We start from the raw sequence: 57,671 nt of genomic DNA, 5'->3' as shown, positions 1-57,671 counted from the left end.
TTCTCAGCGCTTAAATACGCTCTAATAAAACAAGTCCGTATTGTGAGTCGATTATTGCTTTTCCGTTCTGAACTTCTGTTTCTTTATTAGAAAAAGCATCTTTTAATTTTGTGCCGTTTTCGAAAATATAATCTACAGGAAGTTCTTTTATTCCAATACCAAGATCTAAACCAATTATAACTTGATCAGAAAAATTATTTTTATTGAATATTCGCGAAAAAATATACGGTTTTTCAGTAATCATAGTATGTATTCCTGCGCCAACAGCTGGATGGTTTCTTCGAAATTGACCCAATTTTTGCCAATGCCAAAGTATTCTCTTTGTTTCTTGGTCTGACTCAATATCATCCCAATTCATGAAAGAACGTAAAGTGGCATCGCCTTCAGTTCCTTCTATTACCAAAGATCGACCTGATTCATCTCCATAATAAACCTGAGAAATTCCGGGGGAAAGCAATAATTTGGTTCCGGATTCAAAAGTTCTGTTACGATTGCCATCAAAAGGATCGGGATCATCGTGTGAGGATATATAATTAAGAACGCTGTAACCGTTTAATTCATTTTGAAGTTTATGTGAATACTTCGAAAATATAGCTTCATAATCATTTTGAGCATCTAGTTTAAACTCAAAATTGATCATGCTATTAAAGCCATTATCGAAATAATTTACTTTTCTATCTCCAAAATCATAATCTTGTCCACCGCTAATTCCATAACCATAAACTTCAGCAATGGTATAAAAAGGATTTTGATCTAGTATTTCTGATGGATGATTTTTCTTCCAGGTTTCGAAAGCGTATTCACATTCTTTTTTAAAATCAGCCCAAACGTTTTCTTCAGTATGTTTTACGGTATCGGCTCTGTAACCGTCAATCCCAAACTCCAGAATATAATCTGTCAGCCATTTTATAATATAATATTTAGGTGATCTGGGATATTTTGTTCTTTTGAAAAACTCGTCTAATGAAGTGGTTTCTTTATCATAACGACCTTCATTTTTCCATTTTTCGATTAAAAAAGGAGGCAATGCTACATCTTGATTACTTTCGGTTCGTATGTCAGGAAGATTATCTACCAGGGTACACATCGTGGTATTTTCAAATGATTTGTAATCGCATACAATTCCGGTTCTAACCCAATCTTTAGGCCAGACAGGATCTTCAGGAGTTACTGGTCCGGTATGATTGATAACGCCGTCAAGCATAATTCTGATGCCTTTTTCATGCGCTTTTTTCACCAGATTGGCTAAATCTTCTTTGGATCCAAAGTTTGGATCTAAAGCCGTCCAGTCTCTTGCCCAATAACCATGATAGCCATAGCTAAGTCCGGTTCCTTCATCGACACCATCGTGAATTTGTTCCACAATAGGTGTAAGCCAAATCACATTTATACCTAATTGATCAAAGTAACCTTCGTCGATTTTTTTAATGATTCCGATGATATCACCGCCTTCAAAACCACGCAGTTTTCCCGAAGTTTGGGTTCGGTTGAAGTTGATATCGTTCGAAGGATTTCCATTATAAAAACGATCGGTAAGTAAAAAATATATGTTTGCACCTTCCCAAACGAAAGGCGTTTTTGAAGTATTGTCTTTATTCATTGAAATTTATTTATTGTAGAGGCGCACCGCAGTGCGTCTTTACATGCAAAGAATCTTAAAGATAAAGAAAGGAAAGCATATAAATGAAAAAACCGCCACGAATTCACGAATTATTGTTTTTATATAGTTTGTGAATTTGTGGCAGAAAATGTATTGTCTAAAATTTAAACCCATAGAAACATAGATTTTATTTCCTTTGAAAAGATGAAAATAAATGATACATCATTTACACATACCTATCAAAAAAAACCGCCACGAATTCACGAATTATGTTTTTATAAAAATTCGTGAATTCGTGGCGGAAAATATTATGTTTTAAATTTATTCTAATTCTAAAACAATTGCTGATTTTGGTTCTAAAGTAATTTCAGTAGCTAAATCAAATGTTTTTCCTGTCAAAACATCTTTTCCTGATTTAAAGTTTTTGATGTTTTCTTTAAAACGATTTGTTTTGATAGTCTGCGCTGTAGCATTATTATTAAAAACGACCATTACGGTTTTAGTATCCGTATATCTGAAATAAACATAAGTATTATTTTCCGGAATATAATGTGTCATTTTTCCGAAGTGAACTGCCTCGTTTGATTTTCTCCAGTTGAATAACTTCGAAGTGAAATCAAAGTAATTGGCTTGTTCAGCCGTTCTTCCTGCTGCGGTGAAAGCGTTGTTTTTGTCGCCAATCCATCCGCCAGGAAAATCTTGTCTAATATCTGCATCTCCTTTGCTTTTGTCTCCGCCCATTCCAATTTCTGAACCGTAGTACAATTGCGGAATTCCACGAATTGTAGCTAATAAAGTCATTGCCAGTTTGTATTTTGGTAAGTCATATTTAAACTTATCATTCATACGATCTGTGTCATGATTTTCAGTAAAAACCAAAATATTATTGGTGTTTGGATACAAATAATCCATTGCAAAATTGTTGTAGAATTTAATCAATCCGTTGTCCCAGCTTGGTTCATTTTCGTTAAAAGCAGAAGTAACCTGACTTTGAAGCGTAAAATCCATTACACTTGGAAGGTTTGAATTGTAATTTTCAATAGCACCAATTTTACTGTCTTTTTGCCAAAAAGCTAAATTCGCCTGATTGTGCATCCAGATTTCACCCACGATATTAAAGTTTGGATATTCATTCGTGATTGATTTTGCCCAATTTGCCATGGCTGTTTTATCCGAATAATTATAAGTATCCACTCTAAATCCGTCAAGATTGGCGAATTCAATCCACCAAATTGCATTTTGAGTCAAATATTTTGCGACAAGAGGATTTCTTAGATTTAAATCCGGCATAGAAGGAACAAACCAACCATCAACACAAACTTCCTGATCTGTTTTTGAAGCGTGAATATCTGTAATTACCTCACGACGATGGTGCGTTTGTGTGTAATTTTCGAATTGATTTATCCATGATTTTGTTGGTAAATCCTTGATCATCCAATGCGTAATTCCCCAGTGATTGGTTACATAATCCATAACCAGTTTCATATTCTTTTTGTGCATTTCTGCCGATAAGCGAGCGTAATCGTCGTTTGTTCCGTAACGCGGATCTATTTTGTAAACATCAGATTGCCCGTAAGTATGATACGAATGTTGTTTGTCGTTGTCTTCGCATAAAGGCGTGCTCCAGATTGTAGTTGCGCCAAGAGACGAAATATAATCAAGATTTTTGATAATTCCTTCAATATCTCCTCCGTGACGACCGCTTGGATCTTGTCGATTTCCTTTTTCTGTTAAAACGGCATCGCTGTCATTTTTAGGATTTCCGTTAGCAAAACGATCCGGCATAATTAAGTAAATCATATCCGATGCATCGTAACTTTTTCTGTCTGCTGAATTTGCTCTTCTTTCCTTTAGCGAATATTTCTGCGTAAAAGAGACTTTGTTTTTGGTTTTGAAAGAGAAAACCAATTCAGAAGCTTTTAAGTTTTGCGTATCAATTGTTACAAAAAGGTAATTAGGATTTTCGGTTTTTTCTACATTTTTAATCACCACATTGTTTGAAACCGAAGCTTCGTATTGTGCAATGTTTTTTCCGTAAAACATAATCTGTAGTTCCGGATTTTTCATTCCGGCGTACCAAAATGGTGGTTCTACTTTTTGGATTTGCGCTTTCGCGGAAGCAGAAAACAACAGAACGATTAAAGCTAATTTGTATATATAGTGGTTTAGGTTGTTCATAGTAAAGATGAATTTAAACCATATAAGAAATGTAAGAACATTTAAGACAAAAACTGGGGAGATTTCTATTTAAATGGACTTACATTTCTTATATCGTTAATTAAATTATTTAGTTTCGATAATGCTTATCGCATAACCTCCGCCAGGAGCAGATAACTGCGATAATTTTGATTTATTTGTTACAGCAATTTTCTTGATAGTATAAGCTTGCGGATTTGTTTTGTAATGCGCATCTTTTGCATCAGCATAAATTGTAGCGGTATATTTTTTACCTTTTTCAAGGAAACTGAAATCGATGTTTGATGTACGAGGAGTTTCTCCGTTTACGTTTCCTACGAACCAGTTGTTTGTTCCTTTTGCTTTACGGGCAACAGTGATATAATCTCCTGGTTCAGCCTCGATATATTTACTTTCTGACCAATCTACAGCCACATCTTTAATGAATTGGAATGCATCTGGAAAACGGTTATAGTTCTCCGGCGTATCAGCTGCCATTTGCAATGGGCTGTACATTGTAACGTATAATGCTAATTGATTTGCAATTGTACTGTTTACATGAGATTTGTTATCTGGATTCATTTTGCTGATATCCATTTCGAAGATTCCTGGAGTGTAATCCATTGGTCCACCAATTAAACGTGTAAATGGTAAAACGGTAACATGATTTGGTTTAGAACCTCCAAAAGCTTGGTATTCTGTTCCTCTTGCAGCTTCGTTTCCTATTAAGTTAGGATATGTTCTTGCAATTCCGGTTGGGCGAACTGCTTCGTGAGCATTCACCATAATTTTATAATCAGCTGCTTTTTCGATAGCATATTGATAATGGTTTACAATCCATTGATCGTAATGGTTTTCACCGCGAGGTAAAATATCACCAACGTAACCGCTTTTTACAGCATCATATCCGTTGTCTTTCATGAATTGGTATGCTTTGTCCATATGACGTTCGTAGTTACGAACAGAACCTGAAGTTTCGTGGTGCATGATGATTTTGATTCCTTTAGATTTTGCGTATTCGTGCAAACCTTTTACATCAAAATCCGGATAAGGTGTTACGAAATCAAAAACATAATCTTTTGAGTGACCAAACCAGTCTTCCCAACCTTCGTTCCAACCTTCAACTAAAACAGCGTCGAAACCATTTGCAGCAGCAAAATCAATATATTTTTTCACATTAGCATTGTTTGCTCCGTGTGTTCCGCTTGGTTTTGCTTTAGAGAAATCAGAAACGCCCAATTGTACCGTTGGGAAATCGTTTGTGTAGGACCAAGAGCTTTTTCCTGTAATCATTTCCCACCAAACACCAATATATTTTACCGGTTTAATCCAGGAAGTGTTTTCAATTTTTGATGGATCATTTAAGTTATAAGTCATTTTTGAAGACAAGATTTCTGTCGCATTATCGCTTACCATAATCGTTCTCCAAGGCGAGTGACTCGGCGCTTGCATATATCCTTTATCACCTTTTGCATCCGGCGTTAACCAAGATTCGAAAATCATGTTTTTGTCATCAAGATTCAAGTGCATGCATGAATAGTTGATCAAAGCTGCTTCGTGTAAGTTGATGTAGATTCCGTCAGCAGTTTTTAACATCAAAGAAGTCTGAACTCCAGTTGGTGAAAAGTTTTTTTGCGAAACGTTTGCTGTGTATGCTTTTTCAGACAAGCCTCTAATTTCAGATAATTTTGATTTTGTATAATCGTATTCCTGAGTGTCGTAATCTCCCGGAATCCAGAAAGCGGTGTGATCTCCGGTCATGGCAAATTGAGATCTTTCTTCTTTGATTACAAAGTAAGTAAGATTCTTTTGTGCCGGAAATTCATATCTAAATCCTAAACCGTCATCAAATAAACGGAAACGAATTATGATTTGTCTGTCAGTTCCTTTTTGATTTAAAGTTACGGCCAATTCATTATAATGATTTCTAATATTGTCTACTTCTCCCCAAACTGGTTTCCAGGTTTCATCAAAAGTCGATGTTTTTGTATCTGCAACTATAAAATCATTCAATAAAGACTTTTTATCATCTTTAAGTTCAAGACCTAATTTACTGGTTTTTACAACTTCTTTGTTTTTATATTTCAGATTATAAGTTGGAGTTCCGTCGTTTTGAAGCGAAAATTCCATTACGAACTTGCCTTCGGGTGATTTTAATTGTTGCGCTTTTGCAATCGAGCTAAAAGCAAACAAGATTAAACTTGCGAAAAATAAGTTTTTCATGTTTTTTAGTTTTTAAGGGTATTGTATTTAATTTATTTGTACAAATTTACTTGCAATTACAGGATTTCCGTTAACGACAATTGTTAAATCTTGGTCACCATCTACAGTAAAATTGGTTTCATTGTGATTGACATCAACTTTTAAAATTTGATTTCTAAAGTTGATTTTAAACGAATAACCGTCCCATTCTTTTGGTATTTTTGGAGAGAAATGCAATTGATCATTTTTAACTCTCATTCCTCCAAAACCTTCTACAATACTCATCCATGTTCCGGCCATTGAGGTAATATGACAGCCTTCTTCGACTTCTTTATTATAATCATCAAGATCAAGACGAGAAGTTCTTAAATAGAAAGTATATGCCATATCCATTTTATCTAAATGAGCGGCCTGAATCGAGTGTACGCAAGGTGAAAGTGAACTTTCATGAACCGTAAAAGATTCGTAGAATTCGAAATTGCGTTTTAATTCTTCTTTAGAAAAATGATCTTCAAAGAAATAAAAACACTGCAAAACATCGGCTTGTTTAATGTAAGGCGAACGTAAAACACGATCCCAAGACCATTTCTGGTTGATTGGTCTTTGCGAACGATCAAGATCTTTTACAGGAACTAAATCTTTGTCTAAGAAACCGTCTTGCTGCAAATAAATTCCTAATTCCTTAGAAGTAGGGAAGTACATATCATCAGCTACTTTTTTCCATTCCTGAATTTCAGCAGCAGCAAGATTTACTTTTTCTAAAATACGTTTGTGGTCTGCAGGATATTCTGCAGCGACTTTAGTGATTTGTTCTGATGCATAATCAATACACCATTTGGCAATATAATTGGTGTAGAAATTATTGTTGATGTTGTTTTCGTATTCGTTTGGACCTGTAACTCCAAGAATTACATATTGATTTTTCTCTTTAGAGAAAGAAGCTCTTTGATGCCAGAAACGCGCAATCCCGATTAAAACTTCCAATCCTTTTTCTGGAATATAAGAGTAATCTCCGGTAAAACGGTAATAGTTATAAATTGCAAATGCGATCGCACCATTTCTGTGAATTTCTTCGTGCGTGATTTCCCATTCGTTATGACATTCTTCTCCATTCATGGTCACCATTGGATATAAAGCAGCGCCATTTTTGAAACCTAAATTATCCTTCGCATTTTCAATCGCTTTATCCAATTGATTGAAACGATACGTCAATAAATTACGCGCAACCTGCTGATCTTTTGTCGCCATATAAAACGGAATACAATAAGCCTCAGTATCCCAATACGTTGATCCTCCGTATTTTTCTCCGGTAAAACCTTTTGGACCAATATTCAAACGAGAATCTTTTCCTAAATAGGTTTGATTTAATTGAAAGATATTAAAACGAATTCCTTGTTGTGCTTTTACGTCGCCATCGATTGTAATATCTGACATTTCCCAGATTTTTGCCCAGGCATCAATTTGATTTTGAAGTAAAGCATCGTATCCTAAATTAAGGGCAGATTTTATTGTTTTTTCGGCTGCAGCCAAAGTATTATCATGGTTTAAAGAAACCGTATATCCTCCAATTTTCTGGATAGATGAGGTTTGCCCTTTTGCGATAATAGTTCCGTAAGTATATTGAACTTTATCAGCACTTGAATCGATTGTCGAAGGCGAAACATGAATATCTTCATCGTTTGCCAAAATCGTATTGTGCATGAAAGTCGTTACTTTAAAATGCGTTTTAAAAGTCTGTGCGGTTACAAAAGCTTCATTTGTTCCTTTTTTAACTTCAAGCGGTTCCCAGAATTTTTCTTCCCAGTTTGCATCTTCATTGGTTACACCGGCATCAACATAAGGTTTGTAGACAATTTTGGCATCTTTGTTTAAGGGCGTAATATCAAATTTGATAATTCCCGTTTCATCCAGATCCAAAGAAAGAAAGCGACGTACGTTTACGGCTATTTCAGTTCCGTTTTTCAACGTTGCTTCAAAAGAACGATTGTACCATCCTTCTTTCATATTCAGTTCTCTGCGGAAATTTCTAACTTCGGTACACGTATTTAAATCAAGATTTTCTTCGTTGATTTCAACGTCAATTCCAATCCAGTTTGGAGCGTTTAATACTTTTGCAAAATATTTTGGATACCCGTTTTTCCACCATCCCACTTTAGTTTTATCCGGATAATAAATTCCGGCAATGTAACTTCCCTGAAAAGTTTCACCAGAATAAGTTTCTTCAAAATTGGCACGTTGTCCCATCGCACCGTTTCCGATACTAAAAAGACTTTCAGACGATTTTACTCTTTCTACATCAAATCCTTCTTCTATTATGGACCAATTGTCTGGTTTTATATAATCTTGATTCATTTTTTTAAATTAGATAATTGGGCAATTAGATAATGTGTCAATTAGAAAATGTGCCAATTTGATAATTATTCGTTTTGGGTTATTTCTAATTTGGTTCTATCCTTAATTACTCGTTGTTTTACTATTTTACTTTTTAATTGATGATTTTATTTTTAAAATTGGTTTCTTTAATTAGATAATTCAAGATTTCGTGAATTATCTAATTATCAAATTGACACATTGCGACATTCTTCACTAACCGATTAGTTTCTCGATAAAACTTGAGTCGATTTCGGTAAAATCTTTAAAAATATAATCAGCTTCATGTAAAATTGTTTCCTCACCAATTCCTACACTTACCATTTCTGCTATGTTTGCCGCTTGAATTCCGGCAACAGAATCTTCAAATACTATTGCATTTTTTGGATCAATATGTAATAATTGAGCCGCTTTCAGGAAAACTTCCGGATCTGGTTTTGCGTTGGTAACGTCATTTCCGTCAACAATAACATCGAAATACGAAAGAATTCCTGTTTTTTCAAGGATTGGTCTTGCATTTTTACTGGCAGAACCCAATGCAATTCCCTGATTTTTTTCTTTTAATAGTTGAAGCGTTTTAAAAACTCCCGGAAGAATCTCACTTTCATCCATGTCAACTAAATAAGATAAGTAATCTTCATTTTTTTGAATTAACCATTTGTCTTTGTCTTCCTGAGAAGCCTGAACATTTCCTAATTCAAGAATTATATCTAACGAACGTACACGACTTACCCCTTTAAGCAACTCGTTATTTTCGTGTGTAAAATTTATATTTAATGATTGAGCGATTTTCTGCCAGGCTAAAAAGTGGTATCTAGCGGTATCGACAATTACGCCATCAAGGTCGAATATGAATGCTTTTTTGTTCATTATATGAGAAATTCTTCTTTATTATTTTTGAATAGTATCGTCTACATCTTTTACTTTGTAGACTAAAAGAGCAGCGATTAAAAAGCTTACTCCACTGGTAATTAAGGCGTAAATAGCATCACCATTATAAAGGTATTTTACAATTGGACCTCCAATAAGTGCATTTACAATTTGAGGAATTACAACGAAAAAGTTGAAAATACCCATGTAAACCCCCATCTTTTTAGGAGCAATTGATCCTGCAAGAATGGCATAAGGCATTGCTAAAATACTTGCCCAGGCAACTCCAATTAAAATCATTGGTAATACAACCCAGTCTTCATTTGGCATGAAATAAATCGAGATTAACCCAATTCCTCCAATGATTAATGAAAGTGCGTGAGTTGATTTTCGGCCAATTTTTTTAGCGATATAGGGTAAGAAAAACAGTGCGATAATAGCAGAAACTAAATTGTAAACTCCAAACAGAATTCCCACCCAATCTCCGGCATCTTGATATTGCTGGCTTGAAGTGTCGCTTAAAGGCAAACCGTAAATATGATGCGCAATGGCTGGAGTTGTAAAAACCCACATTCCAAATAATCCAAACCAAGAGAAAAATTGTACCCAACTCAATTGACGCATTGTTGTTGGCATTTTTGCAAAGTCTGTAAAAATGTCTGTAAGTTTAGATTTTTCTTCAGAAGGAACATCTACTTCACTTTGAGGATCTTCAAAATTGGCTAATTCTTCAGGTGAATATTCTTTTGTTGTAAAAAGGGTTACTAAGATTGAACCAATTAAAACTGCAGCTCCAATGATAAAAGAAAGTGTCAAATTCAAAGGCACACTTCCGGGAACCGTACTATTTGAAACATGAAAATACTTGGTTAGAACATAAGGCAAAGCGGAACCAATCACGGCGCCAAAACCAATTAATGAAGTTTGAATACTGAAACCTGCTGTACGCTGATCTGTTCTTAAATTATCACCAACCAAAGCACGAAATGGCTCCATGGCAATGTTGAAAGAAGCATCCATAATCATTAACATTCCGGCCCCAACCCATAATGCAGGTAATACTGAAATGAAAATATTAGCTTGTGGCATTAAAATTAATCCAACTGAAGCTAAAATAGCGCCAACAAGAAAAAATGGTTTTCGTCTGCCAAATCTTCCCCAGGTTTTATCACTGTAATGACCAATAACAGGTTGTACTATTAATCCCATAAGGGGAGCAATAATCCAGAACCATGAAAGTTCATGTACGTCGGCACCAAAAATTTGAAGAATTCTGCTGGCATTTGCATTCTGAAGTGCAAACCCCATTTGTATTCCCAAGAAACCGAAACTCATGTTCCAAATTTCCCAGAAACTTAATTTACGCTTTTCCATTATCGTAATTAAAGAATTAATTAGACGATAAGCGCTTTGCTTATCAAAACTTACTGTTTTTTTCGAAGTAAAAGTAAAAGCTTTGACGGCGGTAAAAGTATAAATTATTTTTAGATATATGCTAACAAAAAAGCCACAAATATTATTTATGGCTTTAGAATGTATTTGATTTTAAGAAAATTAGTCAGTAGATTCTCTTTTTATAAGGTGTGTTTCGATAACTTCCGTAGTATAATTTTCGTTTTCTTCTTCGTCGTCATTATGTTCTGCTTCGAGTCTTTCGATCAGCATTTTAGCGGCTTTATTTCCCATTTTTTCACCACTCTGGCTTACAGTTGTAATACTTGGCGTTGAGTATTTAGAGATGATTCCGTCAGTAAAAGCAATTACGGCAAGATCTTCCGGAACTTTAAGTCCCATTTTGCTTGCTGTTTTGATAATGGTTACTGCAAAAAGCTCATTTACAGCAAAAACAGCATCAAAAGCCCTGTCGTGTAAAAGCTGGCTTATGGTGATTTCACAAGTATCTACGTCTTCAATTTTTATGATTAAATCTTCATTAAATGGTAATCCGTTGTCAAGAAGCGCTTTTTCGTAACCGTCTGTTCTTAATTTTCCAACACTTACATAATCAACGGTGGTTACAAGGGCAATCTTTTTTCGGCCATTATCAATCAAACTCTGAACAGCTTCATAAGCGGCAGCTTTATCATCAATAATAACTTTGTCGCAAAGGATATCATTAGTAACTCGGTCGAACATCACAACTGGCATTCCTTGATTGATAACTTCGGTAATATGGTGGAAATCACCTTTGTACTGAGTTTCTTTAGAAAGTGACATGATGAAACCATCGATACTTCCATTGGCTAACATCTCCATATTCAGGACTTCTTTATCGAATGAATCATCAGACAAGCATATGACAACACTGTAGCCATTTTCGTTTGCAACCTGTTCAATTCCGTTGATTACCGTAGAGAAAAAATAATGTACAATTTCCGGAATAATAATACCAATACTTTTGGTTTTTCGATTTTTTAAACTAAGAGCAATATTGTTAGGTTTATAGTTGTAAAACTTTGCAAAAGCTTGGACTTTTAGGCGGGTTTCTTCTCCTATTTCAAGACTGTTTCTAAGTGATTTTGAGACAGTTGAAATAGACACGTCAAGTTCCTTCGCAATCTGTTTTAAGGTTATTTTGCGTTTCATAGTTATTATTGAAAAAAATCTAATTATTAATAAAGGTATCTTTTATTTTTTGATTTGTCATTTTTTGACTGAAAAGATTACAAAATATAGAAAGTTTTCAACACTATCACGTTTTCGTAATCCAATATAAATTGTAACTGGTTGGCCGTGTTAATAAATTCCTAATTTTGAAATTCGAAGTAAAATTAAAAACTTAACTAACAATCAAAAACTCAAACTAATTTAAACAAAAAGTATGAAAACAATTTATAAAAAGTTGTTATTTTTATTCTTACTGTTGCCGTTTACTGTACTAGCTCAAAGTACTTTAAAAGGAACAGTTGCCGACCAGGCAACGGGACAACCAATCCCGGGAGTAAACGTAAGTGTACAAGGTGCTCCGGGCGGAACATCAACAGATTTTGACGGTAAATTTCAGTTATCTAATTTAAAAAATGGAGACAAAATTTTGGTTTCATTTATTGGATACAAAACGTCAACTGTAACTTTTAATGGTCAACAAACATTAAGCGTTTCTTTAGAAGAAGATACAAATCAACTTAAAGAAGTTGTGGTACAAGTAGGTTACGGTACTGTTAAGAAAAAAGATGCTACAGGTTCTGTGTCTCAAATTGCTGCGAAAGATTTTAATAAAGGGATCAACGTAACTCCTGAGACTTTAATCAGTGGTCGTATTTCTGGTGTAAATGTAACTGGAGGAGGAGCTCCCGGAGCTAAAGCAGATATCAGGATTCGTGGAGGATCTTCTTTAAATGCTTCAAATGAACCATTAATTGTATTAGACGGACTTCCGTTGAGTAATGCTGTGCCAAGTGGTTCTACAAGTATTTTATCTACAATTGATCCTAATGATATTGAGTCATTTACGGTTCTTAAAGATGCATCTGCAGCAGCGATCTACGGGTCAAGAGCGGCAAATGGTGTAATCGTTATTACGACTAAAAAAGGAAGTAAAGGTGGTGTAAAAGTTAACTTCAGCTCTCAGGTTGGTATCAATACAGTAGCGAATACAGTAGATGTAATGAGCGCAGATCAATACAGAGAATTGGTAAAGACTAAAGGTTCACCAGCTCAACAAGCTTTGTTGGGTAATGCAAATACAAACTGGCAAGATGAAATTTTTCATACAGCCTTGACAACTAACAATAATATATCTGTAAGCGGTTCTTTGTTCAACAAATTGCCTGTACGTTTATCTGTTGGAAATGTTGATAATCCAGGAATCTTAAGAAACACTTCTTTTGAAAGAACTACGACATCGATATCGTTAAATCCGGTTCTTTTTGATAATCACTTAAAAATTGATATTAGTGGAAATTTATCTTTTGGTAAAAATCAATTTCAGGATGAAGGTGGAGTTATTGGAAGTGCTATTGGATTTGATCCTACACAACCAGTTTATCAGGCAGGTTCTCGTTATGGAGGATACTTTGAATGGTTAGAGCCAACTGGAAACTTACCTTTATTACCGGCAAGAAATCCTGTAGCAAGATTAAATCAGGATAACAGAAGAGCAACTTCAACCAGAAAATGGGGGAATGTTAGAGTAGATTATAAACTTCATTTCTTTGAAGATTTAAGAGTTGTTGCAGAAGCTGGTATCGATAGATTTGACAGCAGCGGATATACAGAAGTAAGTACACAAAGTGCGTTAGGATATCAGCCAAAAGCGTTTAGTGATCCGGCTTATGTAAATTTAGGAAATTACAGCAACTATACTGATGCGCTTCAAAATAAAAACTTAAATGCTTATTTTAATTATACTAAAGATATTGGAAAAATTAAAATTGATGCAACTGCGGGTTATAACTACCAATTGTTTCAAAAAGAGAAATATTCATCTGGAGAAACAAGACAGCCAAATCCTAATGAGGATGTTGCTACAGATCCGGATGTTAACTTACAATCTTTCTTCGGACGTTTGAATTTAGGGTATGACAGTAGATATCTATTGACTTTAAATTATAGAAGAGACGGAACTTCTCGTTTTTCTGAAGATAACAGATGGGGGAATTTTGCAGGAGGCGCTTTTGCTTGGAATTTGTCTGAAGAGGCTTTCTTAAAAGGTAATTCGACTATTTCAAATTTAAAATTAAGAGTTGGTTACGGAACTACAGGTCAACAGGATATCTCGGCTCAATATGATTATTTACGCAGGGTAACTCTTGGAACAATTAATTCGCAATATATTTTTGGTAACACTATTTATTCAACTGCAAGACCAGAAGGATATAACGAAAATATTAAATGGGAAGAATTGACAGAGTCTAACGTGGGTATCGATTACGGATTCTTCAACGACAGAATTACAGGATCTATTAACTATTTTGATAAAAAATCTACAGATTTATTAGCTGATATTGCAGTTCCTGATGGTGCGAATCTTAGAAATCAAGGTTTCTTTAATATTGGTAGTGTAAGAACAAAAGGGGTTGAATTTAGTATTGCTTCTGATATTGTTAAAAACGACAATTTGACTTGGAATGTAGCTTTTAATACGACTTATATCGACCAGAATATTTCTGAGTTAGGAATTACGGTTCCTGGTTTTCAGGGTTATTTAACCGGAGATAATATCGCTGGTGGAAACGGAAATAAAATCCTTATCAACTCAGTAGGATATTCACCAAATTCATTTTTTGTGTATGAGCAATTATACGATGCAAACAAAAAACCAATTGCTGGTGCTTATGTAGACAGAAACGGAGATGGAAAAATTGATACAGCAGATCGTTACAGAGCTGGAAAAGCGGCTCCTGATTATACTTTTGGTTTGTTTTCTACATTAAACTACAAAAAGTTTGATTTTACAATGAACTGGAGAGCAAGTGTAGGTAATAAAATTTTTGATAACGTAAGTTCTAATTTAGGTTATTCTGATGCTGGATTAAGAAGACAAACTGATTTGTCTAACGTAAGTTCAGATTACTATAATACTGGTTTTACTTTTGAAGATAATGGTACATCACGTTACTTGTCTGATTATTTTGTAAAAGATGCTTCTTTTATCAAATTAGATAACATTACACTTGGATATACTTTAGATAAAACAATCATAAAAGCTGCTACTTTAAGATTTACAGCTGGTGTTCAGAATGTTTTCATTCTAACAAAATACAATGGTTTAGATCCTGAGAAATTCAACGGAATTGATAATAATGTATATCCAAGAGCAAGAACATTCTTGTTTGGAGTAAATGCGAATTTCTAATAGTAGACTGAAAATCAAAAATTTAAAAACAAACAAAATGAAAATATCATTTAAATATATATCTTATTTTTTCCTATTCGTTTTAGGATTAAGTATGACGCTTACTTCGTGTACGGACGACTTAAACGTGACGCCAAAGGATGATGATGAATTTTTATCAGAAACCTTTTTTCAAGATCCTAAATCGTATAAAGAAGTTTTGGCTAAATTATACGCAGGTTTGTATGTGGGTGGTAATGATGGTGATGGTGATGCTGCTGTACCTGGAAAAAGTCCTGATATTGCAGGACTTGGTGGTGATTTTAGCAGTTACTTGAGATTACTTTTTGTAACACAGGAATTTACTACAGATGAAGCAATTATTGCATGGGCAGATGGTACTTTACCAACATTAAATGCTCAGACATGGTCTCCTGCAAATGAATTTCTTGAAGGAACTTTCTCAAGAGCATTTTACCATATTAGTGTTGCTAATGAATTTTTAAGACAAACTACAGAGGAGAAATTAACTGCAAGAGGTGTTGATGCAAACTTAAAAGCTGATATCGCTAACTTTAGAGCCGAAGCTCGTTTTTTAAGAGCTTTCTCTTATTACAACTTAATGGATTTATTTGGAAATGTGCCAATTACAACAGAAAAAGATCCTGTTGGATTCTTTTATCCGGAACAAAAAACAAGAGCAGAAGTTTTTGCTTTTGTTGAATCTGAATTGAAAGACTTAGATAATAGTTTAGTGGCGTCAAAAGCAAATGAATATGGAAGAGTTGATAAAACTGCTGCTAAATTTTTATTGGCACAAGTTTATTTAAATGCTAAAGTATATATAGGTGTAGATAAAAACAATGAAGCTGCAACTTTATGTAATGAAATTATTACGGGTTCAGGATATACTTTCGCAAATGTTCCTTACCGTTATTTATTCTCTGCAGATAATAATAGAAATGGTGCTCAATCTGAAGTTATTTTCCCAATTGTTGGTGATGGTAATGCAATTAGAGCAACTGGTGGAGGTATGAGTTTTATCATGCACGCTTCTATTGGAGGTAGCATGGATGCTGCATCAAGAGGTATGGATGGTGGATGGCAAGGGATTAGAACTCGTAGAGAGTTTGTAAATCTTTTTCCTGATGAAACTGCAACCGGAGATAAAAGAGGTACGTTTTATACAAACGGACAATCTAAAGACATTAATAATGTTTCGACTTTTACAGATGGTTATGCTGTAACAAAATATATCAATAAAAATGCTGATGGTTCTGCAGCGCAAAGAAATGATATCCCGGATATCGATTTCCCAATGTTCAGATTAACGGATGCTTATTTAATGTATGCTGAAGCAACTCTTAGAGGAGCTGCAAGCGGAAACCTTACAACTGCTTTAGGGTATGTAAATCAAATTAGAGCAAGAGCAAATGCACAGGCAATTACACTTCCTCAATTAACTCTTGATTTTATCCTGGATGAAAGAGGAAGAGAGTTATTCTGGGAATGTCACAGAAGAACTGATTTGATTCGTTTTGGAAAATTTAGTGGTTCGTCTAAAATCTGGCAATGGAAAGGTGGTTCTGTAAATGGTAACGCTACAGAGTCATTCAGAGATTTAATGCCTATTCCTGCAAGAAATATTCAGGCAAATCCAACTTTGAAACAAAACCCTGGATACTAACTTTATAAAACATTAAAATGAAAAATATATATAAAATTTTAATCGCATTTATTGGTGTTTTGGCGGTTTCATGTAATGCTGATGATGTTGAGAACAGACCTGTTATTGATGCAGCGACTGCTCCGGTATTATTAACACCAAAATCTGATTTTAGTATTGTACTATCAAAAGAAACAGAGAAAAACGTTGCTACAACTGTTACTTGGAATAAGGCAACTTATACCGTACCTCAGGCAATAATAAATTACACAATTCAGGTTGCAAAAGCAGGAACTAATTTTGCAAGCCCGGTAACTGTAATGAGCACAACTGCTATTTCGCAAGAAGTAACAGTAGGAGAATTAAACTCTGCATTGGTAAACGGTGGTTTTGTTGAGAAAGAAGTAAACAATGTTGATATCCGTGTTAGATCTGTTGTAGGAGCTTCAGGGATTCCTCAATACTCTAATAGTTTTACGATCAAAGCGACACCTTATCACATACCATTAGCTAGTTCTCACTGGTTAGTTGGTGCAGCTACACCTGGAGGATGGTCTTGGGATGGCGATGCAGAAACTGAGTTTCCTTTAGTTGCTGGTCAAAGTAACATCTATCAGGTTACTCTTGTTCTTAAAAGCGGAGAAGGATTTAGAGAATTTATCAAAAATGACTTCACAAGCGGTGGTAACTGGGGTGGAGACAACAGTCATAACTTTACTTACTATTCAGGATTGGGTTACACGATTGATTCAGAATTAGTAAATGCTGGTGACGGAGATTCTAATTTTAAATATATCGGACCTACAGGATCAAGAGTATTTAAAATTGACAACGTTGCAAAAACAATAACATTAGATTAATTTCTAGCTGTAAATAAATAAGGGCTACTGTCAGGTAGCCCTTTTGTCGTAGACAAAATAAAAATTGGTTATGTTAGTAATGTAAAGGGGCTGTCTGTAAAAAGGCAGCCCTTTTATTTTACATTTTTTCTTTGTTATATTCTCCAATTACGGCAAAATACCCAAAGGTTCCCAGTCCTAAAACAATAAGCGGAGTAAGGATAAAAAGAATGATGATTCCAAAGACTAAATCGTCTTGTTTGTCTGATAGAAGTTTGGGTAAACCAAATTCAAATACGCAAAAATAAGCCGCTGCAACCGCAAGAACAATCCATAAAACACCTAAAATTTGTTTGATCGCATTCATAATTATGTATATTAAAGGTGATTAGTTTTGTTTTTATTATCGATATAAATCATTCCAATTACAAAGCAAACAGAAGCTATAATAATAGGATACCAAAGTCCGTCAAGATAAAAGTCAGGTTTTCCGGCTTCTTTTGAATGAGTTACAAAATACGTTGATATAGCCGGAAGTAACCCTCCAAAAATACCGTTCCCAACATGATATGGCAGCGACATCGAAGTATATCTGATTTTTGCCGGAAACATTTCGACCAGAAAAGCTGCGATAGGCCCATAAACCATTGTAACAAATAACACCTGAATAAAGACTAAAAATATTAATGTCCATTCGTCTGCTGAATTTATAGTGATCGAAACACTACTTTGAGATTCTTTTTTATTAGCAAAATCAGTCTTCTTTTCGATATACGTAGTTCCGTCAGTATAGGTTTTTGAAATTAAGGTTATTATGTCATTATTTTTGGTTTTTTCGACACTTTCACTTCTTCTTTCTACAATTTCGGTTTTATAAGTAACGGCCGTGGTGTTGTACATCATTTTGTAGATTGGTCTGTAAAATATAATAGCCAGCAGCATTCCGCTCATCATAATATATTTTCTGCCCACTTTGTCACTTAGCCATCCAAAAACAATAAAAAAAGGAGTGCCTATTAATAGTGCAATTCCCAACAACCCATCGACCTGAGATGAATCAATATTCATTACGGTTTTCATAAAGCTCATGGCATAAAATTGTCCAGTATACCAAACCACACCTTGTCCCATTGTAGCGCCAAATAAAGCCAGTAAAACAAATTTTAAGTTATACCTGTTTCCAAAGCTTTCTTTTAGCGGGTTTGTGCTTGTTTTTCCTTCTTTTTTAGCTTTTGCAAATACAGGAGATTCATCCATGTTTTTACGAATCAAATATGAAACCCCTACCATTACGATAGAAACCCAAAACGGAACACGCCATCCCCAGGAATCAAAATCTTGAGCAGAAAGGACATTTTTGGTCGCCAGAATAACCATTAACGAAATAAATAATCCAACTGTAGCTGTGGTTTGGATCCAGGAAGTCCAATATCCTTTTTGTCCCACCGGAGCATGTTCAGCAACATAAGTGGCTGCTCCGCCATATTCTCCGCCTAAAGCCAGACCTTGTAATAAACGCAGAATTAAAACTAATAACGGTGCCATAAAACCAATGGTTTCATAACTGGGAATACAGCCTATTAAAAAAGTTGATCCGCCCATTAATAATAAAGTAGCCATAAAAGTATATTTACGGCCAATGATATCACCAAGTCTTCCAAAGAATAATGCTCCAAAAGGCCGAACTACAAAACCTGCTGCAAAAGTGGCCAAAGTCGATAAAAATGCCGCGGTAGGATTATCACTCGGAAAGAATTTTGTTGAAATTACAACGGCTAAACTTCCAAAAATATAAAAGTCATACCACTCAATCATTGTGCCCATTGATGAGGCCGAAATTACTTTCCAAATGCCTTTTGTAGAAGTTTTGCTCATAAAACGCTATGTGTTTTTAGTAATAAATAAAATCATTAAGTATCATTTTACGAATATATAAGATATTTTTTTATTTAGTTGATACTTTTTTAACAAAAATAGCTTAATTGTTGGCATCTGAGTTTTTAGTAATACTAATTGCATTAAAAGACACAAGATAATAACAATTTTACCGCAAAGAGCACTAAGATTTTACGCTATATGTTGAAAATCTGCTCAATCTGCAAAATCTGCGTGTAACAAAAAAGAAAAGTTCACAAAGTTGTAATTGATGCATTTTTGTCATTTCGAGGAACGAGAAATCACATCCAGAGAGCAACGAACCGTGAATATGTGATGTGATTTCTCGTTCCTCGAAATGACAAACTAGCAGTAAAACTTATCGGAATTAGATTGGAATTTTTGAAAAAGGATTTAAAAACAAAAAACCCGAATCCCGAAGCTTCGGGACTATTCGGGTTTTAACGGTGGTGCCTCCAGTCCCGAGGCTTCGGGAGAACAAGGGACAAATTATAATTTTCTTTTAGAAAGGATATCTTTTAAAATAGAGGGATCATTAATTATTTTGGTATTGAAAGGTTTGCTTTTCATACGTTTAATAAAATTTTCCAAATAGATTGCCTCTTGCTTATCGTTACATTCAAATGCTAGAACAATTTTCCAATCTTCAGCAATTTTTGTAAATGAGTTTGAATAGAAATGGTTTTGATGTTTTAAAATTCTTTCTTCAATATTATTAGATTCTCCAATGTAGAATTTTTGAGATGAATCAGAATAAAGGATATATAGATAATGCATTTGTAGAAAGTATTAAAAAACAAAAAACCCGAATATTACTATTCGGGTTTTAACGGTGGTGCCTCCAGGGATCGAACCAGGGACACATGGATTTTCAGTCCATTGCTCTACCATCTGAGCTAAGGCACCGTGCTGATTGCGGGTGCAAAGATAGAATCATTTTTCGTTTATCCAAAACATTTTTTAAAAAAAATGAATTCGTATCTTCGCGTTTATAAAAATGTAAACATGATTTTAACTGTCGATGTTGGTAATACTCGAATTAAAGCTACTGTCTTTGAGGGAAATACTGTTCTGGAGAATTTTGTTTTTGAGAAAGATGAACTTGAAAAAAAAATCAAAAATATTTTAGAAAAATTTCAAAATTGCTCAGATTTGGTTGTGGCATCCGTTGGAAATGTAGAAAAGCAATCTTTTTTGGCTTTCGAAAATGATTTACAGATCCATTTTTTGACCCACGAGGATGTTTTTCCTTTTGTAAATAAATATGCGACCCCAAAAACTTTAGGAATCGACAGAATGGTTTTGGCAGCTGGCGCAACTTTGCAGTTTCCTAAACAAAACAGACTGGTGATTGATGCAGGAACTTGCATTACCTACGATTTCATCGACGAAAACGATAATTATCTGGGCGGGGCGATTTCTCCCGGCTTGCGATTGCGTTATGAAGCCCTGCACAATTACACGGCCAGACTGCCTTTGCTCACTTTCGAATTGCCGGAACAATATATAGGTAACTCTACAGCGCAAGCGATTCATTCCGGAGTTGTCAATGGCTTCGTCTATGAGATTGACGGTTTTATCGATGAATATCGGGCAAACTTTTCAAATTTTATAATAATTTTAACGGGAGGAGATGCAGATTTTTTGGCTAAACGATTAAAAAATACCATATTTGCCAATTCAAATTTTCTATTAGAGAGTTTGAACCAAACATTTCAATATAAAAATCGACAATGATTAAAAAAATTATAGTAAGCGCTTGTTTGCTTATCTCGTTCGTTTCATTTGCTCAACAGGGTACTGCTTCTCCTTATTCTTTCTTTGGGATTGGTGATGTCAGATTTAAAGGGACTCTGGAAAACAGGTCTATGGCCGGGGTTTCGGTAGAGCAGGATAGTATCCATTTGAATATTGAAAATCCGTCCAGTTACGCCAGTTTGGGACAAACTACTTTTACTGTTGGAGGTACTTTTGCAAGTTCCGTATTAAAAACTACAGATAAATCTGAAAAAGCACAAAGATCAACTTTTGATTATTTAGCGGTTGGAATCCCAATGGGAAAGTTTGGAGCAGCATTTGGTTTGATTCCCGTAAGTTCAGTTGGGTATAAAATTCAAAACGACAATACAGGAACAGAAGGAGCAACAAGTACACAACTTCAGGGAAAAGGTGGAATTAACAGAGTGTTTTTTGGTTTAGGATATAAAATTAAAAAAAACTGGACTATTGGTGCTGATGCACAATATAATTTTGGTAAAATTACAACTACAAGCGTTGAGCTTGTTACTGGAGTTCAAAATGCTACTGCAGAAACAAATGCGTCTGAAGTATCTGGTGTTGGTTTTAATATCGGGACCATGTATCAAACAAAAATTGATAAAAAATTGACTTTGTTTACCAGTTTGAATTATAGTTTTGCAAGTAATTTAACGGCAAATAATACAAGGGTTATTTCTGTAGATGGTGATGCAGATCCTTATGAAGGAGCTCCGCATGAAGATAAATTGAAGATACCAAACAAAGTAACATTTGGTGCCGGTATTGGGCAACCCAGAAAATGGTTAGTAGGTACAACATTAGCGTTTCAAGGTAACGGACAACTTGCCAATTATTACAATGCTGCGGATAATATAAGCTATGAAAAATATCAAAAATATGCAGTAGGTGGATATTATATTCCTAATTACGCATCGTTTACAAGTTATCTTAGCAGAATTACATACAGAGCCGGTCTTAAATATGAAAAACTTGGTTTGATTGTTAACAACGAATCAATTAATGATGTTGGTATGAGTTTAGGAGCTGGAATTCCGCTTGGTAATGGTTCTTTTTCTAATGTTAACGTTGGGTTAGAATTTGGAAAAAGAGGTACTACTTCTGCAGATTTAGTTCAGGAAAATTATGTCAACTTTAGTTTGAGCTTCTCTTTTAACGACAGATGGTTCGTGAAAAGCAAATTCAACTAATTGTTCGCTTTTATGTTTTTCTAAGCTCATTACAATTTACTACATTTGGCAAATGAATTTACCAAAAAGATATATTATAACCGTTGTCACAGTTTTTGCTGTGACACTGTTTTTTGGATGTGAAAGTAATTTTAAAGAAGTTCAAAAAATTAACTTCTCAGAGTTTGTTCCCGGAAGTGATGCAGATACAGTAAATATAAAATATACAGATTCAGGTCTTATAACTGCGGTTCTAAAAAGCCGTAAAATGTTAGATTACTCTAATCTGGATTTTCCTTTTACTGAATTTCCAAAAGGAATTGATGTTACTTTATATGATAAAAAACAAAAGCGTACTTTTATTGTGTCAAATTATGCCGTTTCTTATAAGCCAACCCAGATAATAGATTTACAGGGAAAAGTAAAAATTACGTCAGAAACCGGGCAAATGCTTGAAACGGAACAATTGTACTTTGATCAGAAAAATGAATGGTTTTATACCGAAAGAAAATTTAAACTTACAGATGCAAAAGGAGTTTCTTACGGTCAGGGCATCGATTTTAGTAAAGATTTTAAAGTAATTAATTCACAGCGTGTAAGCGGTGAAATAGAATCAGACGAAAAAATATAATTATGGGCATTTTAAAATACACACAATATCTTTATTTATTAATTGCAGCTGCTTTCATTTATGATGGTATTACGAAGCTAAATTCACCTGGTGAAAACCCTTGGTTGAGCTTTATAGTTGCAGGAGTAAGCGTTTTTATGTTTTTCTTCAGGAGAAAATACGCCAAGAAATTTGACGACCATTATAAAAAACAGTAAAAAATGGAAATTAGTATTATAATACTATGTTTAATACTATCAGCCTTTTTCTCAGGAATGGAAATAGCCTTTATTTCCTCGAATAAAATTTATCTTGAAATAGAGAAAAAACAAGATAATTTTTTATCCCAAATCCTGACTAAACTTACAGAGAATCCTTCAAAATTTATTGCTGCAATGCTTATTGGTAACAATGTAGCATTGGTAGTTTATGGTTTTTACATGGGAGATTTAGTCCTGAAATGCATTGGAAGTTTTGGATTTCATTTTTCTGATGCCACTAGTTTATTGGTTCAAACCATAATTTCGACTTTTATCGTTTTGATAACTGCGGAGTTTTTTCCAAAAGTTTTTTTTCAGATTTATGCCAATTCACTGATTAAGTTTTTTGCAATTCCGGCCTATCTGTTTTACAGATTGTTTTATTACATCTCGACATTTTTTATCTGGATTTCGGATTTTGTTTTGCGAAAATTTTTCAAAACAGAAGGCGATCAGGTACAATTGTATTTTAGTAAAATTGAACTGGGTAATTATATCACAGAGCAAATGAACTCTGTAGAAGATGATGAAGAATTAGATTCAGAAATTCAGATTTTTCAGAATGCCTTAGAGTTTTCAGGCGTAAAAGCGCGTGATATCATGACGCCGCGTACAGAGATTGTAGATATAGATTTATTCGATAGTATTACAGATCTTAAGGAATTGTTTGTCGAAACCGGTTATTCTAAGATAGTGGTGAGCCAAAACTCGCTTGATGATATTGTGGGTTACGTGCATTCGTTTGATTTGTTTAAAAAGCCTAAAACAATAAAATCAGTTTTGATGACCGTTGAGTTTGTTCCGGAAACCATCCTGATAAAAGATGCTCTGAATTTATTGATTAAAAAACGAAAGAATGTTGCGGTTGTTTTAGATGAATATGGAGGAACTTCAGGAATTATAACCATTGAGGATATAGTAGAAGAACTTTTTGGAGAGATTGAAGATGAGCACGATTCTGAAGAAGAGGAATTGATTGAAGAGGAATTAGGTGAAGGTAAGTATTTGTTCTCGACCAGATTAGATGTTGAGTATTTAAATGAAACTTATAAGTTGAATATTCCTGAAGAAGATTCTTACGGAACCCTGGGAGGATTTATTGTAAATTCTACAAAAGAAATCCCTCAAAAGGGCGAAGAAATAGTGATTGACAGCTATTATTTTGTAATTGAAGAAGCCACAAATAAGAAAATTGAATTGGTTAAATTGACAATAAAAGAGTGATTTTTTTAATTAATGAAAAAAATTGTGTAAAATAAAACGCTAGTTGTATTGTTATTAACTAGATAATTGTATTTTCGCAAACTGAATATAAAATTAACGATAATAAAAATGGCAGTTTTAGCAAAAATTAGACAGCGTTCCGCTTTATTGATAGGAGTTATTGCACTTGCATTATTTGCATTTATAATACAAGATCTTTTCACCAGAGGAAGTTTCGGTCAAAGTTCAAAAGATGTAGGAAGCATCGATGGAAAAGATATTTCATTTGAAGACTTTAGAGTTAAAGTTAGTAATGTTGAAAAAAGTGGACAAGGAATTACTTCCACTGAAGCTGCAAACAGAGTTTGGGATCAAGAGGTTTCGATCGCATTATTATCAGCTGAATTTGATAAATTAGGATTAAGAGTTGGTGAAAAACACTTACTTGAAGTTTTAAAATCAGATCCAAATATTGGTAAAAACCCAATGTTTTTGAACGCAGCTGGTGCTTTTGATGTTGTAAAGTTTAAAGAATACTTTAAAGCTAATCCTGAAGCAGCGCAATATATTTCTGAAAAAGAAAAAGATGCTGAGTTAAACGCAAAATTTCAAATCTACAATACATTAGTAAAAGCAGGTCTTTATACTACAGCTAGTGAAGGGAAATTAAAATATGAAATGGAAGCTAACAAAGTAAACTTTGCTTATGCTGCAGCTTTATATTCTTCTATAAAAGATAGCGAAGTAAAAATTTCTGATTCGGAAATTGTAGATTACATGAAGAAAAACGAGAAAAAATTCAAAGCAGATGCTACTCGTGAAATTCAATATGTTTTAGTAGAAGATAAAGCTTCAAAAGAAGACGAAGCTGAAATCAAAGCTAAAATCACTGCATTATTAAACGGAAGAGTAGAGTACAATGCTAAAACAGGTAAAAACGATACTTTGCCAGGTTTTAGAAACGCAACTAACATTGCTGAATTTGTAAACTCAAATTCTGATGTTCCTTACGATTCTACTTATGTACCTAAAAATGCTTTACCAGCTGTAGATGCTGATAAATTATTCAGCTTGCCTGCGGGAGCAATTTACGGACCATATGTTTACGGAAAATATTATGCTATCTCTAAATCTTTAGGATTTAAAGCTGGTGTTAATGCAAAAGCAAGTCATATTTTAATTGGTTATGAAGGATCTCAAACTCCAAACCAAAAAGAAAAAAGAACTAAAGAAGAGGCTAAAGCTAAGGCAGAAGAAATTCTTGCTCAGGTTCAGGCAAATCCGGACAGTTTCATGATGTTGGCTTTTACGAGCTCTGATGATTCATCTGCACAACAAGGTGGTGATTTAGGATATTTTGGACCAAACCAAATGGTAAAACCATTCAATGATTTTGTATTCAACAACGGAATTGGAAAAGTTGGTTTAGTTGAAACTCCTTTTGGATTTCACATCATCAAAATTACAGATAAACAAGACGGAATTCGTTTAGCTACAATTGCTCAAAAAATTGAGCCTTCTGAAGCTACTTCTGATAAAGTATTTACATTGGCAACTAAATTCGAAATGGATGCTGCTGATAAAGATTTTAATGCTACAGCAAAAGAGTTAGGCTTAAAAGTTGCTCCTCCTGTAACTGCAAAAGCTATGGATGAAGCGTTTGGTCCTTTAGGAAACCAACGTAACATTATTAGATGGGCTTATGATAAAGAAACTAATACAGGTGATGTAAAACGTTTTGAAATCGCTAATATTGGTCACGTAATTGCACAATACAAAAGCGAAAACAAATCTGGTTTAGTATCTGTAACATTGGCGAGACCTTATGTTGAGTCAATCTTGAAAAACAAGAAAAAAGCTGAAATGCTTAAAGCTAAAATGACAGGTTCTACTATCGAAGCTGTAGCTAAAAGTGCTGGTGTTGCAGTTCAACAAGCAGCAAATGTAACTATGGATAATCCGGTTTTACCTGGAGGAGTTGGACAAGAGCCTAAAGTTGTTGGTAATGCATTTGCATTAGCTGCAAATAAAGTATCTGCTCCAATTGAAGGAAATACAGGAGTTTATGTGGTAAAAAACATTAGTACTGTAAAAGCGCCTGCAATTGCTAATCATGCTGAATATGTTGCTAAAGTAAAAGCTCAAAGCGCATCTGACGCAAGCAGAATTTTACCAGCTTTGAAAAACAATGCTAAAATTGAAGATAACAGACTACAATTTAATTACTAGTTTTTTAGTAATTAAGGTTTAAATATAAAACCCGAAACATTCCTTTGAATGTTTCGGGTTTTTTGTTAAATATAATTTGTAACTGTTTTGTAGTAAATGTTTTATCTATTTATTTAACTACATGGGAATAATGGAAATATAATTTAAAATATTTGTGATATTCAAATTATTACAGTTAATTTGTCCGAATTTTAATTCTAATAACGTAAAATTTTTTACGTAAGTGTTAGGTAAGGAATAAAAATATTAATGAAAAGAAACGACTTTAATAATCAGATGCTGAATGTTTTATAAGTTTAATTTGTTCAAAAGAAAACCTCGGGTATATTCCAAAATAGAAAATCATATTTACGGAATAATTACGGAGCTTTTAAAAGTTGGCAGTACTGACATCAATGTTGATGAATTGGGCGGCAAATACTATTTAAGTAACGAGGAGCAGCATTTTAAGGTTACTATATTAAGTAACGATTATGTGATCAGACTTACAAATACCCGTGATTCTGTTGCTGAAAAATACGATAAGATTTTTGTAGAAGATGTTTTGCGAGCCGTTAAAGAAGAGAAACACCGCAGAATGGAAGTGGTCTATGATTCTATTACAAATAGTATAGAAAAAATGGCAGAACGTTTACATAACACATTAATTGAGTCTAATGAGTTAGAAACTCAGAAAGTTCGCCATCTTGAAAAAACATCATAAGTATAAAAAAAGTAAACTATTTAGTTTACTTTTTTTGTTTTAGGTCTTATCGCAAAAACGAATAATTATTTCTGTAAAATCATCTCATCATAGGAAAGAATTGTTTCATATCCTTTTGATTTAAAATAGGTTTGCGGATTTTCTTTTGAAATTGCCATAACAAAATCACCGCCCCAGGCACCCAGACTTTTGACTACACCATTAAAATCAGGGAAAGCGATTTCTTTAATCGTGCGAATTTCTAAAATATTGCTTAAATGAATTTCATGCTTTTCGACATTATGGGCAAATTCTTTAAGGGTTTTTGCTTGTAAGATCGCTTCGGTAATTTTATCGTTGTCAATAATATTATGGGCGAGATTCTGGTTTTTGTTATTATAATATGCGCTAATAGCTGCTTTGCTATTTTGTTTTTTATTAAGGTAAACAAAGTAAATGTGCTGCGTAAAGTCCGGATTAAAAGTAACCGGTTCTACTACTGACGAATTTTCGTCAAGACTGTAAATAATGGGAGTGTTATTTTGTGCGCAGGCAATATCATAACCACTTCCTCCAAAGCTGTTTTTAAGCAGTGTAAAAGCGTCAATTTGGGTCCATTGTGCAATGTTGTTTAACAAAGTCGATGATGTGCCTAATCCCCAATTTTTAGGGAATGTTAGTTGTGTGATGATTTTGTATCCTTGAGAATTAGTAATAAAATCGGGATTTAAAAGGTAAGCTTCGTGAAGAATATTGATTAAAGTTGTTTTTACAGTTTCAATCTCAGTAGCTGCATTAGTAATGATTTCTGAAAATGAAATGGTGTCTTCGTACCATAGTTGTTCATCAAAATTGTAGCTTTTCCATTGAATTTCTTGATTTGAGCCATTTTCTACAATTAAATTCTGTCCAAATTTTGTAGGTAATGCAAACGCTTTTGCGCCATCTAATACTAAATATTCGCCTGTAATTAAGAGTTTTCCGTTACTGTAAAAAGTTGTTTTCATTCTTGGTTTTTTAGCCCCGATAGTAGTGGAAATCCTTTTGTACAGTCCCGAAGCTTCGGGGGGCATAAAAGATTGCAACGAATAGCGGGAATAGCTTCTGATTCTGACTAAATTATCTTCTTAAATTTTCAATAAATTCTACAACGGCACTATGTGATACCGCATTTTTCTTGAAATGGGTTTTTATTAAACGGCGTTCTTCTTCGCTGGCCTCAAATTGGTTGATGATATTATTTAGGTGCATTTTCATATGGCCTTCCTGGATTCCGGTTGTAGTTAAGGAACGTAAAGCGGCGAAATTTTGTGCCAAACCTGCAACAGCAACAATTTGCATTAATTCTTGCGCAGAAGGTTTTTCAAGAATATCAAAACATAATTTTACTAAAGGATGTAAAGAGGTTAATCCGCCAACAGTTCCTAAAGCCAACGGAATTTCAAGCCAGAAAGTAAAAATCCCGTTTTCTATTTTAGCATGGGATAAACTTGCATATTGGCCATTTCTGGAAGCATAAGCGTGAACGCCGGCTTCAACAGCTCTAAAATCATTTCCGGTGGCAAGAATTACGGCGTCAACACCATTCATGATTCCTTTATTATGGGTTACGGCTCTAAAAGGTTCAACTTCGGCAATTTGAACTGCTTGTAAAAAACGCTCAGCAAATTCTTGCGGATTATCGATATGTTTTTCTTTCAGATCTTCGATAGGGCACGAAACTTCGGCTCTTACAACACAATGCGGAACATAATTAGATAAAATACTCATAACAACCTTTAGGGATTCATCTTCAGAAAATAAATCTGAATTCTGAAATTCATCTTTCAAAGTGGTTGCAAATTGTTCTAAACACGAGTTGATAAAATTGGCGCCCATGCTGTCTTTTGTTTCAAAAGTTGCATGAAGCTGAAAATAATTCTCCAATAAACTGCGTTTGTCTTTTAGTTTAATGTCTAAAATTCCTCCACCACGTTGTTGCATATTTTTTGTAATGCTTTGTGTCTCAGAGAAAAAATTAGGTTTTATCTGATCAAAAAACGATTGAAGTTTTTCTGCATCGCCGCTGTAAATAAAGTGTACCTGACCAATCTTTTCAGTATCGATTACGGTTGCTTTAAAACCGCCTCTGATTGACCAGTATTTTGCTGCTTTTGATGCGGCTGCAACCACTGAACTTTCTTCAATAGCCATTGGAATCGTTTTGTATTTTCCGTTGATTAAGAAGTTAGGAGCTACTCCAAGTGGTATATATAGGTTTGTAATGGTGTTTTCAATGAATTCATCATGCAATTGTTGAAGCTTTTCGTCTGAATTCCAGTAATTTCTTATAATATTCAGCGCTTCTTCAGGGTTTGAAAAATAAGTATTGGCAATCCAGTCTATTTTTTCTTTTTTGGATAATTTAGAAAATCCGGCAACAGCGTTGTTCATTCTCAGTATTTTAAATAATAATGTCGCGGCAAAGATACCATTTTAAGAGTTTTGTTTGCAAAGTATTTGAAATTTGAAAAGTACGCAAACGTTATTTTTTTTAACATTTAACAGTTGAAATGTGTATTATGTTCATTTTTTTTACTAAAATTGGGCTCTTTTTTATATTTAAAATAATTCTAATGAATACAAGTAAAATTACTGTAATACTTTTATTTTTAGTTGCTACTGTTTTTGGTCAACAAAAAATTACTATCGAAGATATTTATGGTGGGGTATTTCGGGCAAAAGGCATGGACGAATTGCAATCTTTAAAGAATACAGATCAATATACTGTTTTAAATGTAGATCAGGCAAGTAGAAGTATGCAGATTGACTTATATGATTTTGCAACACTAAAAAAAGTATCGAACTTAATTGACACTAAAAATCATGCAGCACTTGCTGAGGGAATTGATAGTTATACTTTTGATGCCTCTGAAAAAAAGATACTAATTGCTTGTAATACTAATAAAATTTTTCGCCACTCCTTTACGGCAGATTACTTTTTATATGATATAGCATCTAAATCATTAACTAAACTTTTTGATTTTCAGATTCAGGAGCCTACTTTCTCTCCTGACGGGACTAAAATTGCGTATGCCAGAGAAAACAATCTTTATGTATATGATGTAGCTTCAAAAAAATCAACAGCAGTTACAACTGATGGAAAAAAGAATGCCATTATTAATGGTATTACGGATTGGGTTTATGAAGAAGAATTTGCTTTTGTAAGGGCTTTTGATTGGAGCAAAGACAGTAAGAAGCTTGCTTATATTCGTTTTGACGAAAGTAAGGTTCCTGAATACTCAATGTCAATTTTCAAAAAAGACTTGTATCCAACTATTGAAACATTCAAATATCCGAAAGCAGGAGAAAAAAACTCAGAAGTTTCGTTACATGTATATGATGCAGCGGGAAATACTACTAAAAAAGTTGATTTAGCCAATTATAATGATTTCTATATTGCAAGATTACAGTGGACAAATGACAATAATATATTATCTGCTCAGGTTTTAAACCGCCATCAGGATAATCTTGATTTGGTATTTGTTGACGGAACTACAGCAACTGCAAAAGTAGTTTTGAACGAAAAAGATAAAGCATATGTTGATGTTACTGATAACTTAACATTCTTAAAAGATAATAGTTTTATCTGGACAAGCGAAAAAGACGGTTTTAATCATATCTATCTTTATGATAAAACAGGAAAGCTTAAAAATCAGGTTACAAAAGGAAACTGGGAAGTAACTTCATATTACGGTTTCGACGAAAAAAACAAAACTATTTTTTACCAGTCTGTAGAAAATGGTTCTATCAACAGAGATATTTACCGCATAGGATTAGACGGAAAAAACAAAGTTCGTTTATCTAAAAATACTGGGGCAAACGCAGCTACTTTTAGTCCTAATTTTCAGTATTTTATAAATACTTCTTCGAATGCTTCTCAACCTGTAACTTACAGTTTAAACGAAGCTAAAACTGGAAAAGAAATTCAGGTTATAGAAAACAATCAGGCACTTGCGGAGAAATTGAAAGGGTATAATTTGCCAACCAAAGAATTTTTTGTTTTAAAAACAGCTAAAGGAAACGAGCTAAATGCATGGATTATGAAGCCAAAAGATTTTGATGCTTCTAAAAAATATCCTGTTTTTATGATTCAATATTCAGGTCCTGGATCTCAACAAGTTGTAAATCAATGGGGAAGTTCTAATGAGTATTGGTTTATGATGCTTACGCAGCAAGGTTATATTGTGGCTTGTGTAGATGGTAGAGGAACAGGTTATAAAGGTGCTGATTTCAAGAAGGTAACACAAAAACAATTAGGAAAATACGAAGTAGAAGATCAAATCGATGCTGCAAAAGTAATAGGTGCTTATCCTTATGTTGATGCATCAAGAATTGGAATCTGGGGATGGAGTTATGGTGGTTTTATGGCTTCAAACTGTATTTTTCAAGGAAACGATGTGTTTAAAATGGCAATTGCTGTTGCTCCGGTAACAAACTGGCGTTTTTATGACAGTGTTTATACAGAAAGATACATGCAGACTCCACAGGAAAATGCAAGCGGATATGATCAAAACTCTCCAATAAATCACGTTGATAAATTAAAAGGTAAGTTTTTATTGATTCACGGATCTGGTGATGACAACGTTCATGTGCAGAATTCTATGCAAATGATGGAAGCGTTGATTCAGGCTAATAAACAATTTGATTCTCAGATATATCCGGACAAAGATCATGGTATTTATGGCGGTCAGACGAGAATTCAGCTTTATAATAAAATGACTAACTTTATCAAAGAAAATTTATAATCTAAAATTTTTAACCTTTAACAAATAATGAATAATATGGGAGAAACTCAAGTAAAAACGGCGCATCCAAAAGGACTTTGGGTATTGTTTGGAACGGAGATGTGGGAGAGATTCAATTTTTATGGAATGCGAGCTTTATTAACTTTATTTCTTGTGAATTCATTATTGATGAAAGAAGAAGAAGCGTCTTTAATTTATGGAGGTTTCCTTGGACTTTGTTACTTAACACCAATGTTGGGAGGTTTTGTTGCCGATCGTTTTTTAGGGAACAGGAACTGTATTATATTAGGTGGTTTATTGATGGCAATAGGCCAAATGTTGCTTTTTACGAGCGGAAGTATTTTTGAAGCTAATTTACCTTTGGCAAAAATTGTTATGTATTCTGCATTAGGAGTTATCGTTTTTGGTAACGGATTCTTCAAGCCAAATATTTCAAGTATGGTTGGGAGTTTATATCCTAAACAGGAAAAAACAAAATTAGATAGTGCTTTTACTATTTTCTATATGGGAATTAATATTGGAGCTTTCTTAGGTCAGTCTATTTGTCCTTTGTTAGGAGATGTAAAAGATGCCGGAGGAATTAGAGATATTCATGCTTTTAGATGGGGATTCATGGCAGCTTCTGTTGCAATGCTTTTAGGAACTATTCTTTTTTACTTTTTGAAAAATAAATATGTAGTTTCTCCTGAAGGAAAACCATTAGGAGGTTTGCCTTCTAAAAACGATGCTTCTGATTTTGAAGAAGGAGAAGCGCAAAAAGCTAATTTTTCTAATAAAGCTTTGACAATTGCCGGAATTGCATTTATTGCACTAGGATTCTTTTTTCATTATGTTGTAGGTCAAAACTTGATTTATACACTAATTTACTCAAGTGGTATATCATTGGCAGGATTAATTATTTCTGATACTTCATTAACAAAAATTGAAAGAGACAGAATTATAGTTATTTATATTGTTTCGTTCTTTATTATTTTCTTTTGGGCGGCTTTTGAACAAGCTGGTTCATCATTAACTTTTATTGCAGACAATCAAACAGACAGGAATTTCTTTGGCTGGCAAATGCCTCCGTCAATGGTTCAGATTTTCAACGGATTGTTTGTAGTTATATTAGCAGTGCCTTTTAGTATACTTTGGGATACTTTAAGAGCAAAAGACAAAGAACCAATATCTCCAGTAAAACTTGCTGTAGGATTAGTGGTGATTTCTATTAGTTTCTTTATGATCGCAACTCAGGTTTCTTATATTGGGACATCAGGATTGTTATTGGTAAAATGGCTTATCTTATTGTATTTCTTAAATACTTGTGCTGAGTTATGTTTATCGCCAATTGGTTTATCATTGGTAGGTAAATTGTCTCCAAAACGTTTTGCTTCTTTATTATACGGAGTATTTTTCTTGTCTAATGCGTCCGGTTATGCCTTAGGAGGAACATTAGGATCTATTTTACCGGCAACAGGAGATAAATTTGCAAAAGCAAAAGAATTAGGTATCGATCTTCAGGCAGTTTTAGATAACAAAGTAGTGCCAACTACAGAACAATTATCTCTTTTAGAAAAACATCAAATTAGCGCTCATAACCACTTTTTTGCAGGATTCGAAATTCATAACTTATATGAGTTTTTTATGGTATTTGTTGTGCTTACAGGTATTGCTGCGATAGTATTATTCGCTTTGACTCCGTTCTTGAAAAAAATGATGCATGGCGTTAGATAAAATGGAGAAAACAATAACATTAGAAGAAATTCAGAATTTTAAGGGCAATTATCCAAAACAATTGTGGTATTTGTTTTTTGTTGAAATGTGGGAACGTTTCTGTTTTTACGGAATGCGTGGTGTTCTTACCTTTTTTATGGTAGATCAGCTTTTATTAAAAGATGAACATGCCAATTTGCAATACGGAGCTATTCAGGCTTTTGTATATGCCTTTACTTTTATTGGCGGTATTTTTGCTGATAAGGTTTTAGGGTTCAAAAAGTCATTATTCTTTGGAGGAATCGTTATGATTCTGGGCAATCTTTTGATTGCCTTTTCTCCGCAGACCATGTTTTATTACGGTATTGCTTTCTCGATTATCGGAACAGGTTTTTTTAAACCTAATGTTTCTTCGATGGTAGGAGAATTGTATCATGAAGACGACGGTAGAAGAGATGCAGGTTACGGAATGTTTTACGCCGGAATAAATGTAGGAGGTCTTTTAGGAGGTGCTTTGTGTATTTATTTAGGGAAATATTACTCTTGGCAATTGTGCTTTTTATCCGCAGCGGTAGTAATGTTTTTAGGTTTGGTTACCTTTTTATTTACTAAAAAATATCTTGGACCAATTGGGGATTCTCCGTTATTGGATTTAGAACCTGCTAAAAGAAGAATCCGTGAAATTGCAGTATATACTATTTCGATATTAAGTTTACCATTCATTTTTATAATGGTTAAGAATACAGATTACACGGATTATTTCATGTATACAATTGGGGTAGTTGCTGTTTTGTATTTTACGTATGAACTGATTAAACTTGGGGATATAAAGTTGCAGAAAAAGCTTTTTGCAGCCTTTTTATTTGTATTCTTTTATTTGCTTTTTAATGCTATTTATGAGCAGAGTGGAGGTTCGTTGTCGCTTTTTGCAAAGGACAACCTTAGTGATAAATTATTATTTTTTACAATAGATCCTAATGTAGTAAACAATAGTTCGAACACCTTTTTTGTGGTGGTTTTAAGTCCTATTATTGGTTTATTGTGGCTTTGGCTTGGAAAAAGAAGAATTGAGCCCAATACATTGATTAAGTTCGGAATTGGATTTTTATTTCTTGGAGCTTCGTTTTATATTTTTTATCTAACAAAGTTTTTTGCAAATTCAGAAGGTATTGCATCTTTAAACGTGTTTACTTTTGCTTATCTGGTAACAACAATCGGGGAGCTTTGTTTAGGACCAATCGGGATGTCGATTATTACTAAATTATCTCCAAAAAGATTGTTTGGTATGATGATGGGATTGTGGTTTCTGGCCAGTGCATTTGGACAATTATTTGCAGGAAAGTTAGGAGCTGAAATTTCAAGATCAAATACAGGAGATACTTTATTGTCTAAGTTACAATCGTATACAGAAGGATATTATCAATTGGCAATTTATTCGCTTGTTGCAGGAGTTATTTTAATTGCAATTTCGCCAATTATTAAAAAATTAATGCAAGAAGTAAAATAGACCGTATTGAGCGATTCTTTTTTTGTTTAAATTTGTCGAAAATAAAATAAAAATGAAAAAAATATTTTTAATAACATTGTTTTTAGTTGGGGCATTTGCAACACAAGCTCAAGAACTAAAATGGTATACTGATGTAAGAGAGGCAATTACCGTAAGTAATAAAGAGCAAAAACCAATGTTAATGTTTTTTACCGGAAGTGATTGGTGTGGTTGGTGCATTCGTTTGCAAAATGAAGTTTTAAAAACACCTGAATTTACTAAATGGGCTAAGGATAATGTTATTTTAGTTGAATTAGATTATCCTAGAAGAACACCTCAGACACCTGAGCTTAAAAATCAGAATAACGAGTTACAGCAGGCATTTGGCATTCAGGGATTCCCTACGGTGTTTTTTACAAGTGCTGAGTCAAAGGATGGAAAAGTTAATTTTAAAGGTCTTGGTCAAACAGGTTATGTTGCCGGTGGTCCATCTGCCTGGTTAACAGTTGCTGAAGGAATTGTTCATCCAAAAAAATCATAAGCGAATAAAAAATCTATACAGTTTTATAAAAACTCCTTACATATTGTAAGGAGTTTTTTTTGTTTAGTAAGAAAAGTTATTCATTTGTTTTTGTGTTTTTAGGACTTTGATATTTTTTTGCAATAAAAAAAACACATAATGTATTTTTTGTATTAATAAAAATTGGAAAATTAAAATAATATGTTAATTTCGTCATGCTATACTAACCAAAAACATTATACTATGACTAAAAAATTACTTATCCTACTATTTTTTTTAGGTTCATATTTTCTGCATTCGCAAAATCTAGTTTGGAGAACAAACATGACTGATGCTATTGCAATAAGTAATGAACTAGGAAAACCAATGTTGATTTTATTCACTGCCTCAGGTGTACCGGACAATCTTCAGAACGAAGTTTTTAAAACGCCGGATTTTGCGGTATGGTCACGTGATAACGTTGTCCTTGTAAAATTAGATTTATCTGATAACACAGCAGATGATAGTGATAAAGAACAGAATGTAAAATTAAAAAATGCATTTGGTGTTCAGGATTTACCAGAAGTATGCTTTGCAAGTGCTTCAATTAGAAAAAATAAAACAACATTTAGTGCTTTAGGAAAAATCGCCTATAAGCCAGGTGGTGCAAAAGTATGGATCGCAGAATCAAATTCAATTTTGCATCCTAGTGAATAAAATTAAATTTAAATTAAGTAGTTTCTTAGTTTAATTTGTAGGTTCCCTTTTCGCTTTACGGGTGAAAAGGGATTTTTTTATGTATCAATCAATATTTGTAATTGTGATTTTGTTTTTTAAGCCACTATTTTTTTTCATTTTGCTAAAAAATTGAGATTTTTTTAATGAATTATTGTTTTAGTTATTTTTTCTCTATTTTTTGTTCTAATATCATTTGTTTGGTTCAGATATTATGTTAATTTAGTCGCGTAAACCTACTTAAAACCAATTTAATATGACCCAAAAACTACTTATTTTACTATTTTTTTTAGGTTCGTTTTTTCTGCATTCACAAGTTTGGAAGACCGATATGAATGACGCTATCATTGCAAGTGATACACAAAAACGACCTTTGTTAATTTATTTTACTGCGGCGGGTGTTTCGCAGAAATTTCAAAGCGAAATTTTTGGAACACCGGATTTTGTGGTTTGGTCGCGTGATAATGTTATTTTAGTTAAACTTGACTTGTCTGACGCCAATGTATCTGAGACTGTAAAAGATCAAAATGTAAAATTAAAAAATGCATTAGGTATCGATGAATTGCCACAGGCGTGTCTTTTAATGGCATCTGTTAGAAAAGGAAAAACAACTTTTAATAATCTGGGTCTTGTTCCTTATAAACCGGGAGGAGCAAAAGGCTGGATAAATGATGCCAATTTGATCTTGAATCCATAATAATTTAGTAAATGTCTTTAAATTCATATCCCTTATTGTTCTGTAACAATAAGGGATTTTTTTATTTATGGTTTTCTGTTGCTAATCAATACTTTAATATTTATAGTGCAATTTTTTTCTTATTTATTCGATTTGTTGCGATTTTGTTGCTTAATATTTATTTTTGTTATTTTTTAATTTGCAAAATGTTGTTTTGTGTTTATTTTTTGTATTATTTGTGTTAAATTAGTCAAATAAATACAATAAAAACTAAACTAACATGAAACAAAAACTACTTACTCTACTATTTTTTTTAGGTTCATTTTTTCTGCATTCTCAGAGTTTAGTCTGGAAAACAAATATGAACGAAGCTATTATATCCAGTGACGAACAAAGAAAACCTTTATTGATATTGTTTACTTCATCTGGTATTTCTCAGAAAATACAAAATGAGGTTTTTGCAACTACTGATTTTGCAGACTGGTCAGATAATAATGTTGTTTTGCTAAAACTTGATCTGTCAGATTCGGCATTATCAAACGAAGAAAGAGAACAAAATAGTAAATTGAAAGATGCATTAGGTATCGAAGAACTAACTCAGGTTTGTCTTGCTACAGCATCTATTAGAAAAAACAAACCCACAATTAATAAACTTGGTTTGCTCGAATATAAACTTGGAGGAGCAAAAAAATGGATATCAGATGCTAAAATGATCTTGAACGGAGAATAAGCAAGTTTGTTGGTCATTAATTTAATCTATAAAATCCCTTTTCGTTTGTTGCATGAAAAGGGATATTTTTTTTAAGACACGTTATTCTCCATATTTTCTGCATATTATAAGAGTTAGATGCATCTGCAATTAGAATTTTTGGCTGTAAATCATTCAGAATACGCTCTAAATTTATTTTGGGTGATTGCGTAAGAATTAATATATCTGGTTGTGTTTTAGCAGCATAAATTCCTGAACTGTCAATTACTGCTATTTTTTTTCCATTGAAAAATAAAGTGTTTTTAATTTTATAAGTTGATTTCAATTGAGCAAAATTCCCAACTAAGTACGTGTTTAAAATATTATTTTTTGAAATAGTATCAGATGTAAAAATTATAATATTTTTTCCTCTTCTCTCAGATATCAAGGTATTCTTCTTTGTATTGTAAACAATTAATTCATGTTTGCTTTCAATTTCTTTTTTGGTGAAGATAAAAGAGATTTGCAATAAAATAACTGTAATTAGAAAAGCTACAAATTTGGTATAATCCGGTTTTTTGTTCCAAACAATTGCAGCAATAATAAACAAATAAAAAGTTAGTAAAAAATAGAAATTAAAACTAATATCCCGTATCACAAACCATTCGAACGAGGCGACAATATGTATTGTTTTGTTTAGAAGATAAATGCTTTTTTCGAAAATTTCGATTATAAATATTGGGGGTGAAGTAAAGACTGCGTATATCATTACTATAATTCCTGCAATCATTATAAAAGACAAGATTGGAATGATAACAATATTTGTAACGAAAAAAAGTCCCGGAAATTGATGAAAGTAATACAGGCACAATGGCAATGTGCCTATTTGTGCTGCAAACGATACGGTTAATGCATTCCAGATCGTGATTAGAATTTTCTTTTTTGGTGTCCATATACGTTTTAACAATGGTTGCAGCCAAACTATAAAGAGTAATGCCAGATAACTTAATTGAAAACCTACATCAAATAAAAAATAAGGTTCAAAAAGTAATATTAAAAGCATCGAGACTAATAAAGTGTGGTAAATACTCCCGCTTCTGCGTAAATGATTTCCGGTAGCTAAAAATGAAAACATTACAACAGAGCGTAAAACAGATGGTGATAAACCTGAGATTACAGCAAAAATCGTTAAGGAAATTAGAATCGATATTAATTTGATCAATGAACCTCTTCGGGTATTAGGTATTGGTTTTAAAATAAAATTAATAAACAACATAATAAAGCCTACGTGTAATCCTGACACTGAAAGAATATGTGTTGCACCTGAATATTGATAATCCTGAATAATCTCTGATGAAATATCTTGTTGTTGTCCTAAAATCAGTGCAAGGGCAACGTTCATTTCTTCTTTATTAAAATGAGCTGTTTCAAGATTTTTTACAATCCTGGAATGCAGCTTTCCGGAATAATACCAGATGTCTTTTTTGAATTTTTTGTTAATACTGATCTCAGATTTGCTAATGTATACTTGTGCATAAATTTGCTTGTCTTCAAGATATTTACTGTAATTAAATTGATTTGGATTTTTACTTTGAGTATTTCCCAGTAAAATAGTATTAACCTTTATTACGCTTCCTATAATAGGATTTTGAAGGCTGTCTTTTTGAATGTTAACAATTATTTTACCGGAATACGTTTTGTTGTTTATTATATTTATGAATGCTGTAAATCTGTCGTTATACGTATTGCTTTTGAGTTTTTCGCATAGCGTAAATGTTAGGATCTGAGGGTTTTCAAATGCTTTTTTGCAATGTATATAATTCGATTTTTGAAGTGAATTCGTATGAAGTAATAAAGTTGTTACGCCAATAAAAAAAGACACACAATAAGCGCTGACTCCAAAAATGGGATTAAATTTTTTATTTCGTTTGATTAGAAAATAAGAAATAGAAAATAAAATTATGCAAACAATAGATATAGCCAAAACAATATCAAGGCAAGGGCTGCAGTAATAACAAAATATAATACCAAATAGAAACCAAATTGTGATTTTGGTCAAAGGGAAACTTAATACTTTCATTTGCTAAAAGTATTAAATATTTTGTAAGAAAAAAGATATATTTTGTTTAATTGAATTTACTCTACAATTCGATTAATCTGCACAAAAGAATTTTGATAATAAGGCTCTTTTGTAGAGGATATTATAACTCCTTTTGATGTAGAGGAATGTACAAATTTGATCTCATTAGAATTAACTTCGGTAATAAGTCCAACGTGATTAATTTGTTTGCTTTTGTTTGTTTTAAAGAAAATTAAATCTCCTTTTTTAGCATCGTTAAATTTGATTATTTTTCCAATTTTTGCCTGATCATAAGAACTTCTTGGCAGTTTGATATCTTCAGACTCAAATGTAGTAAATACCAATCCGGAACAATCGTAGCCGCTTTTTGTTGTTCCGCCCGCTTTATATCTTACGCCAATATTAGCAGTAGCTTTGTCAATTAGATTATTTACTAAATTTCTGTTTTCTTTCTTAGATTCTTTTTTGCTAACAGCGGTAGAAGTCGATTTGCAAGAAGCAAAAAACAGAACTAAAAGCAAAAAGAGAATTATTTTTTTCAAACCAATCAATATTTAAACTTGTTTTAAATCAGTAACAATAAGCTTTGCTGTTTTTTTACTCGCACCAACTCCGCCTAATTTTTGTTCCAAAATATCATAATTTTTAAGCAGTTTCTCGCGATAGCGTGGTTCTAATAATTTTTCTAACTCTTCTTTAATACGTTTTGTATTGCATTCGCTCTGGATTAATTCTGTAACAACTTCCTGATCCATAATTAAATTAACAAGCGAAATGTATTTTAGCGTAATAATACGTTTTGCAATTTGGTATGAAATAGAACTTCCTTTATAGCAAACAACTTCCGGAACTTTAAAAAGAGCAGTTTCCAGCGTTGCAGTTCCTGAAGTTACAAGCGCTGCCGTTGACGAACGAAGTAAATCATACGTTTTGTTCGAAATAAATTTGATGTTTTTATTGCTGATAAACTGCTGGTAAAATTCGAAATCCTGACTTGGAGCACCAGCAATTACAAATTCATAATCCTGAAAATCGTCAACAACACTAAGCATAACACTCAACATTTTTGTAATTTCTTGTTTACGGCTTCCGGGTAAAACCGCAATAATAGGTTTTTCGCCCAATTGATTTTCTTTTCTAAATACAGTTTCATCAAAAGCTGGTTGATTCTGGATGGCATCAATTAAAGGATGTCCAACAAAATCTACCGGAAAGTGATGTTTGTCTTCATAAAAGCTTTTTTCGAAAGGCAATATCACAAACATTTTATCAACGTCTTGCTTGATCGCTTTGATTCGGTTTTCTTTCCACGCCCAAATTTGAGGCGAAATATAATAATGTGTTTTGTAATTTAAGGCTTTTGCCCATTTTGCAATTCGCATATTAAAACCGGGATAATCGATAAAAATCAAAACATCAGGTTTGAATTCCAGAATGTCTTTTTTGCAAATTTTAATATTGTTCAAAATGGTTTTTAGATTAAAAATCACTTCAACAAAACCCATAAAAGCCAATTCACGATAATGTTTTACTAAAGTTCCTCCTGCTTTTTGCATTAAATCTCCTCCCCAAAATCTAATATCGGCCTGAGGATCTTCTTCGTATATAGCTTTCATTAAATTTGAACCGTGTAAATCTCCAGAGGCTTCACCAGCTATTATGTAATATTTCATATGAATTGTATTGAAAGTGTATTTTGATAATTAAAAACACAGCAATTTTTGCAAAGCAAAGATAAGATTTAAATAAATAAAGTAGAAATCGCTAAAACAATCACAGCCAAAACTACACCTCTTGCCATAAGTTCTTTATCTCTTTTTAGTAAAATACCAAAAACGGCAAGATCTAAAACGGTACCTATAGTAATTACTTTTCCTAAATATCCTTGTTGTCTTATGGTTTGAAATCCAGTAGAAATATCAAACTTTGTAAAAAAAGAGATGAATAAATAACTGCCCAATAATGCAGTGAAAATTCCAATTATAAAACCAATTAAAAGATCTTTTTTATTCATTTAAATTCCAGGTATTAAGTTGCTGCATAGAATGATGTGCAGTCAAATCAAATTGCACGGGAACTACAGAGATGTATCCATTTTCTAACGCCCATTCATCTGTATCTTCGCCTTGATCCTCATTTGTAAATTTTCCGGTAAGCCAGTAATAATCTTTTCCGTAAGGAGTTTGTCGTTTGTCGAATTTTTGGGCATAATAAGCTTTTGCCTGACGACAAATTTTGATTCCTTTAATTTCTTTTTCTTTTAATTTTGGAAAATTTACGTTCAGAACAACTCCCGGAGGTAATTTGTTTTTTAGTGTTTCTAAGGTTATTTTTTTTACGAATGATTTTATTTGTTCAAAATCTGCATTCCAGTCAAAATCTAATAAGGAGAAACCTATTGCCTGAATACCTTCAATTCCGGCTTCGACAGCGGCACTCATAGTTCCCGAATAAATGACATTTATAGAAGAATTTGAACCATGATTAATTCCGGAGACACATAAGTCCGGTTTTCTCTTTAAAATTTCATTTACTGCCAGCTTAACACAATCAACAGGAGTTCCGGAGCAGCTATATTCAGTTATTAGGTCTTCTTCTTTTGAGATTTTATCCAGAAATAAAGTGTTATTGATGGTAATCGCATGTCCCATTGCACTTTGAGGTTTATCCGGAGCCACAACAATAACATCACCAATGGTTTCCATAACACTTATCAAAGCTCTGATTCCGGGAGCTAAAATTCCATCATCATTCGTAACTAATATTAAAGGTTTTTCATTTTTCATGAGGAGATTCTTGTTCTGATTTGTCAAAATTAAAGCTTGTAAAAACAAATGTAGTAACAGATTTTGGTAGAATACTAACAAATAGATAAAAATTGTAAACTAAATTAAAGAAGACTTTTGAACATCAAACATTTTTATATCTTTAACAAAAAATTATAGTCAACTTGGCAACTTGGCACAATTTTTACAGTTAACTTAGATTAAAAAATTTGATGAATGCTATTATTAAGTTTATGAAAAGAAATTATAAAATACTTATAGCCGTATTATGCTTGTCTTTAACCTTATTTGCCTTTAAAATTAATGCAGATAAGAATGCTGATCCGGATCCAAACAGAGATAAAACACTTTTAGAATTACTTGCGTTCGTTATTGAAAAAGGACATTATAGCCCTGCAGAAATAAACGATGAGTTTTCTAAAGGAATTTTTAAAGATTATATTGAAGCATTAGATCCTTCTAAAAGATTCTTTTTGCAATCTGATATTGATGAATTCAAGCAATATGAGTTGCAATTAGACGATCAGTTTTTGAACAAAGACCTGACTTTTTTCAATCTTACTTATACAAGATTGATGAAACGTATGGAAGAAAGCAAAAAACGTTATAAGACTATTTTAGCGCAGCCATTTAATTATGATGTTGATGAAACATTTAATGCCGATTATGATAAGCTGCCTTACGCAAAAAATGCAACAGAGATCAATGAAAGATGGAGAAAACAAATTAAATTATCGACACTTTCGTCACTTGTAACAAAACAAAAGTTAGAAGAAGATAAAAAGAAAACAGATCCTGAATACAAAGTAAAAACTTTCGAAACTTTAGAAAAAGAAACCCGTGAGAGTTCATTAAAATCATTAGACGACAATTTTAGTCTTATTAAGGATTTAAATAAAGAAGATTGGTTTTCTGTTTATGTAAATTCAATAATGACTCGTTTTGATCCGCATACAAGCTATTTTGCCCCTGAAGAAAAAGATCGTTTTGATGTTAATATCAGTGGAAAATTAGAAGGTATTGGTGCCAGATTAACCAAGAAAAATGATTTTACCCAAATAGATGAATTGATTTCTGGAGGTCCTGCATGGAAAGGAAAACAACTTGAAGCCGGAGATTTAATTTTGAAAGTAGCACAAGGAAACGAAGAACCTGTAGATGTTGTAGGGATGCGTTTAGATGATGTTGTGAAAAAAATTAAAGGACATAAAGGAACTGAAGTAAAACTTACAGTTAAAAAAGTAGATGGAACTATTAAAGTAATTTCGATCATAAGAGATGTAGTTGAAATTGAAGAAACATACGCTAAATCTAGTATTGTAGAAAGAAACGGATTGAAATACGGGGTTATTTATTTGCCTAAATTTTATATTGATTTTGAAAATAAAGATGGACGTGATGCCGGAAAAGATATCGCTCTTGAAGTTGAAAGACTGAAAAAAGAAGATATTAATGGTATTGTACTGGATGTTCGTGACGATGGCGGTGGATCTTTGTCTACAGTTGTTGATATCGCTGGTTTATTTATTGAAGAAGGACCAATTGTTCAGGTAAAATCTGCCGGTAAAAAGAAAGAAGTTTTATACGATAAAGATAAAAAAATCGAATGGGATGGTCCATTAGTAATTATGGTAAATAGCTTCTCAGCTTCGGCATCAGAGATTTTGGCTGCTGCAATTCAGGATTACAAACGTGGCGTTATCATTGGTAGTAAACAAACTTACGGAAAAGGAACTGTGCAAAACGTTCTTGATTTAAATCAGTTTGTTCGTAATGCAAACTATGGCGATTTAGGTGCCTTGAAAATTACCGGACAAAAGTTTTACAGAATTAATGGAGGTTCAACTCAATTAGAAGGAGTTCATAGTGATGTGGTTATGCCAGATCGTTATGCTTACCTGAAAATGGGAGAACGCGATATTGATAATGCAATGCCTTGGGATAAAATAGATCCTGCAGATTATAGCACATGGGCTTCTAATGAAAACTTTACTAAAGCAATTTTGAATAGTAAAAACAGAATCGCACAAAATGCGCAATTCAAATTGATTGAAGATAACGCAAAATGGATTGATGTTAAAAATAAAGAGAACACTTATAGCTTAAACATTAATAGTTTCAAAGCGACTCAGGAACAAGTTGAGAATGAAGGGAAGAAATACAAACCAATTTCTGAATATAAAAATAGCCTGGTTTTTAAATCTTTACCATACGAAGAACTTGAAATGAAAAGTGATGCAACCCTGAAAGAGAAAAGAGATGTTTGGCATCAGGCATTATCTAAAGATGTTTATGTTGAAGAAGCATTGAATGTTTTAGATGATTTACAATCAAAAGGCGGAGTTGCAAAAGGGACAGTTTCTCCTAAAATGAAAAAAGATAAACTCGTAAAATCATAATTTAATTATTGATTTAATTTATAAAATGCTCCAAAAGCTGCTGCTTTTTGGAGCATTTTTTTTGTAAGTTTAACTAAATATAAAATACAGCATAAATGAAGAATTATATTGTTTTAGGTTTGATTGGTTTTTTGTTTGTATCATGCAAAAAAGAAATAAAAGATAAGGATGAAGTGATACAGAATCAGGAAACTTCTTTTGTTTCTGACCAAAATAGTAGTGACTCTTTATATAATTTTACTTATTTGCCAACTTCGACAACCAAACAAATTGTAAAACACAAGTATTATACACTTTCTTATAATGAGAAATTTGAACAGGCTGAATGGGTTGCTTATGAATTAAAGAAAGAGTATTTGAAAAATGGAAACTATAAACGTCCTTATTTTATTGAAGATCCAAGTGTGACAACTGGTTCTGCCGACTGGCGAAATTATAAGAAATCAGGATATGATAAAGGACATCTTTGCCCTGCCGGAGATATGGAGTTTAATGAAAACGCTTATAATGACACTTTTTACACTTCGAATATTTCGCCTCAGGATCACGATTTTAATAGCGGAATCTGGAATCGCTTAGAGCAAAAAACACGATACTGGGCTGGTAAATACAATGATATTTATGTAGTAACAGGTGGTATTTTGAAAGATTCAGATAAAAAAATAGGAACAGAAAAAGTATCTGTTCCTAAATATTTTTACAAAATTATTTTGGCTAAAAAAGGCAATGAGCATAAGGCAATTGCATTTTTGATTCCAAATAAAGATAGCGATAAATCACTTTATGATTTTGTAGTTCCAATTGAAACTCTCGAAAAAATGACAGGAATTGATTTTTTCCCGAATCTAAAAAATTTAAAAAGTACTAAGGATTTTTAAATTTATTGAGATTTAATTACGAACTGCTTTGTGATTTTCCTTTATTGAATAGTATAAAACTTATTACTGCTAAAATCCAGACGCCAATACCGCCATATAAAAGAACCATTTCGAAACCGTGAGCGAGAGCTGCATGTAAAATAGATTGCGATAAGTCTAATGTGGTTAATTGAGGGAAATCCTGCTTAAGAGATGAAAAGTTTCCTGCAGCTACTTTTTCAGCAATAGTTTGTAACGTTCTTGAATCAACAGTTCCTGAAAAAGTATTGTTTAAATAATAGAAAATTCCTTTTACAAGAATATAGCCCATCAAAGCAATATTAAGAGATAAAGTAATTAACCTGGCACTCATATCTATTCCTGAAGCCATACCTGAACGATTTGCAGAAACTGATCCTGTAGTTGTATTGGTAACAGGCGTGTTGGTTAAACCCAATCCAATTCCTGCAAGTAAACATCCTGGCAACATGGTAAGCCAACTGGCATGTTCTATGCTGCAACCATATTTCATAACTATAAATCCAAGTCCTATAACAAATAATCCTAATGGAATTACAATTCCTGAGTGAAATCGAACCGAGAGATATTCTGCAAAAGGAGGAATCACCAAAGTTGGCAGGGTATAAGCAAGTAAAGAGAGACCAACAGCTACTACATCATAATTTAAATAACTTTGAAAATAAATAGGCAAATAAATTATAAAGGGCCAAAAACTAAAATTCATACCAATTGAGCCCAAAATAGCACCTGAAAAATTTCGTATTTTAAATACCGAAAAGTCAAACATTGGGTAAGGATTTGTTTTTTCGATCCATATAAATAGCACGAAACTTATTAATGTAATAACTAATATACCCAAACCTACAGCGCTTGTAAAACCAAGATCTGGTCCTTGTGTAATAAAATAGGTTAACCCAAAAACAGAAATAGATAAGGAAATCATACCCCAAATATCAATTTTTTTAGCATCGGAATCTTTAGATTCCTCAACATAACCATATACAAGAATAATGGCAAGAATAGCAATAGGTACATGAATTAAAAACACCCATTGCCATGATAATATAGCGATAATTGCACCTCCTATAATGGGACCAAAACCTAATCCAACGCCAAGAATGATTCCCCAAATACTAAAAGCCCTGCTGCGTTCTTTTCCTTCCTGAAATTGATGTGACAGAGTTGCGATCTGGCAAATTAGCATTGCACCGCCGCTTACTCCCTGAAAGAAACGACTTATTACCAATAAAGTTACATTTTGTGCCAATCCACAAATTAAGGACGAAATTCCAAATAAGATTAAAGTGATTATAAGAATGCGTTTTCGGCCGTATCGATCAGCTAATGTTCCGGCAGCCATTAATACGGTTGTACATCCTATGGTATAAATATTCATAATCCATTGCATATCTTTAAGATTAGCGTTTAGTACTTGTTCTAGTGTTGGAAGAATTACGGGTACACTTGAAATTTCAAGAGAGAACATTAAAGTAGCGAGACAAATAGCAATTAAAATGATATTATTTTTGCCTGAGTAAATTTTTTGTTTCATTTTTTATTTAATTTTAAGCAAAAATAAACTGAATTATATTGCTTTATCAGTACAATTAAAGTATAAAAAAGTACTTTTGCAGGATGATAAAAGAAAACATGCACCAATCAGTTGAAGTGATTTACAAGAAGGTAGATAAATGTCCTGCGGTGAATTTGCAGTTAAGTTTTTTTCAGATGGTGTATGTTATTTCTGGTTCTGGATTTCTTCATATTAATGGAAATGCAATTTCTTATCAAATAGGAAATCTAATGTTGCTTACGCCAAATGATTACCACACATTTGATATTAGTACTCCCACAGAGTTTTTATTGGTAAAACTAAACAGTGAATATGTAAGAGAATATAAATCAAAAAGTATAGATCATATTGAATGTTTATTGCATTATGCATCGCATTTGTCAGGTTGTATTCTAAAACGAAAAGCAGATGAATATCTTGTTAAATCAATATCAGAATCATTAGTTTATGCTATAAATAATAAGGATATTTATGATGAAGATTTAATTACGCATTATGTTAATGCACTTATTGTAATAGCTGCGAGAAATATTGCGAAAATAAAACCAAAAGGAGTGCAGGAAAGTGCGGATAAAAGGGTTTTGGAAATCATAAATTATATTCAGGCAAATATTTACTTTCCTCAAAAAATAAAAATTTCTATTATAGCAGCTAAATTCGATATATCAGAAACCTATTTGGGAAGTTATTTCAAAAATCATTGTGGAGAAACAATACAGTCTTTTGTTTCAAATTACAAACTTAGACTTATTGAGCATCGTTTAAGCTTTAGTGATAAGAGAATTAATGAGATTGTGGAAGAATTTGGTTTTTCGGACGAAAGTCATCTTAATAAGTTTTTTAAAAAGCATAAAAATATTAGCCTGACTGGTTATAGGAAAGCCAAAGTTTTGGTGAATTGATATTCTTATGCAGTTTTTTTAAATTTGATTATAAAAAAAGCCGAAGAGAAATCTTCGGCTGGTATTTTTTATCTCATATAAAACTTAGAAAGCAGTCAAAGCTTTTAATTCGGCAATAGTCTGAGTTGGATTTTCGGCTTTAAAAACAAAATTTCCGGCAACTAAAACATCTGCTCCGGCTTCTACTAATTGTTTTGCATTTTTACTGGTTACACCGCCATCGATTTCAATAATTGTCGAAGCATTTTTACGAGTAATCAAATCTTTAAGTTTCTTAACCTTGTCATAAGTGTTTTCTATAAATGATTGTCCTCCAAAACCTGGATTCACACTCATAATACAAACTAAGTCGATATCGTTTATAACATCTTCTAATAAATCAATATTAGTATGAGGGTTAATGGCAACTCCTGCTTTCATTCCTTCAGCTTTAATAGCCTGAAGTGTTCTGTGTAAATGTGTACAAGCTTCATAATGAACGCTAAGAATATTTGCACCTAAATCCGCAAAAGTTTTTATGTATCTGTCCGGATCAACGATCATCAAGTGTACATCGATTGTTTTTTTAGCATGTCTTGAAATTGCTTCTAAAACAGGCATTCCAAAAGAAATATTAGGAACAAAAACTCCATCCATAATATCAATATGAAACCAATCAGCCTGACTGTTATTGATCATTTCGATATCACGTTGTAAATTGGCAAAATCAGCTGCAAGAACAGAAGGAGCAATAAGTGTATTCTTCATTTTGTGTAGTTGTGTGTTGTGTTATTTTTTGCAAAAGTAAGACTTTAGTTTTGTTTACAGTGAAATTAGATTTCATTTTTTTGAATCCTTAAGCTATTAATAGAATTAAGCTTTGCATACTTAATTAGCTTATTATTAATTTATTGATGATATGATTTTATAGAACTTAAAGTCTTAATGGTTTAGAAAAAAAGCAAATAAAAAACTCCGGTAATCAGCCGGAGTTTCAATCATCAATCAAAAAACGAACAGTCAATCAAACTGTTGTTTGCGTTAAAATAATTTCAAGTTTAAGTTTTCAAGTTGTTTTCACAGCCTGAAACTTTAAACCTGAAATCAATATTATTTATCCTAAATAAGTTTTAAGAATTTTACTTCTTGAAGTATGTTTTAATCTGCGGATTGCTTTTTCTTTAATCTGACGAACACGCTCACGAGTTAGGTCGAAAGTTTCTCCAATTTCTTCTAAAGTCATTGGGTGCTGATCGCCAAGACCAAAATACAAACGAACAACATCAGCTTCTCTAGGAGTTAATGTTTCTAATGAACGTTCAATTTCAGTACGTAATGATTCGTGAATTAACTCTCTGTCTGGGTTTGGAGATTCTCCAGAACGTAAAACGTCATAAAGGTTAGAATCTTCACCTTCAACAAGAGGAGCATCCATAGATAAGTGACGACCAGAGTTTTTCATAGACTCTTTTACGTCATTTACAGTCATGTCAAGTTCTTTTGCAATTTCTTCAGCAGAAGGTGGACGCTCGTTAGATTGCTCTAATAAAGCATACATTTTGTTGATTTTATTGATAGAACCAATTTTGTTTAATGGTAAACGAACAATACGGGATTGTTCTGCCAAAGCCTGAAGAATCGATTGACGAATCCACCATACAGCGTAAGAAATAAATTTGAAACCACGAGTTTCATCAAAACGTTGAGCCGCTTTAATTAAACCTAAGTTTCCTTCATTAATTAAATCAGGAAGAGTTAATCCTTGATTTTGATATTGTTTAGCAACCGATACAACGAAACGTAGGTTGGCTTTTGTTAATTTTTCTAAAGCTCTTTGATCACCAGCCTTTATTCTTTGTGCTAATTCTACCTCTTCATCAGCGGTAATTAGGTCAACTTTTCCAATTTCTTGTAGGTATTTGTCTAACGATGCAGTTTCACGATTTGTTACCTGCTTGGTGATTTTAAGTTGTCTCATGTTTTTTGTCTCCTCAATTTTTAAGTGTACATATTATTATACGTAAAGAGATGCGAAAAGGTTACAATTATTTTTAAAAAAAACTTTTTTATTGTAAAATTTATCTTTTTATATTGATATAATCAAGGGGTTCAGTTAATTTCAGAATCTTTTATTTCTATAATTTCTTTAATAAAAACAGGTTTTCCGCCAGAAGAAAATCCTTCAAGTATTATTTCGAACTTACCGGATACATCTGATGCGTAAAATGAAATTTCTGAATTAGGATCTCTTACATCAACCTTTGGAGCCCAAAATAACTGATGTCTATAATCCGGTATTCGCGTAATTTTGGAATTCCTGTAATCCGGTTGAAAGTATTCTTTTTTAGATTGTGGTCTTAAAATTTCAGGTCTTATAATAAAACTGCCTTTGAGTTTGGTTTCGTAATCTCCATTTTTGGTCGTAAATACCACTAAACCATTAAAGGATTTTGATCCATAATAATAAATACCTTTTACGACATTAATTTTATCAATTTTTTTTGGGTTATAAGCAAAAAGCTCATTAATGTCTTCAATAATCAAACCATCAACAACTAATAATGCAGGTATTTCAGATTCATAATTAGGATCATAATCGTAAACATGAATAGCATAATTGTTTTTGTTTTTTGTAAAGTATGTACCTTTTACAATCTCAGTAATGGTTTCTGCTATTGTTGGAAATCTTGTAAAAGCATCCAGTTTAAATTCTGCTGATGAATTACCATAAAAAGGTATTGTATCTGTAGACGCCAGTATGATATCTTTTTTGACATTATAGTAAGCGTTTTCTATTTGGCTCGAAATTAGCCTTTCGGAAATGTTTTGTTTAAAGTCAGCATTGAACTCAAGGGACGGAAATGTCAAATTTGAGAAATCAATATCCTTTGGTTTATCGATTTCAATAGTATAATCCTGTTTGTTATCTTCAATAATCTGAATAACTATATTCGAGCCTGAATTAGGCTTTTCTAAATTAAAAAAGAATTTACCCTGAGCATCTGTTTTGGTTAATTTTAAATTATAATTTTTACCTGTTATTGAAAGAGCAATTTTTTTGTTTTTAATATCAGCACTAGTTGACGATATGGATCCGGAAATTATTTCACCTCTTAATTCCGGTAATATAAAGTCAGGATTATTAATTTCAGAAACATCGTTTTTATTGGTATTAGAAGTTTCCAATTCTTTAAAATTTACTTTATTTTGAGATAAAAATCCATCTGCTTTTCTTACTGAAAGCATATAATTACCTGTCGCAAATTCAGAAGAATTAGTATTGATTTTTAAAGAGATCAAATCTCTGTTCTGGTATATTTTGCTTTTTAAGTTGAAGGATATATTCTCATTAGTTACAATTTGTGATATGGGTGATTCTTTTTGAGAAATTGTATTTTTTGGTTTTGCTTTATATGGATTTAATATATAAATATCAATATTGCAATATTCGGTGGCTTTTTTATTAAGCATCCAGTTTGTATATCCTATTATTTTATAGCTTCCGGTTTCTAAAGTTGTCGGGATGAAAAAATCACTATTAGCAACTCCATTTTCAAGAAACAATTTATGCGTAAAAACAGTTTTTTTATTGCTGTCTACAAGTTGTAAATAAGCAATTTTACTATAATTTGAAGCAGAACTTGTTGACTTATAAAGGCAAAAAATCTTGTAAAGTAAAGTTTCTCCGGTTAAATACGAATTAGCATTTGTACTGATATAAAGATATTCATTGAGCTTTTTATCTATTTCATTCAGTTCAGTTATAGTATTGGTTTTTTGGGCAAACGAAATTTGCTGAAAACTAATTACTAAAGCTATGAGTAATATATATTTTAATCTATCCAAAATGATGGTTTTATGTTTGATGAAAATGAAGTGCAATCTCCGCATTCTATAGGGTACAATATATAGGCTCCGCTTTCGTCAGGAAAGTACGATCTTGTTCCTGTAGCAAGTAAATTCAGGATTAAATTTCCCTGACAAATAGGTGATTGTCCAAAACAATAGGTGTATAAATAATTTTCGATCTCTAATTCAGGGATTGGAGCCGGACAATCATATTGATAAGCAGGAAAAGGTTTCCCGGGGAAAACGTCTGCAAAGTTAAAAAACAATCTTTTTTCTGAATAAGACGAAACATTAAAAAAGCCAATCACTTTTTCCCCCGGATTGTCAACTGGTTGAATGTTTCCATAAAAAAAACCTGGTTGGGTTTGTGACAAAATACTTCCGGTGCTTGATATCTCTTTTAGGGTTTCATAAAAAGTATGAGCGGCAAGAGTTTGAACATATTGTTTTACTAAAATGCTATACCTGTTTTTGATAATAGGGTCTTTGCTGCTAATAAAACGTACAGGAAAATCAGTCACTTTATCTTCAGTTAATTGATTGGTATTGGTTAGGATCAATTCATTTGATTGTTGATTTGAGAAACAAATTCTGGCCTCTTCCGTTCTTTCTTCAAAAACAACTTTTCCTTTTGGGGTCGAGCCGGGTTCAAAAAAAACAGGAACCGCTTTTACATAATACCATTTAGGAGCAACAATTTTATAGGTTTCCTCATATTCGTATTTGTAATATCTTGAATTGTTTGTAGGATCTGTACTACTTACCGTAATTTCTACTCCAAGTTGCTCATTTTTGGTAACTGCTTTAGCTTCTAATTTATCGATTTGGGTTTCTTGCGGTAATTTTTCTGAGCTGGAAATATAAGATCTTCCATCTTTGGTAAGTATATGCAATTGATAGGTTCTGTTTGCAGCGGCTTGAAATTGAGTTAAAGAAATATAGGATTCATTACTTTCTTTAAATTCGTATTTATTGCCAATATCATCCGTAACATAAACTACCGCTTTGCTTTCAAAGTTTGGTGTTTTTTCTTCAAGTTTATATGTTCTTGACAGTTTAATCTCTTGATTTTTATATTCATTTGTGATAGTTGCTTCTACAACAATAGCATCTTCAAACCCATTGGTCTGATAGTTATATGGTGTTGTACAGCTAAATATCGATGCGAGCATTATTGTTACAAGAAATCTATGTAGTAAGATTTTTTTCATAATCTTTTAAAATTTAAAATTATAGGTAACAGTTGGTATTGGAACAGAGAAAATAGAGGTTTGATAAGCTTTTACCTGACCTTCTTTCGTCACAAAAAAGATTGAATAGGGATTATTTCTTCCTAATACATTATAAATTGAAATATTCCAGAAACTATGGGCTAATTTTTTTATTTTATGATTTCCTTCAATATTTAAACCTATATCCAGTCTGTAATAATCTGGAATTCTGTATTTGTTTCGATCGCTATACATGGTGAATTCAGCACCATTATAATAATATTTTCCAATAGGATATGTTATTGGTCTTCCTGTTTGATATACAAAATTTGAAGAAAAACTATAGCGATGGGTAAACTTATAATTCATTACAATACTTACATCGTGAGGTTTGTCAAAATTTGTTGGAAAATATGCGCCATTATTTACTTTTTCATCATTAAATTGACTATCCAATTTTATAAATGTTCTGGAATAGGTGTAACCAATCCATCCATTAAGTCTTCCTGTTGATTTTTTTAGCAAAAATTCAACACCATACGCTTTTCCGTTACCTTGCAATAACTCTGTTTCTAAATCCTGATTTAAAAGAATATTTGCTCCAACTTTGTAATCCAGTATATTTTTTGATGTTTTGTAATAACCTTCCAGGCTTAACTCAATATCTTCATAATCTAGTTTTTTGAAAACTCCAAGAGAATATTGTAATCCGCTTTCTGGTTTTACATTCAGGTCAGATAATTTCCAGGTATCAGTGGGCGATTGGGTAGTGTTATTTGTTAATAGGTGGATGTATTGGAAATTCTTGTCAAAACCGGCCTTTACAAACAAGCTTTCATCAAAAACATATCTTAAAGCAATTCTTGGTTCAAAGCCTCCACTGGTATTAATTACTTCATTATTGCCATAGTTTTTTTCTTCTACAACAGTTGAAGGAGTCATAGGAACACCTTCCTGATAAATTTTTTGTGTTGATGTGCCTAAAGCTGCGTATAAAGAATATCTTGCTCCAATGTCTAATAAAAGTTTGTCAGTGATTTTGAATTTATCAGAAAAAAACAAGGCTGATTCCAGTCCTTTTTCGTCATCAATTTTGATCGGATTAACTAATGAAGATTCCCCCTTAGGGTCTAATTCTCCAGGATTAACTTTATACAATTTGCTTGATATACCGTAGGTAAATTTATGTTTACTGTTTAATTCACTATTAAATTTCAGGCTTGCCTGAGTTTCATCTATTTTATATTTGAAAGTAAATGATTCAGGATTAACAGATTCGTAATCGATACTGAATTTGTATTCGCTGTTTGTAACATTAAATTCACTGTTGTTTTTTTCATTAAAAGAATGTTTCCATTTTAAGGAAATAAGTCTGTTGCTGTATTTGTATAAGGAATCAGGAGTTATGCTATATTTATCTTTACTGTAATATCCTGTGCCTTCAATCGAGTTGTTCTTATTTATTTTGTGGGTATATTTTGCGAATAAATCATAAAATGAAGCCTGACTATCTTTTAGGTTTTCATTATCTAAAGATTTTAGAATCCAGTCAGAATAAGTAGCTCTTCCTCCTAATAATAAACTGGCTTTTCCTTTTACAACAGGAATAGATGCAGTAAGATTACTCGTTACAGGACCAATTCCTCCTTCACCTGAAAATTTTTCTGTATTTCCGTTTTTAGAAATTATATCAAAAACCGATGATAATCTACCACCAAATTCTGATGGTATTCCTCCTTTATAAATATCTACCTTATTTATAGTATAAGGATTAAGAGATGAGAAAAAACCAAATAAGTGGGCCGGATTGTAAATCGTTCCGTTATCAAGCAGCATTAAATTTTGATCTTCTTTTCCTCCTCTCACATTAAATCCCGAAGAACCTTCACCTGCGGTTTTTATACCAGGAATAGTTAGGGCAATTTTCAAAACATCTCTTTCTCCCAGAACTAAAGGAACAGTTTTTACTCCTTCGGCTTCAATTGTGGTAACACCTGTTATTGCGGTTCTGATGTTCTGACTATTTTTTCCTTTTACCAATACCTCTTTTAGCTGATTTATTTTTTCTATTATAGAAAAATCTAAAGTCCCGTTACTGTAAATCATTATTTTACGAGATGTATTGTTATATAATACGGATTCAATTTCTATAGTAGCCAATCCTGTAGGAAGTTTTAAGCTATAATATCCTTCACTATTTGTAATAGCTGTAATGGAGGTATTTTTTACTTTTACAGTTACATCTGCTAAAGGTTTCTCATTCTTTAAATCTGTTATGCGACCCGAAAGAGTATACAGATCAAGATCCGGATCTGTAGTCTCTTTACCTATTAATACGATTGGAGTTGATTCGGTTTTGTTTTTTGTGACAGAATCATATTGTTGAAAAAACACCGGAACACTACCATTCTTTGATTTTTCATTTGAGAACTTGTCATTGATAATGCTATTCTTAGTTAAAATGATTTTATTTCTATCTATAAAAAAATTAAGATCAGTATCTGCAAAAACTTTACTTAATATTTCCTGTATGGTTTTATTTGAGTAATCTCCTGATATTAGGACATTCTTATCAATCCAGTCATCCTGAAAATAAAATCGATAGTTCGTAGAAGCTTCTATTTTTTTTAAAACATCAATTCTACTGGAATTGTTATAATTAAGATTTATGCTGTTTTTTTGATCTTGTGAATAGATTAATTGATTAAAACCGATAAATAATAAAAGGATAGTAAATATTCTCATTTGGATAATTTAACAGGTTTTAATTATTAATATATTTCAATAAATTCTTGATGAACAATGGGCTATTATCCTTTTTTAAGCTTCTGTAGGTAACATAGAAATCATTTATTTTTTTCTTGCTATTTGGGAATAGTGTTATGATTTCTTTTTTATCATTTATCATGTAAACTTGATTGTTTTTTAAAATCAGAAAATCATATTTTGGTATAAATTCTATTAGATCAATCTCGGCTTTGTTGATTTTTTTCTTCTCTTTATAATATTTTATAAAAAGTGTTATGCCGTTTCCTGATGGGATTTCTTCATAATATCCTTTTTTAAAACTAGTTGAGTTTAATGTTTTCAGGTTTACAAAATTCTCATTTCCTATTTTAAAAGAACTAACATTGTTCTTGATGATATTTATTTTTGTAGTATTTAATTCGCCGTAAGGTCTTAAAACAAGCTCATCATTATAAATATCATAATTCAATAATAAATCAAAATAATCCTGATTGTTATAACGAATATTTCCTTTCTTAAAATCTTCAGAAATATAATAGCGATTTTCATTGTTGACTGTTTTGTCAAAATTTAAATGAGCGGCTCCATTTTCAAAGTCTAAAGATTCTACACCAATGTTTTTATCAAACCAATTGTAAACTGAAATTTCCTGACTTGTTTGACAATAAGAACCGTGAATGTTTAAGAATATCCCAAATAGAATAAGGTAAAGAGACTTTTTTTGAATATTTTTCAAAGGATTGGTTATTTGGTTTTAGCTTTTCAAAAATATCAAATAAATGTTAATAATAGCTATATTATTGTTAAAATGTATTTGTGATTTTTATTTTTTAGCTTAAAAAGAAAAGAAATAAGCAATTGTTTAAAATGAAAAAAACACCAATCCTTAAAAATTAAGTTGAGGTGTTTTTATGAAAAAGGGCAAGCTTTTTTATTCAGACAGATCATCGTAGGCATCTAACATATCATCAAATATTTTTTTTAATGATTTAATGTACAACGGAAATGCGATAACCAATAAGATGTATTCTTTTCTTAGCACAGTTATATCATCAAGAATTTCGTATAAACTAGGAATAATTAGTGTCAAAGAAACAGCAATGCCAACCCAAGGATTATTTTTTATTTTTTTTAGAACAGATAAAATCTTCATGTCTGGTTGTTTGATTATTGCAAGTCTCATTTATAGTTATATTGATTTTGGGGTTTTTATTGGTAAATGTAATTTTGATTTTCCCTTTGAAGATTAAAAATGTCATGAGAGCCATTTTTTATGTCATGAAAAATACTACAAACTTGTAGGTGAACAGATTTCTTTAAATAAAAAAACCTCTCCATATGGAGAGGTTTTTTATAATATTGTCTCGTCCTGAAAAAAGT

Annotated in this window: 45 protein-coding genes and 1 tRNA gene; 20 read left to right on the top strand and 26 right to left on the bottom strand. The window is 32.7% G+C overall.

The genetic code is table 11. From position 1 onward, the window contains the following. Positions 1-10: 10 nt before the first annotated feature. The 7 genes from BXU01_RS20960 to BXU01_RS20930 all read right to left on the bottom strand — a co-directional run bounded on the left by BXU01_RS20960 (position 11) and on the right by BXU01_RS20930 (position 11,803). Positions 11-1,600, bottom strand: a complete 1,590-nt coding sequence (locus BXU01_RS20960; protein WP_123774129.1) for an alpha-amylase family glycosyl hydrolase — start codon at positions 1,598-1,600, stop codon at positions 11-13. A gap of 321 nt (positions 1,601-1,921) precedes the next feature. Beyond that, positions 1,922-3,778, bottom strand: a complete 1,857-nt coding sequence (locus tag BXU01_RS20955) for a glycoside hydrolase family 13 protein (RefSeq protein ID WP_083695159.1) — start codon at positions 3,776-3,778, stop codon at positions 1,922-1,924. Between the two features lie 105 nt (positions 3,779-3,883). Then, a complete protein-coding gene (locus tag BXU01_RS20950; protein ID WP_083695157.1) occupies positions 3,884-5,998 on the bottom strand; it encodes a glycoside hydrolase family 97 protein in 2,115 nt (704 codons plus the stop codon). Positions 5,999-6,025: 27 nt separating this feature from the next. Beyond that, positions 6,026-8,329, bottom strand: coding sequence for a glycoside hydrolase family 65 protein (locus tag BXU01_RS20945; RefSeq protein WP_083695154.1), 2,304 nt, complete (start codon positions 8,327-8,329; stop codon positions 6,026-6,028). Between the two features lie 234 nt (positions 8,330-8,563). Then, on the bottom strand, positions 8,564-9,217 hold the full coding sequence (gene pgmB, locus BXU01_RS20940; protein WP_083695151.1) for a beta-phosphoglucomutase: 654 nt from the start codon (positions 9,215-9,217) through the stop codon (positions 8,564-8,566). Positions 9,218-9,238: 21 nt separating this feature from the next. After that, a complete protein-coding gene (locus BXU01_RS20935; protein WP_083695148.1) occupies positions 9,239-10,591 on the bottom strand; it encodes an MFS transporter in 1,353 nt (450 codons plus the stop codon). Positions 10,592-10,771: 180 nt separating this feature from the next. Further along, positions 10,772-11,803: a LacI family DNA-binding transcriptional regulator gene (locus BXU01_RS20930; RefSeq protein ID WP_055097291.1), complete on the bottom strand. Its 1,032-nt coding sequence runs from the start codon at positions 11,801-11,803 to the stop codon at positions 10,772-10,774. Positions 11,804-12,038: 235 nt separating this feature from the next. On the opposite strand from BXU01_RS20930, the gene BXU01_RS20925 reads away from it, so the two are divergent. From BXU01_RS20925 to BXU01_RS20915, 3 genes are read left to right on the top strand one after another with little or no spacing between them, the layout of a single operon-like run. Next, a complete protein-coding gene (locus tag BXU01_RS20925; protein WP_083695145.1) occupies positions 12,039-15,014 on the top strand; it encodes a TonB-dependent receptor in 2,976 nt (991 codons plus the stop codon). Between the two features lie 37 nt (positions 15,015-15,051). Beyond that, entirely contained in the window at positions 15,052-16,680 is a 1,629-nt protein-coding gene (locus BXU01_RS20920) for a RagB/SusD family nutrient uptake outer membrane protein (protein ID WP_083695468.1), read from the top strand. Positions 16,681-16,697: 17 nt separating this feature from the next. Continuing rightward, complete coding sequence (locus BXU01_RS20915) at positions 16,698-17,519, top strand: SusE domain-containing protein (RefSeq protein WP_083695142.1); 822 nt, start codon at positions 16,698-16,700, stop codon at positions 17,517-17,519. A gap of 118 nt (positions 17,520-17,637) precedes the next feature. Here the strand turns inward: BXU01_RS20915 and BXU01_RS20910 are convergent, their stop codons facing one another. The 4 genes from BXU01_RS20910 to BXU01_RS20895 all read right to left on the bottom strand — a co-directional run bounded on the left by BXU01_RS20910 (position 17,638) and on the right by BXU01_RS20895 (position 20,300). Continuing rightward, on the bottom strand, positions 17,638-17,865 hold the full coding sequence (locus BXU01_RS20910) for a DUF6814 family protein (RefSeq protein ID WP_056244706.1): 228 nt from the start codon (positions 17,863-17,865) through the stop codon (positions 17,638-17,640). Positions 17,866-17,876: 11 nt separating this feature from the next. Beyond that, positions 17,877-19,373: an MFS transporter gene (locus BXU01_RS20905; RefSeq protein WP_083695139.1), complete on the bottom strand. Its 1,497-nt coding sequence runs from the start codon at positions 19,371-19,373 to the stop codon at positions 17,877-17,879. A 510-nt stretch (positions 19,374-19,883) separates the two neighbouring features. Beyond that, the gene (locus tag BXU01_RS20900; RefSeq protein ID WP_083695137.1) at positions 19,884-20,171 is read right to left on the bottom strand and encodes a GIY-YIG nuclease family protein; all 288 of its coding nucleotides are present in this window, start codon (positions 20,169-20,171) and stop codon (positions 19,884-19,886) included. A gap of 56 nt (positions 20,172-20,227) precedes the next feature. Continuing rightward, positions 20,228-20,300, bottom strand: a tRNA-Phe gene (locus tag BXU01_RS20895). Positions 20,301-20,399: 99 nt separating this feature from the next. Between BXU01_RS20895 and BXU01_RS20890 the strand changes: the two genes are divergently transcribed. From BXU01_RS20890 to BXU01_RS20860, 7 genes are all read left to right on the top strand, one after another. Further along, positions 20,400-21,131 carry a type III pantothenate kinase gene (locus BXU01_RS20890; RefSeq protein WP_083695466.1) on the top strand — a complete coding sequence of 244 codons (732 nt, stop codon included), beginning with the start codon at positions 20,400-20,402 and terminating at the stop codon, positions 21,129-21,131. Further along, the gene (locus BXU01_RS20885) at positions 21,128-22,360 is read left to right on the top strand and encodes a hypothetical protein (RefSeq protein WP_083695134.1); all 1,233 of its coding nucleotides are present in this window, start codon (positions 21,128-21,130) and stop codon (positions 22,358-22,360) included. The genes BXU01_RS20890 and BXU01_RS20885 overlap by 4 nt, the downstream gene beginning before the upstream one ends. A gap of 52 nt (positions 22,361-22,412) precedes the next feature. Continuing rightward, complete coding sequence (gene lptC, locus BXU01_RS20880; RefSeq protein ID WP_055097279.1) at positions 22,413-22,970, top strand: LPS export ABC transporter periplasmic protein LptC; 558 nt, start codon at positions 22,413-22,415, stop codon at positions 22,968-22,970. Positions 22,971-22,972: 2 nt separating this feature from the next. After that, the gene (locus tag BXU01_RS20875) at positions 22,973-23,167 is read left to right on the top strand and encodes a hypothetical protein (RefSeq protein ID WP_083695131.1); all 195 of its coding nucleotides are present in this window, start codon (positions 22,973-22,975) and stop codon (positions 23,165-23,167) included. A 3-nt stretch (positions 23,168-23,170) separates the two neighbouring features. Beyond that, a complete protein-coding gene (locus BXU01_RS20870; protein WP_083695128.1) occupies positions 23,171-24,433 on the top strand; it encodes a hemolysin family protein in 1,263 nt (420 codons plus the stop codon). A 108-nt stretch (positions 24,434-24,541) separates the two neighbouring features. Further along, positions 24,542-26,641 carry a peptidylprolyl isomerase gene (locus tag BXU01_RS20865; RefSeq protein WP_083695125.1) on the top strand — a complete coding sequence of 700 codons (2,100 nt, stop codon included), beginning with the start codon at positions 24,542-24,544 and terminating at the stop codon, positions 26,639-26,641. Positions 26,642-26,924: 283 nt separating this feature from the next. Further along, the gene (locus BXU01_RS20860) at positions 26,925-27,344 is read left to right on the top strand and encodes a hypothetical protein (RefSeq protein WP_083695123.1); all 420 of its coding nucleotides are present in this window, start codon (positions 26,925-26,927) and stop codon (positions 27,342-27,344) included. A 65-nt stretch (positions 27,345-27,409) separates the two neighbouring features. Here the strand turns inward: BXU01_RS20860 and BXU01_RS20855 are convergent, their stop codons facing one another. Both BXU01_RS20855 and BXU01_RS20850 read right to left on the bottom strand, forming a co-directional pair. Further along, the gene (locus tag BXU01_RS20855) at positions 27,410-28,330 is read right to left on the bottom strand and encodes a GYDIA family GHMP kinase (protein ID WP_083695463.1); all 921 of its coding nucleotides are present in this window, start codon (positions 28,328-28,330) and stop codon (positions 27,410-27,412) included. Positions 28,331-28,442: 112 nt separating this feature from the next. Continuing rightward, complete coding sequence (locus tag BXU01_RS20850; protein WP_083695120.1) at positions 28,443-29,756, bottom strand: hydroxymethylglutaryl-CoA reductase, degradative; 1,314 nt, start codon at positions 29,754-29,756, stop codon at positions 28,443-28,445. Between the two features lie 182 nt (positions 29,757-29,938). On the opposite strand from BXU01_RS20850, the gene BXU01_RS20845 reads away from it, so the two are divergent. The 7 genes from BXU01_RS20845 to BXU01_RS20815 all read left to right on the top strand — a co-directional run bounded on the left by BXU01_RS20845 (position 29,939) and on the right by BXU01_RS20815 (position 37,928). Beyond that, a complete protein-coding gene (locus BXU01_RS20845) occupies positions 29,939-32,110 on the top strand; it encodes a S9 family peptidase (RefSeq protein ID WP_083695118.1) in 2,172 nt (723 codons plus the stop codon). Positions 32,111-32,146: 36 nt separating this feature from the next. Continuing rightward, entirely contained in the window at positions 32,147-33,823 is a 1,677-nt protein-coding gene (locus BXU01_RS20840) for a peptide MFS transporter (RefSeq protein ID WP_083695458.1), read from the top strand. Position 33,824: 1 nt separating this feature from the next. Beyond that, complete coding sequence (locus BXU01_RS20835; protein ID WP_083695461.1) at positions 33,825-35,309, top strand: peptide MFS transporter; 1,485 nt, start codon at positions 33,825-33,827, stop codon at positions 35,307-35,309. 52 nt (positions 35,310-35,361) lie between these two features. Next, positions 35,362-35,829 carry a thioredoxin fold domain-containing protein gene (locus tag BXU01_RS20830; protein WP_083695116.1) on the top strand — a complete coding sequence of 156 codons (468 nt, stop codon included), beginning with the start codon at positions 35,362-35,364 and terminating at the stop codon, positions 35,827-35,829. 222 nt (positions 35,830-36,051) lie between these two features. Further along, positions 36,052-36,504 carry a hypothetical protein gene (locus BXU01_RS20825; RefSeq protein WP_083695455.1) on the top strand — a complete coding sequence of 151 codons (453 nt, stop codon included), beginning with the start codon at positions 36,052-36,054 and terminating at the stop codon, positions 36,502-36,504. Positions 36,505-36,778: 274 nt separating this feature from the next. Next, a complete protein-coding gene (locus BXU01_RS20820) occupies positions 36,779-37,219 on the top strand; it encodes a hypothetical protein (RefSeq protein ID WP_083695114.1) in 441 nt (146 codons plus the stop codon). 259 nt (positions 37,220-37,478) lie between these two features. Then, complete coding sequence (locus tag BXU01_RS20815) at positions 37,479-37,928, top strand: hypothetical protein (RefSeq protein ID WP_083695112.1); 450 nt, start codon at positions 37,479-37,481, stop codon at positions 37,926-37,928. Positions 37,929-37,944: 16 nt separating this feature from the next. Here BXU01_RS20815 and BXU01_RS20810 read toward each other — a convergent pair whose 3' ends face one another. The 5 genes from BXU01_RS20810 to surE all read right to left on the bottom strand — a co-directional run bounded on the left by BXU01_RS20810 (position 37,945) and on the right by surE (position 42,752). Beyond that, on the bottom strand, positions 37,945-39,966 hold the full coding sequence (locus BXU01_RS20810) for a ComEC/Rec2 family competence protein (RefSeq protein ID WP_083695109.1): 2,022 nt from the start codon (positions 39,964-39,966) through the stop codon (positions 37,945-37,947). A 56-nt stretch (positions 39,967-40,022) separates the two neighbouring features. Beyond that, positions 40,023-40,508: a C40 family peptidase gene (locus tag BXU01_RS20805; protein WP_083695452.1), complete on the bottom strand. Its 486-nt coding sequence runs from the start codon at positions 40,506-40,508 to the stop codon at positions 40,023-40,025. 12 nt (positions 40,509-40,520) lie between these two features. Beyond that, positions 40,521-41,639: a lipid-A-disaccharide synthase gene (lpxB, locus tag BXU01_RS20800; protein ID WP_083695106.1), complete on the bottom strand. Its 1,119-nt coding sequence runs from the start codon at positions 41,637-41,639 to the stop codon at positions 40,521-40,523. Between the two features lie 68 nt (positions 41,640-41,707). Further along, positions 41,708-41,980 carry a hypothetical protein gene (locus BXU01_RS20795; protein ID WP_083695103.1) on the bottom strand — a complete coding sequence of 91 codons (273 nt, stop codon included), beginning with the start codon at positions 41,978-41,980 and terminating at the stop codon, positions 41,708-41,710. Next, positions 41,973-42,752, bottom strand: a complete 780-nt coding sequence (gene surE, locus BXU01_RS20790; RefSeq protein ID WP_083695100.1) for a 5'/3'-nucleotidase SurE — start codon at positions 42,750-42,752, stop codon at positions 41,973-41,975. Before surE ends, BXU01_RS20795 begins: the two co-directional genes overlap by 8 nt. 212 nt (positions 42,753-42,964) lie before the next feature. On the opposite strand from surE, the gene BXU01_RS20785 reads away from it, so the two are divergent. Both BXU01_RS20785 and BXU01_RS20780 read left to right on the top strand, forming a co-directional pair. Next, positions 42,965-45,151: a carboxy terminal-processing peptidase gene (locus BXU01_RS20785; protein ID WP_083695097.1), complete on the top strand. Its 2,187-nt coding sequence runs from the start codon at positions 42,965-42,967 to the stop codon at positions 45,149-45,151. A gap of 95 nt (positions 45,152-45,246) precedes the next feature. Continuing rightward, positions 45,247-46,029 carry a DNA/RNA non-specific endonuclease gene (locus BXU01_RS20780; protein WP_083695095.1) on the top strand — a complete coding sequence of 261 codons (783 nt, stop codon included), beginning with the start codon at positions 45,247-45,249 and terminating at the stop codon, positions 46,027-46,029. Positions 46,030-46,045: 16 nt separating this feature from the next. Here BXU01_RS20780 and BXU01_RS20775 read toward each other — a convergent pair whose 3' ends face one another. Further along, positions 46,046-47,581 (bottom strand): MFS transporter, encoded by a 1,536-nt coding sequence (locus BXU01_RS20775; protein ID WP_083695092.1) that lies wholly within the window; start codon positions 47,579-47,581, stop codon positions 46,046-46,048. An 83-nt stretch (positions 47,582-47,664) separates the two neighbouring features. On the opposite strand from BXU01_RS20775, the gene BXU01_RS20770 reads away from it, so the two are divergent. After that, entirely contained in the window at positions 47,665-48,504 is an 840-nt protein-coding gene (locus BXU01_RS20770) for an AraC family transcriptional regulator (RefSeq protein WP_206196634.1), read from the top strand. An 84-nt stretch (positions 48,505-48,588) separates the two neighbouring features. Here BXU01_RS20770 and rpe read toward each other — a convergent pair whose 3' ends face one another. The 7 genes from rpe to BXU01_RS20735 all read right to left on the bottom strand — a co-directional run bounded on the left by rpe (position 48,589) and on the right by BXU01_RS20735 (position 57,474). Beyond that, on the bottom strand, positions 48,589-49,251 hold the full coding sequence (gene rpe, locus BXU01_RS20765) for a ribulose-phosphate 3-epimerase (RefSeq protein ID WP_083695090.1): 663 nt from the start codon (positions 49,249-49,251) through the stop codon (positions 48,589-48,591). Between the two features lie 346 nt (positions 49,252-49,597). Further along, positions 49,598-50,461, bottom strand: coding sequence for an RNA polymerase sigma factor RpoD/SigA (locus BXU01_RS20760; protein WP_007804760.1), 864 nt, complete (start codon positions 50,459-50,461; stop codon positions 49,598-49,600). Positions 50,462-50,592: 131 nt separating this feature from the next. Further along, complete coding sequence (locus BXU01_RS20755) at positions 50,593-52,329, bottom strand: hypothetical protein (protein ID WP_083695087.1); 1,737 nt, start codon at positions 52,327-52,329, stop codon at positions 50,593-50,595. Further along, positions 52,317-53,543: a DUF4249 domain-containing protein gene (locus BXU01_RS20750; RefSeq protein WP_083695084.1), complete on the bottom strand. Its 1,227-nt coding sequence runs from the start codon at positions 53,541-53,543 to the stop codon at positions 52,317-52,319. The genes BXU01_RS20755 and BXU01_RS20750 overlap by 13 nt, the downstream gene beginning before the upstream one ends. Before the next feature lie 6 nt (positions 53,544-53,549). After that, positions 53,550-56,288, bottom strand: coding sequence for a carboxypeptidase-like regulatory domain-containing protein (locus BXU01_RS20745; protein ID WP_083695081.1), 2,739 nt, complete (start codon positions 56,286-56,288; stop codon positions 53,550-53,552). A gap of 19 nt (positions 56,289-56,307) precedes the next feature. Beyond that, on the bottom strand, positions 56,308-57,027 hold the full coding sequence (locus tag BXU01_RS20740) for a hypothetical protein (RefSeq protein WP_083695078.1): 720 nt from the start codon (positions 57,025-57,027) through the stop codon (positions 56,308-56,310). A gap of 195 nt (positions 57,028-57,222) precedes the next feature. Further along, on the bottom strand, positions 57,223-57,474 hold the full coding sequence (locus BXU01_RS20735) for a hypothetical protein (RefSeq protein ID WP_083695075.1): 252 nt from the start codon (positions 57,472-57,474) through the stop codon (positions 57,223-57,225). Positions 57,475-57,671: the final 197 nt, after the last annotated feature.

The organism is [Flexibacter] sp. ATCC 35103 (assembly GCF_001975985.1).
Taxonomy (GTDB): domain Bacteria; phylum Bacteroidota; class Bacteroidia; order Flavobacteriales; family Flavobacteriaceae; genus Flavobacterium.
This window is presented reverse-complemented; position numbering and strand designations above follow the sequence as displayed.

What these genes read in the sequence shown, in the direction of transcription:
- BXU01_RS20830 (WP_083695116.1), top strand. Translation starts at nt 35,362, where the DNA reads ATGAAAAAAATATTTTTAATAACATTGTTTTTAGTTGGGGCATTTGCA.
- BXU01_RS20915 (WP_083695142.1), top strand. Translation starts at nt 16,698, where the DNA reads ATGAAAAATATATATAAAATTTTAATCGCATTTATTGGTGTTTTGGCG.
- BXU01_RS20795 (WP_083695103.1), bottom strand. Translation starts at nt 41,980, where the DNA reads ATGAATAAAAAAGATCTTTTAATTGGTTTTATAATTGGAATTTTCACT.
- BXU01_RS20870 (WP_083695128.1), top strand. Translation starts at nt 23,171, where the DNA reads ATGGAAATTAGTATTATAATACTATGTTTAATACTATCAGCCTTTTTC.
- BXU01_RS20850 (WP_083695120.1), bottom strand. Translation starts at nt 29,756, where the DNA reads ATGAACAACGCTGTTGCCGGATTTTCTAAATTATCCAAAAAAGAAAAA.
- BXU01_RS20775 (WP_083695092.1), bottom strand. Translation starts at nt 47,581, where the DNA reads ATGAAACAAAAAATTTACTCAGGCAAAAATAATATCATTTTAATTGCT.
- BXU01_RS20875 (WP_083695131.1), top strand. Translation starts at nt 22,973, where the DNA reads ATGGGCATTTTAAAATACACACAATATCTTTATTTATTAATTGCAGCT.
- surE (WP_083695100.1), bottom strand. Translation starts at nt 42,752, where the DNA reads ATGAAAAATGAAAAACCTTTAATATTAGTTACGAATGATGATGGAATT.
- BXU01_RS20855 (WP_083695463.1), bottom strand. Translation starts at nt 28,330, where the DNA reads ATGAAAACAACTTTTTACAGTAACGGAAAACTCTTAATTACAGGCGAA.
- BXU01_RS20930 (WP_055097291.1), bottom strand. Translation starts at nt 11,803, where the DNA reads ATGAAACGCAAAATAACCTTAAAACAGATTGCGAAGGAACTTGACGTG.
- BXU01_RS20840 (WP_083695458.1), top strand. Translation starts at nt 32,147, where the DNA reads ATGGGAGAAACTCAAGTAAAAACGGCGCATCCAAAAGGACTTTGGGTA.
- BXU01_RS20735 (WP_083695075.1), bottom strand. Translation starts at nt 57,474, where the DNA reads ATGAGACTTGCAATAATCAAACAACCAGACATGAAGATTTTATCTGTT.
- pgmB (WP_083695151.1), bottom strand. Translation starts at nt 9,217, where the DNA reads ATGAACAAAAAAGCATTCATATTCGACCTTGATGGCGTAATTGTCGAT.
- BXU01_RS20945 (WP_083695154.1), bottom strand. Translation starts at nt 8,329, where the DNA reads ATGAATCAAGATTATATAAAACCAGACAATTGGTCCATAATAGAAGAA.
- BXU01_RS20810 (WP_083695109.1), bottom strand. Translation starts at nt 39,966, where the DNA reads ATGAAAGTATTAAGTTTCCCTTTGACCAAAATCACAATTTGGTTTCTA.
- BXU01_RS20885 (WP_083695134.1), top strand. Translation starts at nt 21,128, where the DNA reads ATGATTAAAAAAATTATAGTAAGCGCTTGTTTGCTTATCTCGTTCGTT.
- BXU01_RS20910 (WP_056244706.1), bottom strand. Translation starts at nt 17,865, where the DNA reads ATGAATGCGATCAAACAAATTTTAGGTGTTTTATGGATTGTTCTTGCG.
- lpxB (WP_083695106.1), bottom strand. Translation starts at nt 41,639, where the DNA reads ATGAAATATTACATAATAGCTGGTGAAGCCTCTGGAGATTTACACGGT.
- BXU01_RS20845 (WP_083695118.1), top strand. Translation starts at nt 29,939, where the DNA reads ATGAATACAAGTAAAATTACTGTAATACTTTTATTTTTAGTTGCTACT.
- BXU01_RS20920 (WP_083695468.1), top strand. Translation starts at nt 15,052, where the DNA reads ATGAAAATATCATTTAAATATATATCTTATTTTTTCCTATTCGTTTTA.
- BXU01_RS20890 (WP_083695466.1), top strand. Translation starts at nt 20,400, where the DNA reads ATGATTTTAACTGTCGATGTTGGTAATACTCGAATTAAAGCTACTGTC.
- BXU01_RS20925 (WP_083695145.1), top strand. Translation starts at nt 12,039, where the DNA reads ATGAAAACAATTTATAAAAAGTTGTTATTTTTATTCTTACTGTTGCCG.
- BXU01_RS20815 (WP_083695112.1), top strand. Translation starts at nt 37,479, where the DNA reads ATGAAACAAAAACTACTTACTCTACTATTTTTTTTAGGTTCATTTTTT.
- BXU01_RS20825 (WP_083695455.1), top strand. Translation starts at nt 36,052, where the DNA reads ATGACTAAAAAATTACTTATCCTACTATTTTTTTTAGGTTCATATTTT.
- BXU01_RS20860 (WP_083695123.1), top strand. Translation starts at nt 26,925, where the DNA reads ATGTTTTATAAGTTTAATTTGTTCAAAAGAAAACCTCGGGTATATTCC.
- BXU01_RS20900 (WP_083695137.1), bottom strand. Translation starts at nt 20,171, where the DNA reads ATGCATTATCTATATATCCTTTATTCTGATTCATCTCAAAAATTCTAC.
- BXU01_RS20935 (WP_083695148.1), bottom strand. Translation starts at nt 10,591, where the DNA reads ATGGAAAAGCGTAAATTAAGTTTCTGGGAAATTTGGAACATGAGTTTC.
- BXU01_RS20780 (WP_083695095.1), top strand. Translation starts at nt 45,247, where the DNA reads ATGAAGAATTATATTGTTTTAGGTTTGATTGGTTTTTTGTTTGTATCA.
- BXU01_RS20785 (WP_083695097.1), top strand. Translation starts at nt 42,965, where the DNA reads ATGAATGCTATTATTAAGTTTATGAAAAGAAATTATAAAATACTTATA.
- BXU01_RS20865 (WP_083695125.1), top strand. Translation starts at nt 24,542, where the DNA reads ATGGCAGTTTTAGCAAAAATTAGACAGCGTTCCGCTTTATTGATAGGA.
- BXU01_RS20960 (WP_123774129.1), bottom strand. Translation starts at nt 1,600, where the DNA reads ATGAATAAAGACAATACTTCAAAAACGCCTTTCGTTTGGGAAGGTGCA.
- BXU01_RS20955 (WP_083695159.1), bottom strand. Translation starts at nt 3,778, where the DNA reads ATGAACAACCTAAACCACTATATATACAAATTAGCTTTAATCGTTCTG.
- BXU01_RS20770 (WP_206196634.1), top strand. Translation starts at nt 47,665, where the DNA reads ATGATAAAAGAAAACATGCACCAATCAGTTGAAGTGATTTACAAGAAG.
- rpe (WP_083695090.1), bottom strand. Translation starts at nt 49,251, where the DNA reads ATGAAGAATACACTTATTGCTCCTTCTGTTCTTGCAGCTGATTTTGCC.
- BXU01_RS20905 (WP_083695139.1), bottom strand. Translation starts at nt 19,373, where the DNA reads ATGAGCAAAACTTCTACAAAAGGCATTTGGAAAGTAATTTCGGCCTCA.
- BXU01_RS20760 (WP_007804760.1), bottom strand. Translation starts at nt 50,461, where the DNA reads ATGAGACAACTTAAAATCACCAAGCAGGTAACAAATCGTGAAACTGCA.
- BXU01_RS20820 (WP_083695114.1), top strand. Translation starts at nt 36,779, where the DNA reads ATGACCCAAAAACTACTTATTTTACTATTTTTTTTAGGTTCGTTTTTT.
- BXU01_RS20750 (WP_083695084.1), bottom strand. Translation starts at nt 53,543, where the DNA reads ATGAAAAAAATCTTACTACATAGATTTCTTGTAACAATAATGCTCGCA.
- BXU01_RS20950 (WP_083695157.1), bottom strand. Translation starts at nt 5,998, where the DNA reads ATGAAAAACTTATTTTTCGCAAGTTTAATCTTGTTTGCTTTTAGCTCG.
- BXU01_RS20835 (WP_083695461.1), top strand. Translation starts at nt 33,825, where the DNA reads ATGGAGAAAACAATAACATTAGAAGAAATTCAGAATTTTAAGGGCAAT.
- lptC (WP_055097279.1), top strand. Translation starts at nt 22,413, where the DNA reads ATGAATTTACCAAAAAGATATATTATAACCGTTGTCACAGTTTTTGCT.
- BXU01_RS20745 (WP_083695081.1), bottom strand. Translation starts at nt 56,288, where the DNA reads ATGAGAATATTTACTATCCTTTTATTATTTATCGGTTTTAATCAATTA.